The sequence below is a fragment of the Bifidobacterium saimiriisciurei genome (genome assembly GCF_010667655.1).
In the GTDB taxonomy this organism is placed as follows: domain Bacteria; phylum Actinomycetota; class Actinomycetes; order Actinomycetales; family Bifidobacteriaceae; genus Galliscardovia; species Galliscardovia saimiriisciurei.
Genome location: NZ_WHZU01000012.1, coordinates 1 through 57671, shown reverse-complemented (window position 1 = coordinate 57671; position 57671 = coordinate 1). Strand labels below are relative to the sequence as shown.

Sequence of the window (57671 nt, the reverse complement as noted above, 5' to 3'; positions counted from 1 at the left end):
AGATCCGCGCCGGCGCCGCAGGCCTGAAGATCCACGAGGACTGGGGCTCCACGCCCGCCGTCATCGACACCTGCCTCGGCGTCGCCGACGAGATGGACGTGCAGGTGGCCATCCACACCGACACCCTGAACGAGGGCGGCTGCGTGGAGGACACCATCGCCGCGTTCAAGGGCCGCGCCATCCACACGTACCACACCGAGGGCGCGGGCGGCGGCCATGCGCCCGACATCATCCGCGCGGCCGGCTTCCCCAACGTGCTGCCGAGCTCCACGAACCCGACCATGCCGTTCACGCGCAACACCGTCGACGAGCATCTCGACATGATGATGGTCTGCCATCACCTCGACCGCAACGTTCCCGAGGACATCTCGTTCGCCGACTCGCGAATCCGCCCCGAGACCATCGGCGCGGAGGACGTGCTGCACGACATGGGCATCATCTCCATGATGAGCTCCGACTCGCAGGCCATGGGTCGTGTGGGCGAGGTCATCACCCGCACCATCCAGACCGCCGACAAGATGAAGAAGCAGCGTGGCCCGCTCCCCGAAGACGAGCACGACAACAACCGCAACGACAACTTCCGTGTGAAGCGCTACGTCTCGAAGTTCACCATCAACCCGGCCATCACGCACGGCATTTCGGATTACGTCGGCTCCGTGGAGGTCGGCAAGATGGCGGACCTCGTGCTGTGGCAGCCGGCCATGTTCGGCGCCAAGCCCGAGATGGTCATCAAGGGCGGGTCCATCGCCTACTCGCGCATGGGCGACGCGAACGCCTCCATCCCGACGCCGGAACCCGTGTACTACCGCGACATGTTCGGCGCTCTGGGACGGGCGTTGGGCAGCTCCTGCGCGACGTTCGTCTCGCAGGCCGCCATCGACGACGACATCAAGGGCAAGCTCGGCCTGCAGCGTCAGGTGCTGCCGGTGCACGGCTGCCGCACGGTCGGCAAGAAGGACCTCAAGTTCAACGACACGTTGGCCGATATCCAGGTGAACCCCGAGACGTTCCAGGTGACGGTCGACGGCGAGCTCATCCACTCCGATCCGGCGAACGAGCTGCCGCTCACGCAGCGCTACTTCCTGTTCTGAGACCGGCTGGGGCTGGTCTGGGGCTGGTTGAGATTGATTTGAGCCAGCCCCAGACCGGGAAATCGAAAAAGAAGAATATCGCCTTACGCGGCGATGATGCCGGCGGCCGACTTGATGAAATCGAAGGCGTCGTCGCCGCGCCTGGTGAGGATGCGGATGCAGATGCCGTTCGTGACGCGGCTTGCGCCGAATTCGCCCTCGAAGTTCGTTTCCTCGGCGAATGTTCGGATGCGTTCGATCAGCGCATCCTCGGCGGCCACGCGTGCGGCGGCGATGCGCTGGCGGGTATCGGGAATCAGCCTCGGGTCCTTCGAGCCGGTCGCCGCACCCGACGACGCGGCGTACGGTGAATGCTCGGCGTCGGACAGCGCGTCGGGGTCGTAGCCGGGGTCGGTTTCGGGAATGTGGGCGTACAGCACGCCGCAATGCGTGTACTCGCGCCACATGCCCATCTCCTCGTAATCGAAGTGCTCGGGTTCGAGCAGCAGCCGGTCGGCGAACACGAGCTGCGAACGATGCTCCGGCTTGCGGGGACGGCCGCGCTTCGGTTGGGGCTTCGACGCTGAATCCGCGGCGTGCAATGCCTCCCGATACTCCTCCGACGCCAGCGACTCGTCAAGCGTCACGCGCAGCCGGTTCGTGAAACGTCGCATCTGCCAGCGCTCGCCCATGCCCACGCGTCCGCATGTGACTACGTCCGCATATACGAACGTCGACTCGGGACTGATATGTGCCTTGGTTACATTCGTAAACGTGCTGTTATGGAACGGAATCACCGGGAACGGCAGGAACACGGCCTTCGCGTCGCCTCGCGCGGTCAGGTCGATGGTGCGGTTCGCCTCGCCGTCGGCCGTGTCCAGCACCTTCTCGTAGCTCTGCGTCTTCATCGTGGAATCGGTGCCGGGGCCGAAATCACATACGATATGCGCGTCGTCGCCCTTGAGGAAACCGGGCGAGGCGAGCATCACGATGAAGTCGGCATGACGGCCGTTCACGAACGGCGTCATGAGCTTGAACGGCGCCTCGAAATACACGTCGTCGATTTTGGTCCGGCCGTTGCGGAACGCGGTGGCGAGACGGAAGGTGCTGCTGGGCATGGTGATCCTCGAAACCTAAGGCATGGGCTATGGCGTGGAATGAACGGTTACTTGCCTTCGAAGAGGACGTCCTTCTTTATCCAATTGATGACGTCGTCCACGCCGGCGCCGCCCATCAGATCGGTGAAGATGTACGGGCGATCGCCGCGCATCTTCTTGCTGTCGCGGGCCATCACGTCGAGGTCGGCGTGCACGAGCGGCGCGAGGTCGGCCTTGTTGATGACCAGCAGGTCGGAGCGGGTGACGCCGGGGCCGCCCTTGCGCGGGATCTTGTCGCCCTCGTCCGTGGCGATCACATAGATCGTGGCGTCGGCGAGGTCGGGGCTGAACGTGGCGGAAAGGTTGTCGCCGCCCGATTCCACGAAGATGATGTCGACGTCCGGGTGCGCCTCGGCCATGGCCTCGCACGCCTCGAGGTTCATCGAGCAGTCCTCGCGGATGGCGGTGTGCGGGCAGCCGCCCGTCTCCACGCCGACGATGCGGTCTTCGGGCAGGCGCGAGTTCGCGATGAGGAACTCGGCGTCCTCCTTGGTGTAGATGTCGTTCGTGACGACGCAGATGCTGTATTCGTCGGCCATCTTGCGGGTCAGGCGTTCGATGAGGGCGGTCTTGCCGGAACCGACCGGGCCGGCGACGCCGATGCGTACGTAGGACATGGGATTCTCCTTTGTGTTGTTTGATGCGGTGCGGCGTGGTGCCGTCAGCTCATATAGAGCCTCGAATACAGGGTCTCGTGCTGCATGGCGGCGATGTCGAGATAGGCGCCCGAGATGCCGAGGTCGTCGGGTCTGAGCGTGAACGCCACGTCGACCGCATGCACGAGGTTCGGGAACGAGTCGTGCAATGCCACCTGACCGGCGAACTGGCTGAGCGGAATCGCCTTCGCCGCGCACATGGTGAGCGCGCTGATGAGCGAATAGCCATACGTGACCGCCGCGCTGCGCAGACTCGCCGCATGGTCGGCCGCATACAGGCCCATCGCGATGGAGTGCAGGCCGCGGCAACGCCCGGCGGCGATCAGCGAGCGGTACGTCGACAGATGCGGGCTGCGCGAGTCGATGTCGGCATTGCCGACGCCCTGTCCCGCATCCATCTTGTCGACGAGCTTGATGAGCCGGGCGCACATGCGCTCGCTGCCCTCGCGAATCTCGCGTGCGGACTGCAGCGCCGACGCCAGCTCGTCCAATTCGGTGATCTTGCGTTCCAGTCCTTTCGCGGAGAGCCGCGCGTCCTGCGCGTACTTGCCGGCGATGACCATCTGGCCGATTTCCTTGTAGGGCGCGACCTCGAGATAGTTCTTGAGATACTGCTCGAAATCAGGGCCCTTGCGAAGGAAGTCGCGCTGCACGAACGTCTCCATGCCGTTCGACAAGGCGAACGCACCGATGGGGAACACGCTGTCGCACACCTGCAACATGGCGAGATGACGCGATTCGATCTCGTCGTCGCTCATGGTCGCGGTTGCCGCTTGCGCCATTGCTCCTCCTTTCGCGGAATCGGAAGTGCGGATGGATGATGGATGGGGTTGTGGCCGGTCAGTGCCTGTGCCAGGTGTGGCCGCCGTCGTGGCTGTGCGTGCCGTCGGGGCGATGCAGCACGCCGTTGACCTCGTATTCGCCGGCGACGTGCTCGTGCTCGCCATGCTCGTGATGATGTTCGCCGTGCGAGTGGTCACCGTGCTCGTGCCCGCCGTCATGCTCGCTCTTCCACGCCTCGTCGGCCGCGGCCTCCTGCTCCTCCTCGGCCACGTCGCCCGTGGTCTTGTTCGTGCCGGGGATGATGGTGCCCGAGCCGGCGTGCGCCTTGACGATGAGGAATCCGTCGAATCCGCCTTCGATGATGTGCGGCTCGAAGCCGATCTTCTTCGTGTATTCCATCGTCGGATGGTCGTACGGCACGAGCACGCGGTCGTCCTCCACCTTCAGACTCAGGTGGCGGTTGCCGAGCTCGAAGCAGAGGCGCCCCATCTCCTTCATCGATGAGACGGGGATCTCGATGAGCTGCGCGGTGTTGATCTTCGCGTAGTAGCGCTTGTCGTCGGTCTCGGCGAGCACGTCGCCGTCCTTGATGGTCCGGCCGACCATCACGCCGAACTCGGTGCCGTCCTCGGCAACCTTGGCCATGCGCTTCTTGTCGGTCTCGAACCAGTCGAACGTGATGGGCACGCTCAGCTTGCCGTCCTTCGGCGGGTTCTCGATGATGTTGCCGCTGATGTGGTCAGCTATCATGTGAATTCCTTTCGCGAGCATCGCCATGAAAATCTGCCGCCAAGAATAATGCCGAAAAAAACCGCTTATGTAACGGGAAAATCACCGACGGCGACCGTTGCCCCGCCGGCGTGTCCCATATGCCGGTATGCCTGATTTTCATTGGAATCGCAACGAAACAACGCATTGGATATGTGGCGTTTACACGCGTGAAATCGGCTTGTCTACCATATTTCTCGGGTCTTTGGGCCCGAAATCCTGAAGGAAAGGGCCGAAAATGACCACGTTCGACAACACCGCCACCCTGGCGATGCATATTCCCGATAATTATCTGTCGCCGTCGACGGGGCTGGTGTTCTTCCTCATCATGATTCCGGTGTGGGCATTGTGCCTGAAATATGTGATGACGCACGCAAACCACGAGAAGATGGCGTATCTCGGCGCCGGTGCGGCGTTCTCGTTCCTCATCATGATGTTCAACGTGCCGTGCCCCGGAGGCACGACGGCGCATGCGGTCGGAGGGTCGCTCATCGCCATCCTGCTCGGACCGCAGTACGCGACGGTCGCCGTTTCGGTGGCGCTGCTGCTGCAGGCGCTGCTGTTCGGCGACGGCGGGCTGATCACCTATGGCGCGAACTGCTTCAACATGGCGTTCGTGCTGCCGTTCGTGGCCTATGGCGTATACGCGTTATTGCATAAGATACTTGATGACGGATGGAAGACCCGCGTGGCGGTGTTCGCCGGCGCATACATCGGTCTTACGGCGGCGGCGCTGATGGTGGCGCTTGAGCTCGGCGTGCAGCCGGTGCTGTTCCATGATGCCGCCGGTCAGGCGCTGTACTTCCCGTATCCGATGGCGATTGCGGTGCCGGCCATGCTGATTCCGCACCTGCTCATGGCGAGCATCGTCGAGGGAATCGTGACCGTGGCGGTCGTGGAATTCGTGCGTCGTGCGGCGCCGGAGATTGTGGCCGATGCCGTTACGGAACGTGGGGGAGTCGCGACTCATGGTGCAGGCGGTCTGAAGACGCCGGTGTGGATTGGCCTGGGAGCGCTGACCGTCATCTCACCCATCGGACTGCTGGCCACCGGCACCGCGTACGGCGAATGGGGGGCCGAGGAGTTCAAGGCCGCGACCGGACTGGCATATGTGCCCGACCGGATCGCCAACGGATTCTCGTGGAACGCCTTGCTGCCGGACTACTCCATGCAGGGGCTTCCCGACTGGGCCGGCTATATACTCTGCGCCGTCATCGGCATCGCCGTGATGACCATTGTGTTCCGTCTGCTGGGTGCTGCGGTCGGCGGCGCGAACGGCAAGAAGACGGCGTGACCGGAGTGGATGGCGAACCGACGTCGTTCCCCGATTGGCTGGGCGTCTCCGAATCCTATGAGCCGGCCGATGACCGGTCGACGTTCGTGGAAAGGAACCTGGGCGTATTCGGCAGGACGCTGGCCGCCGTCGCCGATGGCGGCCAGCCCGAGCTGGTCGCCGGTCCGATCGACAGGGCGCTCGGAAACGTCTCCACGTCGTTGCGTCTGCTGGGATTGGTCATTGCCATCGTCTGCACCAATCTGACCAGCAATATGATATTCGATTACATATTGTTGGCCGTGGTGCTGGCCGTGCTGGCCGTGCGGCCGGTGCGTCTGATGCGAACCGTGGTGTTCGCCGGCCTGGGCATCGCCGCACTGAGCTCGCTGGTCGCCTTGCCGGCGATATTTCTCGGGCAATACAATTCGCCGATGCGGCTGTTCATCAGGGCGTTCATTACCGTGTCGCTGACCGTCGGGTTGGCGAGGACGGTGCCATGGAACCGGCTGATCGCGGGACTTCGCGGGCTGCATGTGCCGAACTCGGTGGTGTACGTCTGCGACGTGACCATCCAGTTCATCGACATTCTCGGCCGGTCGATGCTGTCGCTGCTCGACTCGTTGAGCCTGCGCAGCGTCGGCCGCGACCGGCGCAAGATGGCCTCGGCCGGGCATGTGCTCGGCGCCGTGTTCCTGCTGGCGAACCGGCGCGCCAGGGAGATGGGCGAATCCATGCTCTGCCGCGGGTTCGAAGGCGAATACCGCATACCGAAGCAACGCTGGCTGACCGCGCCGAACGCGGCCTACGCGGCCATGATTGCCGCGATGATTGCGGCGGCGGTATATTTCGGGTAGCGTCGGCCGTCATCGGCAACGGCGTTCCGTTGGCAACGTCAGCGGTAAGGCAGGCAATCGGCGTGGTCGAAGTCGGATTCGGGATTCAGGACCAAAGGAGCGATGGTGAGCACAGTGCGCGAGGCGGAACGGCCCTTGGCGGAGCTGCGCGGGGCATGCTTCGCGTATCCGGGGGTGGAGGGAGACCCGCCGCGTGTGGTGCTGCGCGACTTCGACATGACCATCGGCCGTGGTGAATCCGTGGCATTGCTCGGCCCCAACGGCAGCGGCAAGACCACCATCATGCGCATCCTCAACGGTCTGGAATTCCTCGACTCCGGCGAATACCGATTCGACGGCGAGGCCATCACCAAAGCCGCCCTCGCCGACAAGACGTTCGCCAGGCGTCTGCATCAGCGCATCGGCTTCGTGTTCCAGAACTCCGAAACCCAGTTGTTCTGCCCGTCGGTGGGGGAGGAGATCGCGTTCGGGCCCGCGCAGATGGGATTGCCGGACGATGAGATCCGGCGGCGGACCCGCGACGTCCTGCGGCTGTTCGAGCTCGAACGCTTCGCCGACCGCGCGTCGTACCGGCTGAGCGGCGGCGAGAAGAAGCGTGTCGCCATCGCCTGCTGCATGTCGCTCAACCCCGACCTGCTGGTGCTCGACGAGCCCACCGACGGTCTTGACGAACGCAACACCGCCCTCGTCGTGCGTGTGCTCAACCGGTTCGTCGCCGCCGGCAAGACCATCCTCGTCTCCACCCATCATCACGACATCGTCGAGGCGCTGCATTCCCGTCGCATCGCCGTCCGTCCCATCGAAGACTGACGGGAGGGCCGGAGGGAGACCGATGGAGGCCGGCAGAGGCCCGATAGGGGACTGACGCTGAATTCCGCGGCTTGATAAGCGTTGATAAGCAACGTCTATACGGCGGTTGGCGATTTTGGGGGTTTCGGCCCATGCGCGGGCGCCATAATGGCGATAGCCATGACGCACGCCGGGGGAGGCGTGCGCCGAAACCGCCGAACGCATCCCCGGTGAACGATGCCGCGAGGATGCCGCCATGAAAGGACGTCGCAGTGGGGACCAACGCCGCCAGCACCGAATCGAACGCAGCCAAACGACAGATTCATTTCAACGGATTCGTCAAGGACTGCGTGGGCCATCAGTCGTCCGGCATGTGGCGCTACCCCGGCGACCGTTCCGCCGACTACACCGACATCAACCACTGGGTCGAACTGGCGAAGCTGTTCGAACGCGGCAAGTTCGACTCGATGTTCATCGCCGACCTCGTCGGATACTTCGACGTCTACGGCGGCAACGTGGACTCCGCGCTGCGCACCGCCTCGCAGCTGCCCATCAACGACCCGACCACGCTGGTCTCGGCCATGTCGGTGGCCACCGAGAACCTCGGCTTCGGCGTGACGGCCGGCGTCTTCTACGAGCACCCGTACACGTTCGCCCGCCGCATGAGCTCGCTCGACCATCTGACGAACGGCCGCGTGGGCTGGAACGTGGTGACCGGCTACCTGCCGTCCGCTCTGCGCAACATGGGCCAGCAGGACATCCCGCACGACAAGCGCTACGACTACGCCGACGAATACCTCGAGGTGCTCTACAAGCTCTGGGAAGGCTCGTGGGAGGACGACGCCGTCGTGAAGGACAAGGCGAACGACGTGTACGCCGACCCCACGAAGGTGCATGAGATCAACCACCACGGCGAATACTTCGACGTGCCGGGCATCCACCTGTGCGAGCCGTCGCCGCAGCGCACGCCCGTGATCTTCCAGGCCGGTACCTCGCCGCGCGGCATCAAGTTCGCGGCCGAGAACGCCGAGGCCATCTTCGTCACCGGCCCGACGCCCGAACTCGTCGCCCCGCAGGTGAAGAAGGTGCGCGACGCGCTGGAGGCCGCCGGCCGCGGCCGTTACGACGCCCGAATCTTCATGATGCTCACCGCCATCACCGCGAACACCAAGCAGGAGGCGTGGGACAAGTACCACGACTATGAACGCTACGCCTCAACCGAGGGCGCGCTCACGCTCTACTCCGGCTGGATCGGCACCGACCTTTCGAAGTACGACCTCGACCAGCCGCTCGACGGCATCGACTCCAACGCCATCCAGTCCACGGCCGCGAACATGCAGAAGGTGACCGGCGACGACGGCAGGCGCTGGACGGTGCGCGACATCGCCGTGCGCCGCGCCATCGGCGGCAACAGCCCGGTCGTCGTCGGCTCCGGCGAGCAGGTGGCCGACGAGCTGCAGCGCATCGCCGAACTCACCGACGTGGACGGCTTCAACCTCGCCTACGTGACCAACCCCGGCACGTTCGAGGACATCATCGACTACGTGGTGCCGATCCTGCAGGAGCGCGGCGTCTACCAGACCGAATACACGCCCGGCACGCTGCGCAACAAGCTCTTCGGCAAGGGCGACTACCTCAACCCCAACCACCGCGGCTACCGGTACAAGGTGTCGAAGTAGGCAAGGTGTCGAAGTAGGAGGTCTTTGCCCCTGCTGGTAGATTGCTGTGTGGAAGCGATGTGCCAACGGGGGTGCGAGATGAGTGTTTCGGGTATTCCGGCGATTGACGATTTGCAGCCGTACGACGGCGACGATCTGGGGGCGATTCCCGACGGCGAACGAGCGGCGAGCAAAGGCGGCCGAGGCGGGGAAACGGAAGGCGCCGATCGCGATGGCACCACGTTCCGCGTATGGGCGCCGACCACCAGCCGCGTGGAATTGCGGTTGTTCCATGACGGCGGCGACTGCTGCGGCAGCGGCTGCGGCGTCGCCGGCACCACGGGCGTGCACGCCGAGTCGGCCCTGCCGCCGAGCACCAGCACCGGCGAGGAAGGCGACGCGGACGTCTCCCGCCAGCCATACGCCACCTATGCGATGGCGCCCGGCATGGGCGCCGACGGCCGGCCCGACGGCACATGGGTCGTGCATATCGACGGCGCCGGCCACGGCACGTTCTACGACTACGTGGCGTATTTCCCCGACGGTCACGTATCCCGCACGGCCGACCCATGGGCGCGCGCGGCCGGCGCGAACGGCCGCCGCAGCATGGTCGTCGACCTGCGACGGACCGACCCCGAGGGATGGGCCGACGACAAGGCCCCGACCATCCCGCTGAGCGAACTCGTCGTATGGGAGACGCACGTCGGCGACTTCAGCAACGACCCTCACAGCGGCATCCCCGCCGAACACCGAGGCACCTACCTGGCGTTCACCCACGACGAGACGAGGGTGGACGACACCAGCGAATTCCCCACATGCATGGCGTACCTGCGGCGCCTGGGCGTCACCGCCGTGCAGCTGATGCCGATATTCGACTTCGGCTCGGTGGACGAGGCCGCCGCGCGTGAGGCCTCCAGGCCGGATGCCGATCCCGCGCACAAGCCCTTCAACTGGGGCTACGACCCGGTCAACTACAACGTTCCCGAAGGCTCCTACAGCACCGACCCGTTCGACGGCGCCGTGCGCATCCGCGAATGCAAGCGGATGATCCAGTCGCTGCACAGAAACGGCTTCAAGGTCATCATGGACGTGGTCTACAACCACATGTATGGCGCCGACAACTGGCTGGAACGCATGGTGCCCGGCTACTTCTGCCGCCGGTACGCCGGCGGCGCGCTCTCCAACGGCTCCGGCTGCGGCAACGACATGGCCTCCGAACGGCCGATGATGCGCAAATACATCGTCGATTCCGTGGAATACTGGGCCCGCGAATACCATATCGACGGCTTCCGATTCGACCTGATGGGATTGATGGACGTCGACACCATGAACGCGATACGCGACCGGTTGGACGCGCTGCCGGGCGGCGCCGCGAAGATCATGTACGGCGAGCCGTGGGCCGCCGACATGACCGCCGTCTCGCCCGACGTCGTGCTCGCCGGCAAACGCGGCCTCTCTCGGCTCGACCCGCGCATCGGATTCTTCAGCGACGATTCGCGCGACTCCATCCGCGGCAACATCTTCCATCATCACAAGCCCGGCTACGTCTCCGGCGCGGCGCGCGAATTCGCGCCGGCCGTCCGCCACGCCGTCGACGCGTGGCGCGGCACCGAGGTCGAGGTGGCCAGTGTCGGCCAGTTCGTGCAATACGTCTCCTCCCACGACGACCTGACGCTATGGGACAAGCTGTGCATGGCCATGCGTTCGGTCGCGTTCGGTCATGTGGGGGAGTTCGGCGGCGGTTCGGGCGTCGATTCCGGCAGCGGCGTCTGGTCGGCCGAATCCGGCCCGACCGACGCCGAATACGACGCCGACCCCAGCCTGAGCGGCGACATCATGGAGGCGAACCGCATGGCCGCCGGCATCGTGATGATGTCGGCCGGCGTGCCGTTCATGCTCTCCGGCGAGGAATTCGCGCGCACCAAGCACGGCTGCGACAACTCATACAACCAGTCGGCCGCGCTGAACTGGCTGGACTGGCGTCGCGCCCGCCGACTCGCCGGCCTGGTCGACTATTACTCCGCGCTGATTCGATGGCGGCGGCGGAATCCGTCGGTGTTCGGCGGGTCGCGCATCGTGCCGCAACGCGACGACTCCGTGGTCGTGTTCCGCGTGGGCGGCGACTGCGTGACGGTCAACCCCACGAAGCAGATGGCATGGCAGAACGTCTCGGCGCTGCGGGCCATGAACGACTGGGGGCAGTTCGCGCCGCTCGACGACTCGGCATGGCAGTGCGTGTTCAGCTCTCGCGGGGCCGAGGCGTGCGGCGAGGCGAACTGGGAAAGCTATTCGCGTGGCCATGAGCGGCAGATCGCCATTCCGTCGCGTTCGTTCTGCATCTGGCGGTGCGAGTAGCGCGCGGTGTTCCCCGATTGTTCATGCGCCGTTTGCGGGGGTTCATCTCCCCGTCGTCCCCCGTCCGTGTTGCGGATGCTTTGGCCGGTTAGCGTGCCGGATAGGGAGCGATGCTCCCTCGACGCGGTGCGCGAGTCGGAATCCAGCAGCGTCCGGTGGTTTCGGCCGTCGTGCTCCGAACGTTCACTTCGCCGTATGAGACGGAAACGAGGTATGGAAGTGAACACTCGCAAAGCTTTGAAGGGGACGGTCGCCGCGCTTGTCGCGTCGGCCACGCTGTTCGGCTTCGCCGGTCTGGCCAACGCGGCCGACGGGCAGGGCGTCGAGCAGCTCAAGGAACACGGCGCCGCGCAGCGCATCGCCGGCATCTACGGCAACGCCACGGCCAAGAACGTCATCCTGTTCATCGGCGACGGCATGGGAGACTCCGAGATCACCGTGGCCCGCAACTACCTGCACGGCGTGAACGGCAGCTTCGACGGACTCGACAAGATCGGCCAGCCGAACCTGAACAAGGGCGTGGAGACCGGCACCGGCCAGTACACCACGTTCTCGCTGGGCAACAGCTCCAACGATTCGCTGATGGCCAAGGACAAGAACGGCCAGCTCACCGGCAGCAAGACCGCCGGCGTGATCACCCCGGTAACCGACTCCTCCGCCTCCGGCTCGGGCTGGTCCACCGGAACCAAGACCTACAACAACGCCGTCGACGTGGACGTCGAAGGCAACCCGCAGCTCAACCTCATCGAGCTCGCCAAGGCCGCCGGCAAGGCAACGGGCAACGTGACCACCGCCGAGATCCAGGACGCCACCCCGGCCGTGCTGGAATCCCATTCCTCCGAGCGCGCCTGCTACGGACCGCAGGGCAAGTGGGACGGCACCGACAAGAACGGCGACGGCAAGGTCGACCTCGAGGACGCCAAGGCGGCCGGCATCGGCAGCTGTCTCGCCAACCAGCTCAAGGCCAACGGCGGCATCGGCTCCATCTCCGAGCAGCTGCTCGACACCCGCGCCGACGTGACCATCGGCGGTGGCGCCAAGTACTTCAACCAGCTCGACCAGTCCGGCAAGACCCTGTGGCAGGACGCCGCGGACAAGGGCTTCCAGACCGTGAAGTCCGGTGACGTGGACGGCTTCAGGAACCTCGGCGAGGCCAACCAGGACAAGCCGGTCCTCGCCCTGCTCGGCGACGGCAACCTGCCCACGCAGTTCAACCCGTCCGTGGCCACCAAGCAGGATCCCGCCAAGGACGCCAACCCCACCGAGTGCAGCGTGAACGACAAGTGGCTCGGCAAGAAGGGCGCCTCCCTGGCCGACTTCACCAGCAAGGCCATCGACCTGCTGCGGAACAACAAGAACGGCAAGGACAACGGCTACTTCCTGCAGGTCGAGGGCGCGTCCATCGACAAGCAGGACCACAACGCCAACGCCTGCGGCCAGATCGGCGAGACCGACGACCTCGACAAGGCCATCTCCGCCGCGCTGAACAAGATCGACCTGAGCAACACCCTCGTGATCGTGACCGCCGACCACGCCCACACCTCCCAGATCGTGGAGTCCCAGCCGATCTACGCGCTGAGCACCGTGCTGAAGAACCGTGACGGCTCCAAGACCACCATCTCCTACGGCACCTCCGAGGAGGACCTGTACGGCAACGGCTCCGACACCAGCGGCGACGTCGAGGGCAAGGCCGACCCGAGCAAGGCCCAGGGCAACATGAGCCACACCGGCACCCAGCTGCGCATCGCGGCCTCCGGCCCCGGCGCCTCCCGCGTCGACGGCCTGACCGACCAGACCGACAACTTCTACACCATCGGCCACGCGCTCGGCCTCGCCACCGACAAGGCCGGCCAGAACGAGCTCTCCAAGGGCGCCGAGGTGAAGGCTCAGGACAACAAGAACCAGGTGTTCGACATCACCGGATTCAACGGCGACGCCGTGCTGCGCTACGAGCTCAAGGACAAGGACGGCAAGGTCGTCTCCGCATCCGACGCCTCCACGCCGCTTTCCGGCCTGCGCGTGCAGACCGCCGGCACCACCGTGCTCGACCTGAGCAAGTTCATCACCTCCGATGCCCAGTACAGCCTGACCGTCACCGGCCAGCAGTCCGGCAAGAGCGTGGAGATCAAGTCCTTCAACGGTCCGAACGGCACCGAGGGCAGCGGCAGCGCCCAGGTCACCCCGAACGCCGGCAACAACAGCAAGCCGGCCTCCGGCAAGGTGAACGAGGCCAGCCAGAACGGCCCGCTCGGCAAGACCGGCGCCACCGTGCTCGGCGTGCTGCTGTTCGCCCTGGCCCTGGTGGCCGGCGGCATGGCCGTCAAGTTCGCTCGTTCCCGCAACTGATCGACTGATGGACGGTCGGTCGATTGACTGACCGATCGACCGACCGTCATCATCCGGTCATCCGCTGAAATCCCCGAAATCCGCGATTGATGGTGCACAAAGGTCGTTTTCCGTCGGGAAAACGACCGGAAGGCATCGTGATTCGCGGATTTCGGCGTCTTGGGCCTGCATTGCCGGCGGTTTTCCGATAGCCCTCACCGGGCCGGCAAAAAATTTCCTGAATATCTGGAATAAAAGTTGGACTTCCAAAGTTGAGTGGTGTAGGCTCAAGTTTTGGAAAGCGAAAAAGCCTACCGGGCTTCGACGATCGACGCAGTCGGTCGCGGGGGTCGCCGAGGCCGGAAGCTTGAGCGATAAACGTAGAACGAACCTAGACCATAGGAGGACATTATGGGACGCGCAGTTGGTATTGATTTGGGAACCACGAATTCCTGCATCGCCACTCTTGAAGGTGGCCAGCCCACCGTTATCGTGAACGCCGAGGGCGCTCGCACCACGCCGTCGGTCGTGGCTTTCAGCAAGTCCGGCGAGATCCTGGTCGGCGAGGTCGCCAAGCGCCAGGCCGTGACGAACGTCGACCGCACCATCAGCTCGGTCAAGCGTCACATGGGCACCGACTGGACGGTCGAGATCGACGGCAAGAAGTGGACGCCGCAGGAGATCTCCGCCCAGGTGCTGATGAAGCTCAAGAGGGACGCCGAGGCCTACCTTGGCGAGCCCGTGACCGACGCCGTCATCACCTGCCCGGCATACTTCAACGATGCCCAGCGTCAGGCCACCAAGGACGCCGGCAAGATCGCAGGCCTGAACGTGCTGCGTATCATCAACGAGCCGACGGCCGCCGCTCTGGCCTACGGCCTTGAGAAGGGCAAGGAGGACGAGCGCATCCTGGTCTTCGACCTCGGTGGCGGCACCTTCGATGTGTCCCTGCTGGAGATCGGCAAGGACGACGACGGCTTCTCCACCATTCAGGTGCAGGCCACGAACGGCGACAACCGCCTCGGCGGCGACGACTGGGATCAGAAGATCATCGACTGGCTCGTCGGCGAAGTGAAGAACAAGTACGGCGTCGACCTGAGCAAGGACAAGATCGCCCTGCAGCGTCTGAAGGAAGCCGCCGAGCAGGCCAAGAAGGAGCTGAGCTCCTCGACCTCCACCAGCATCTCGATGCAGTACCTGGCCATGACGCCCGACGGCACCCCGGTGCACCTGGACGAGACCCTGACCCGCGCCCACTTCGAGGAAATGACCTCCGACCTGCTGGGCCGCTGCCGCACCCCGTTCAACAACGTGCTCTCCGACGCCGGCATCTCCGTGAGCCAGATCGACCACGTCGTGCTCGTCGGTGGCTCCACCCGTATGCCCGCCGTCAAGGAGCTCGTCAAGGAGCTCACCGGCGGCAAGGAAGCCAACCAGTCCGTGAACCCGGATGAGGTCGTGGCCGTCGGTGCAGCCGTGCAGTCCGGCGTCATCAAGGGCGACCGCAAGGACGTGCTGCTCATCGACGTGACCCCGCTTTCGCTGGGCATCGAGACCAAGGGCGGCATCATGACCAAGCTCATCGACCGCAACACCGCCATCCCGACCAAGCGCTCCGAGGTGTTCTCCACCGCCGAGGACAACCAGCCGTCCGTGCTGATCCAGGTCTACCAGGGCGAGCGTGAGTTCGCCCGCGACAACAAGCCGCTCGGCACCTTCGAGCTGACCGGCATCGCTCCGGCTCCGCGTGGCGTTCCGCAGATCGAGGTCACCTTCGACATCGACGCCAACGGCATCGTGCACGTCTCCGCCAAGGACAAGGGCACCGGCAAGGAGCAGTCCATGACCATCACCGGTGGCTCCGGCCTGCCGAAGGACGAGATCGACCGCATGGTCAAGGAGGCCGAAGCCCACGAGGCCGAGGACAAGAAGCGCAAGGAGGACGCCGAGACCCGCAACCAGGCCGAGTCCTTCGCCTACCAGACCGAGAAGCTCGTGAACGACAACAAGGACAAGGTCTCCGACGAGGTCGCCAAGGAGGTCACCGACAAGGTGAACGCCCTGAAGGAAGCCCTCAAGGGCGACGACATCGAGAAGATCAAGTCCGCCCAGACCGAGCTCATGACCTCCGCCCAGAAGATCGGCGAGGCGCTGTACTCGCAGCAGGGCGCCGCAGGCGCTGCGGGTGCCGCGGGCGCCGGTGCCGCCGGCTCCGCCTCCAACGGCGGTGACGACGACGTGGTGGACGCCGAGGTCGTGGACGACGATGACGACAAGGACAACAAGTAATCATGTCTGAGTTCAACAAGGACGATTACCTGAACGACATGGAGGATGCCGAGTCGCTGAAGAACGACCCGGCATCCGCCGGCTCTGCCGCCGCTTCCTCCTCGGAAGCCCCCGCCAGCAAGGATGACAAGGCCGACGCCGACGCCAAGGGCGCTGACGCCGCTGACGCCAAGGCCGGCTCCGGCGATGCCAAGGCCGACGACGCCGACGAGCTCACCCCGCTTGGCAAGGCCAAGAAGGAGGCCGCCGACTACCTCGAGGCCCTGCAGCGCGAACGCGCGGAGTTCATCAACTTCCGCAACCGCAGCGCCAAGGAGAAGGACGTCTTCCGCCAGCACGGCATCATCGACGTGCTGACCGCGCTGCTGCCCGCGCTCGACGACATCGACCGCATCCGCGAGCACAGCGAGATGGACGACTCCTTCAAGGCCGTGGCCGCGAAGATCGACAAGGCCTTCGAGAAGTTCGGCGTGGAGAAGTTCGGCGAGAAGGGCGAGGACTTCGACCCGACGAAGCACGACGCCATCCTGCACAAGCCGGATCCGGACGCCGAGAAGGAGACCGTGGACACCGTGGTCGAGGCCGGCTACCGCATCGGCGACCGCGTGATCCGCGCCGCCCGCGTCGTCGTCGCCTCCCCGCAGAACTGACCCTCCCTCCCAAGAGGCGTTATAAAAATCCTTTGCCGGCGGTCCTGATCAATGTGGATTGCCGGCAAAGGAACATTGCAGTGAATGCGGCTGTACCTAAGAGGGAGGGCGGCGTACGTTGCGCGATCGTAGGCTAGCGGCCGGCTTGTCCGGACGCGGGGCCGAACGGCCTTGAGTGTATCGCGCAATGTATGCCGCCCTCCCTCGACCACAGCATTGGAAACGAAATATCAATACATCAGATTCTTTTAGAAAGGAGACATGGAGATGGCTGAGAATGAATGGCTGAACAAGGATTTCTATAAGGTCCTCGGTGTCTCCAAGGACGCTTCCGAAGAGGAGATCACCAAGGCCTACCGCAAGCTGGCCCGCAAGTACCATCCCGATCTCAACAAGACCAAGGAGGCCGAGGAGAAGTTCAAGGACATCTCCGAGGCCTACGATGTGCTGAACAACAAGGAGCAGCGTCAGAAGTACGACGCCATCCGCCAGTTCGGCATGGGCGGCGCGCGCTTCGCCGGCGGCTCCGGCCAGGGCGGCTTCGACGCCAGCGGCTTCTCCGACATCTTCGGTTCGATGTTCGGCGGCGGTGCGGGCGGCCCGCAGGGCTCCTCGCGCATCCGCTTCTCCACGGGCGGCCAGGGCGGCCCCGATCTCAACGACATCTTCCAGGCGTTCGGCGGCGCGGCCGGCGCGGGCGGTCCGGGCGCCGGATTCGGCGGCGGCCGCAGCAGCTATCGCGAACCGCAGGAGCCGGTGCGTGGCAAGGACCGCAACTCCAAGATTAACCTGACGCTGCGTCAGGCGGTCAAGGGCGCCACGGTCTCGCTGAGCGTGGATGGCGGCAAGTTCAAGACGCATATCCCCGCCGGCGTGAAGGACGGCCAGAAGATTCGTCTGGCCGGCAAGGGCCACGCGGGCCAGTATGGCGGCGCGCATGGCGACCTGTACCTGGCCGTGCATGTGAAGTCCGACCCGAAGTTCAGCATGTCGGGCCGCGACATCGTCATGGACCTGCCCGTCACCGTCGCCGAGGCGGCGCTGGGCGGCAAGGTCTCCGCCAAGGACATCGACGGCAACGTCGTCACGTTCAAGGTGCCCGCCGGTTCGTCCAGCGGCGCCGAGGTCCGTCTCAAGGGCAAGGGCGTGGCCAGCCCGCGCGGCAACGGCGACCTGGTCGGCCGCGTGATGATTCAGGTGCCCGAGGGCCTGGGCTTCAAGCAGAAGAAGACGCTGAAGGAATTCGACGCCGCCAGCAGCGATTTCGCCGATCGCGTCGCGTCCGAACGTCTTGGCGAATAAGACGCGGTGATCGATTATGGCAAGGATCGCACCGAAGCTTCGCAAGGCGTACACGATGTGCGCCCAGGCCCTCGTGGCCGAGCGCGTCAGTCTTGACGCCGCCGAGGAGCTCGGTCTGAACGTCGATTTTCCGATCTTCAGCGTCGGACAGGCCGGCGAACTGGCCGACATCCATCCGCAGACGCTGCGGCAGTACGACCGTCTTGGGCTGATCGTGCCGCAGCGTACGCCGGGCGGGGCCCGACGTTATTCGCTGCGTGACATCGACAGGCTTTCCCAGGCTCAGCGCATGAGCCAGGAGGAGTCCATCAATCTCGCCGGCATCACGAGGATTCTCCAGCTGATGGAGGAGAACCGCCAGCTCAAACGGCAGAACCGCCAGCTGCGTCGCCGTATGGAGGGCAACGTCGTGTTCGAGGCGGGTGCCGACGGCGAGGTCATCGAGGTGCAGCGCGTGCGCCGCGTGCGCGAGCCGTCGCCGTACCGACGCACCATCCTGCAGATCACCGCACGATGATCCGCCGCCGATTATCGGCATACGCTCCTATCTGCTTGTCCGCGCGCGTTTTCGCGTGGTTCTCAACGCCGGTCGTTCCGCGACGACCGGCGTTTTTTCATTGTGCGGCAGGGCGCGACGTGATCAGACGTCCACCGGGTGCGGCTGGGCGCCGGTGTGGACGAGGTTGAGCGACCGCACCGTGCTGGGTGGCATGCCGTAGTGCTTGCGGAACAGCGTGGAGAAGTAGCTGGCGTTCGGATAGCCGATCATTTCGGCCACGCGTTGCACGGGGATGTCGGTGTTCGACAGCGCCTTGTACGCGTGCTCCATGCGGTAGGCGATGAGGTATTCGTTCGGCGTCATGCCCATCGCGGCCTTGAACGACCGGATGATGTAGCTCGAGTGCAGATGGAACGCCTCGGAAAGCGTGGCCGAGGTCACGTTCTCGCTGAAATGGTCATCGAGATGGCGACGTACCTTTTCGGCCAGCTGGAACGTGGTCGACTCCTCCTCGCCCATGATCTGCACGGTCTGCAATACGTCGAGAAACAGCTGCTGCGTCGGCCAGAAATTGTTCCGCATCGCGCTCGTGCTGGCGGAGAACAGGCGGTTGAACAGCGAATACAACGGCTGCGGTTCCTCGATTCGCCGCTGTCTGAGCAGATACATCGTCGGCTGCGGCGTGTGATAATGCAGGATCGGCACGTCGATCGACGAGCGCATGGGCGTCGGTTGCGGCCCGACGTCCCATGCGCTGGTGGCGGCGAAGTGCAGCCAGTAGTATTCCGTGGTCTCCGCGGTCGACTTCCATGAATAATGATGATGATTCGGCAGCAGAACGACGCTTTCGCCGGCGTCGACGGTCATGTTGTTGCCGTCCTCGGCGATGAACAGCCGGCCATGCGTGACGACGATGAAGATGAAATACGGCAGCGTGCTGCGGTCGGGGTGCCGGTCGCCCGGCTGGAACACCGCGTAGTCGCCTTCGATGAAGGTCGGCGACGGAATGCACGATATCGATATGAATTCGCTGTTCATAGGTGCTCCTTCGAACGGTCGGGTCGCTGCCGGAGATGACGCTGCCGCCGGTCGGTGCCGCATCGTCGGATGATTCCGTCGAATCCACCGTTGCGCACGCGGTTGCGCACCTGAGCGGCAAGGTTCCGGCGGTTTCCGCGTTGTCCGCCGGTGCATGCGCGGTCTATCATAAGGCGTGATGCGCGGCGTCGGGCAGTGTCATATCTCAAAAGACTTTGTCATGATAGCAAAAGGAAAAGGCTTTTCGCAAACGCGAAAATAATTAATATGATTTTCGACAAACGTTCGCAACGAAAGCGAGAAAACTATGAGCAGCAACGTTAGCTCCTCAGTGAAACTTTCTGTGAGGGAGAAAATCGCATACTCCTTCACTGATATGGCAGGCAACCTGCTGTACGTGACGATCTCGTCGTACATCATGTACTTCTACACCAACGTGTTCCACATCCCGGCCGCAGGCGCCCTGGGTGCGGGCACCATCCTGCTGGTGGCGCGCTTCGCCGACGCCATCTCCGCGGTCGTCTGGGGATCGATCGTGGACCACACCAACACCAAGTGGGGCCAGAGCCGTCCGTGGTTCCTGTGGCTGTGCATTCCGTTCGCCGTCACCGTGTTCATCGCCTTCACCGCCCCGAGCCTGCCGGAAGGCGCCCCGAAGTTCTGGTACGCGCTGATCACGTACATCCTCGCCGCCGGCGCCGTGTACACCGGCATCCAGACGCCCATCACCGCCATCCTGCCGAACCTCACCGACGACCCGGTTGAGCGCAACAACGCCAACTCCTTCCGTATGGCCGGTGGTCAGATCGGCTCCTTCATCACCTCGTCCTTCACCATCCCGCTTGTCGGCTTCTTCGGCGTGAAGTTCGGCGGCGACAAGACCGGCTTCATGATCGTCACCGCGATCTGGGGCATCGTCGCCATCATCCTGCTGCTCTTCTCCTTCAAGAACCTCACCGAGCACAACTACCGTCCGGAACTCAACAAGCCGATTCCGCTCAAGGACTCCCTCAAGGCCGCCAAGGGCAACTGGCCGTGGATCATCCTCGTCGTCGCCTTCGTCATCTACTGGGTCGCCCAGTCCACCCGTAACGGCGTCTCCACCTACTACGCCCAGTACGTGCTCAACAACCGCGACCTGACCTCCATCTTCAACGGCGTGCAGGTGCTCGGCCTCGTCGGCACCATCGCCATGCCGATCCTCGCCAACAAGCTGAAGAACAAGACCCTCACCATGCAGATCGGCCTCATCATCGGCGGACTCGGCCAGGCCCTCATGCCGCTCGCCGGCCACAACGTGCCGCTGCTGGTCATCTTCTGGACCGTCGGCGTGCTCGGCGCCGCCATCGCCATCGGCATGCCGTTCGGCATGCTCGCCGACACCGTCGACTACGGCGAATGGAAGACCGGCGTCCACGCCGCAGGCTTCCTGACCGCCGTCGGCTCCGCCTTCTGCATCCAGGTCGGCTCCGGCTTCGGCGCCTTCCTCCCGCTCGAGATCATGGGCGCCGCCGGCTACGACGCCAATCTCGAAGTGCAGTCCGCCAGTGCGCAGTCCGCCATCAGCTTCTGCTTCATCTGGCTGCCGGTGATCGTGTACATCATCGTCGGCGTGATCATGTGCTTCTACCGCAAGTTCGAGAAGATGGAGCCGCAGATCAAGGCCGAGCTCGCCGAGCGTCACGCCAAGGCCGAAGCCGCCGCCAAGTAAGGCAGATATTTAAGGAACATCCATGACGTATTCAGCACCCAAGGTCGAGGTCACCTCCGCATTCTGGAAGAACTACCGCGACCTCGTCGCCAAGAAGGTCCTGCCCTACCAGTGGCAGGTCATCACCAACCAGATCGAGGTCGACCTCCCGCTCGACCCCGGCGGCAACCCCACCACCGGCGACACCCTCAGCTACGCCGTCGAAAACCTCAGGATCGCCGCCGACCAGGCCGAAGGCAAGTTCCACGGCATGCCGTTCCAGGATTCCGACGTCTACAAGTGGCTCGAATCCGCCGCCTACGCGCTGCAGGACCACGACGACGCCGACCTCAAGGAGATCGCCGACGGCGTGGTGGATCTCATCGCCGCCGCCCAGCAGCCCGACGGCTACATCGACACCTTCTTCCAGATCAAGTGGCCCGACCGCAAGTTCGCCCGCATCCAGCAGTCCCACGAGCTCTACACCATGGGCCACTACATCGAGGCCGGCGTCGCCTACTACGAGGCCACCGGCAACGAAAAGGCCCTCGACATCGCCAGGAAGATCGCCGCCTGCATCGGCGAGCACTTCGGCGACGAGGCCGGCAAGGTGCACGGAGCCGACGGCCACCCCGAGATCGAGCTCGCGCTCGCCCGCCTCGCCGAGGTCACCGGCGAAAGCAAGTACGCCGAACTCGGCCGCTGGTTCCTCCATGTGCGCGGCAAGGACCCGGAGTTCTACGACAAGCAGAACAAGGCCGACGGCTGGGACCGCGACTTCTTCGAACAGATCAAGTACCTGCCCCGCACCTACTACCAGGCCGCCGAGCCCGTGACCAAGCAGCAGGACGCCGAGGGCCACGCCGTGCGCGTGATGTACCTGTGCACCGGCATGGCGCACATCGCCCGCCTCACCGGCGACGACAGCCTGCTCAAGGCCTGCCACACGTTCTGGGAGAGCGTCGTGCACAAGCGCATGTTCGTCACCGGCCAGATCGGCACCACCAAGGAAGGCGAGTCGTTCACCTACGACTACGACCTGCCGAACGACGCCGAATATGGCGAGACCTGCGCCTCCGTGGGCATGAGCTTCTTCGCCCGCCGCATGCTCGAGCTCGAGCCCAAGGGCGAATATGGCGACGTGCTCGAAAAGGAGCTGTTTAACGGCTCCATCGCCGGCATGGCGCTCGACGGCCGCCACTTCTACTACGTCAACCCGCTCGAGGTGGACCCGCGCAAGCTCAAGGGCAACCCCGACTTCCGCCACGTGCTCGCCGAACGCGCCGGCTGGTTCGCCTGCGCCTGCTGCCCGGCCAACCTCTCGCGACTCATCGCCTCCGTGGATCGCTACATCTACGCGGTGCAGGACGACGGCACCATCCTCGCCGACCAGTTCATCGCCAACAAGGCCACGTTCCAGGGCGGCGTGGTGATCGAGCAGCGCAGCAACTTCCCGTGGGAGGGCCACGTCGAATTCACCATCGACAACCCCGAAGGCGCCGAATTCCGCTTCGGCATCCGCATCCCCGCATGGTCCAAGGGCGCATTCACGCTCGCGGTCAACGGCGAGGAGACCAGCGTGGAGCCCGAAGACGGCTTCGTGTACTTGCCCATCGCCAGCGAGAAGACCGACATCGCCCTCGATCTCGACATGACCGTCAAGGAGCTGCGTGCCAACACCCGCGTGGCAGAGGATGCCGGCCGCGTGGCCGTCACCCGCGGCCCGCTCGTCTACACCGCCGAATCCGCCGACAACGACGGCGACCTGTGGCTCTACGCCATCAAGCCCGGCTCCGGCACCTACGAATTCAAGCCCGAACTCCTCGGTGGCGTCGGCACCATCACCGAACAGGGCGTGCGCGAGATCCAGGACGAATCCGACGACCTCTACCTGCCCGCCGGCTCCCAGAAGACCGAGGCCGCGACGGTGAAGTTCATCCCGTACTACGCATGGGCCAACCGCGGCGAGGGCCAGATGCGCGTATGGCAGAGGACCATCTGATTTTCGTCGGATAGGTCGGGCCGGATATATGATTACCGACACACTCAAGGCCGTTCGGCCGGGAGGCTTCGCCTCCCAAGCTTACGGTCGGCAATCATATATCCGGCCCTCTGCTTCTCTAACCCGAATGCGGTTGGAGCGTGATTTTTACATCGGCAGGGTGGATTCGCGCTGGACCAGACGGCACGAAATGCTTTCCACGCCGTGATGGGGCCGCCCGTTGATGGCGTCGATCAGCGCACGCGCCGCCACATGCCCCAGTTCCTCCGGGCAGTTGTCGATGCTCGTGAGCGGCGGGTCGGCGTCCGGCGCCAGCATATCGCGGTTGTCGTGGCCGATGACCGCCACCTGCGAGGGGATGCTGATGCCGCGTTCCTTGAGCACGTCCATGCAGCCGCGGGCGATGCCGTCGCACTGGCAGACCACGGCGTCGAAATCCACGTTCTGGTCCAGCAGCAGTCGTGTGGCCGCGCGACCCCACGATTCCGTCCACTGCGAGAAACGAACCGGGCCCGCCGGCTCCAATCCGGCCTCATGCAACGCCTTCAGCGAGCCGTTGAGACGGGCCTGCGCCGAACTCGGCGATCCCAGCAGCAGATTATGCGCGTTCGGCGTCGTATCGCTGCCGCCGATGATGGCGATCTTGCGCTTGCCGCACGACAGCAGATGATTCACCGCCATCTCGCCGGCCTCGACGTTGTCGCATACGACGGAGCAATCGTCCGCGTTGTCCGACGGCGCGTACACGTAGACCACCGGCACGTTGTCCGGCACGTCGAGATGCGGACGCGGGTCGGTTTCGTCGCCCACGATCAGCAGGCCATCGACGTTGCGGGACAGCAGGAACGACAGATGATTGCGTTCGAGCAGCGCATCGCCGCGCGCATTGCACAGCAGCACCGTGTTCGAGGTGACGCCGAACTCGTCCTCGGCGCCCAGCAGGATCGGCGTGCAGAAGCGGCCGGTCAGATCGGATGTGATGACGCCAATCGAATTCGTACGTCCGGAAATCAACGACTGCGCCTGCGCATTGGGAATGTATGACAGCTTTTCCGCAGCTTCCTGAACCCGTCGTCGTGTGGCATCGCTTACGCGCGGCTGATTGTTCAGAGCCTTCGAGGCCGTGGCCAGCGAAACCCCGGCCGCAGCCGCAACTTCGGCCAAAGTGGTCTTGCGCGTGCCAGAATGAGGTGGTTCTACTGCAGTCATTCCCATGCTTTCTCAAGTTTCGTTCATCGTCATTGTAAACGAAAGGGGTTGTTTTCTCTTCGGCGGTGTCCGTTCCTTACAGCTTTTCCTTGATTTTCCCTTGTTTTCCGCCGGCGTGGGCGGAAATCGACGAGGGAGGGGGTGTCCGTGCGGCGACGACGCGTGCGGTGTGCCGGGGCCGTGATGCCCCTCTGACGGAAAATGGTTTTCGCGACCCGGCCGTATGACATTCAGCATTCGGTGACGTTGACGGCAAGGCCGCCGCGCGACGTCTCCTTGTACTTGCTCTTCATATCGAGGCCGGTCTCCTTCATCGTACGAATCGCGGAATCCAGCGACACGATATGCGAGCCGTTGCCCAGCAACGCCATACGGGCCGCATTGATGGCCGTGTTGCTCGCCATCGCATTGCGTTCGATGCACGGAATCTGCACCAGGCCGCCGATGGGGTCGCACGTCAGGCCGAGGTTATGTTCGATGCCGATCTCGGCCGCGTTCTCCACCTGCTTCGGCGTGCCGCCCAATACGGCGCACAATCCGGCCGCCGCCATCGAACAGGCCGACCCCACCTCGCCCTGGCACCCCACCTCGGCGCCGGAAATCGACGCATTGCGCTTGAACAGATACCCGACCGCGGCCGCCGTAAGCAGGAAATCGACGACCCCCGTGGGATTCGCGCCGTCGACCAGCCACCAGTAATAATGCAGCACCGCCGGAATGATGCCCGCCGACCCATTCGTCGGCGCCGTGACGATACGGCCGCCGCCGGCGTTCTCCTCGCTCACGGCCAACGCGAACAGATCGACCCATTCGGCGTCCGACGCGCGCGACAGCAGCATATTGCGGTCGGTGTGGCCGTCGAAGATATCGGCGCTGCGCGGCTTCAGCCGCTGATACACCGTCGCCGCGCGCCGCGGCACATGCAGCCCGCCCGGCAGCGTGCGCTCCGTGCTCGTGCAGCCGTTGCGCACGCAGTCGCGCATCGTCTTCCACACGGAATACAGCCTCACGCGTGTCTCCTCCTCCGGGCGGAACGCGGCCTCGTTGCGCCACACCACGTCGGCGATCGACAGCCGTTCGCGCTCGCAGATGGCGATGAGCTCGGCGGCGGAGGAGAAGGGGAACGGCACGGTCACGCCGTTGTCATCGGCGTTGTCGTCGTTGTGCCCGGCTCCGGCATTGCCGCTGCCGCCGCGTCCCTTGCCCCGGACCTTGCTCTGCAGCTCGTCCTCATAGGCGATGAATCCGCCGCCGATCGAATAGATGACGTCCTCGACGATCAGATGGCCGTCGGCGTCGAGCGCGCGGAACAGCATGCGGTTCGGATGCAGGCGCGGCGCATGCCAGGTGTCGAATTCGATGTCGGAACGGTCGAACGGAATCTCCTTCGTGCCGGCGAGCAGCAAACGGCCGGAATCCGAGCAGCGGTCCAGATCGTGGAGCACGTCGTCGGGGTCGACGGTCTCGGGCTGCTTGCCCTCGAGACCGGCGAGGGCGGCGCGGTCGGTGCCGTGCCCAAGGCCGGTCTGCGCGAGCGAGCCGTACAGCGTCACATGCACGCGGGCGGTTTTCGCCAGCAGGTCGCGCTCGACGAGCGACGAGACGAAGGCGCAGGCGGCCCGCATCGGGCCGACGGTATGCGACGACGACGGTCCGATACCGACGGAGAACATATCCAATGTGCTGAGCATCAACGCCTCCCTTGCCCAACGGCATTCCTGCAATATTCCTGCAATCGTCATATGCGCCTGTTTTGTCTGATTCGGTGCCGACGAAACCACCGGAATCCGAACTAGACTGAGTTCTAGCCGCACACTGTATCGGGAAAACCGTTCGGTTGGGTTACGACGCATGCCGTGAGGCGACGGCGTCGGTGCCGAATCGGCGTACGGCATTGCGGCAGTGCGACGCATGGCGCAAGACAAGGCGTGAAACACGAGGTGCAAAGGAGAACGCAGTGGCTGGAAAACGACTGGTCAGAAGGCGTGGAATCGGAACCGCGATCACCGGCGTGGCGATCACCGGCGGCGTGGCGGCCGGCATCGGCGCGTGGGCACTGGCGCCGCGTTCGCTCATCGACTCCCGGCAGAACAAGGTGCCGGCCATCCCGCATGTGAAGTACGCGCACCGAGGTCTGCACGACGCCGGTTCGGGGCTCGACGTCGGCACCGTGAACGAGCGTTGCGCCTACGTCGACCTGGCGCGCCGCTGCGCCATCAAGGCCGGGTACGCCGACGAATCGTTCGAGGGGCCGGTGGCGCCGGAGAATTCGCTCGCGTCGTTCGCGGCGGCATGCGTGGCCGGTTACGGCATCGAACTCGATCTGCAGTTGACCCGCGACGGACAGGTCGTGGTCGTGCACGACGCCGACCTGAAGCGTGTGGCCGGCGATCCGCGGAGGATCAAGGACCTGACGTATGAGGAGCTGAAGAACATCCCGCTGTTCCCCGCGCCGGCGAAGTCGGGCGACGCGACGGCCGTGGCGCGCGGCGACGGCAGGTGGGACGAGCGGCCGGAAGGCTACTACCAGCATGTGCCGCTGTTCTCCGACGTGCTGGACGTCGTCGGCGGCCGTGTGCCGCTGATCGTGGAATACAAGTTCGACGACTACGGCTGGGATGACGCCGCCGAGGAGCTGATGGAGAAGGGCGACGAACTGCTGCAGGCGTATCCCGGCGCATACGTGGTCGAATCGTTCCACCCGGGCGCGGTGAACTGGTATCGCAAGCATCGGCCGTCGGTGAACCGCGGCCAGCTTGCCGAGAACGTCGCGTTCGGCAAGGGCGACTGGCGTGAATGGCTGTGTGGTCTGCTGGCGTTCAACTGGCTTGGGCGTCCCGACTTCGTGGCGTACGACTGGCACGGCGGCGACCTGCCGCAGGTGCGCTTCGCCCGCAAGCTTGGCGCGAAGACCGTGTCGTGGACCGTGCGTAGTTCGTTGGAATTCCAACGTTCCGATGAGTATTTCGACTATATGATCTTCGAGGCCTTCGTCCCGGGGGTGTAGCCGGTCCGTCGCCGGCGAACCTACTTGTGGTAGGGTTCGCCGGCGTTGATTTTGTAGGCGCGGTAGATCTGCTCCGCCAGGACCATGCGCATGAGCTGATGCGGGAACGTCATCTTCGAGAAGCTGAGCAGATAGTCCGCGCGTTTGAGAATCGCGTCGTCGAGGCCGATGGAGCCGCCGATGACGAACTGGATATGACTGGTGCCATGCAGGCCGAGGTCGTTGATGTGTGCTGCGAACCGTTCGGATGAGAGCTGTTTGCCGTTGATGGCGAGGGCGATGACGTAGGCGTCGTCGCGCAGGTGCCTGGCGATGCGTTCGCCTTCCTTGGATTTGATGAGCCGTTCGACGCCGTCGCTGGCGTGTTCGGGTGTTTTCTCGTCGGCCACCTCGATGATGTTGAATTTGCAGTAGCGGCCGAGACGCTTGGCATATTCCGCGATGCCGTCGCGCAGATAACGTTCCTTGATCTTGCCCACGCCGATGATGTCGATTCGCATAGGGCCCAAGTGTAGTGGATTAATGGAGCGTCCTCGTCGTTGCGGAAGGTTCGACGTACTCTTGTACGCCTTCACCGTCCGCGCCTAGAGGCCACACGCATTAATCCGCTGCGACGGCGCAGCCGCCACCCACCCGGCTGAAGGCGTGCCACCTACTGGGGGCGACGTCGATTAATGTGTGTGTCTTCAAGGTGCAGAGGGTGAAGGCGTACATAAGGTACGTCGAACCCTCTGCAACGCGGAAGACGCTCCATTAATCGACGACGCCATAAAGGCGGTCGCCGGCGTCGCCGAGACCCGGCACGATATACGCCTTGTCGTTGAGGTGATCGTCGACTGCGGCGACGACGACCTTGAAGTTGATGGCGGGGTCGACTTCCTGCTCGAGGCGCTTGAGGCCTTCGGGGGCGGCGAGCACGTCGATGCAGGTGATTTCGCGGGCGCCGCGCTCGGCGAGGTAGTGGATGGCGTCTATCATGGTGCCGCCGGTGGCGAGCATGGGGTCGACGAGGAAGACGTGGCGGCCGGTGAGGTCGTCGGGCAGACGGTTGGCGTAGGTGATGATCTGGAGGGTTTCCTCATCGCGCTTCATGCCGAGGAAGCCGACTTCGGCGGTGGGGATCATCTTGGCCATGCCGTCGAGCATGCCGAGTCCGGCGCGCAGGATCGGGACGATGATGGGGCGCGGGTTGGCGAGCTGCTTGCCGACCATGGGGGCGACCGGGGTTTCGATGGGCTTGTCCTCGACGAGAATGTCACGCGTGGCCTCGTAGGCTTCGAGCATGACGATCTCGGTGACGAGTTCGCGGAAGGTGCTGGACGGCGTGTTCTTGTCGCGCAGCACGGTGAGCTTATGATCCACCAGCGGGTGGGAGACAACATGCAGTTCCATAGTCATACTGTTCAGCTTAGTGGGTGGGATGGTGCGTACACGCTGCCTTGCGCGGTCGGGATGCGAGTTTTGCGGTTTTGTCCGCCGATATTCGTCGTGATGGAGCCGGTTTGGGGCTGAAATCGACGGTGGGGCCGTTTGCGGACCGTAAAACCGCCGTATCGGAACCGCCGTATCGGGAAGCCGATTGGGGGAGACCTGGCGGGCCGGGTGAGCCGTGTTGGGTAGAGTTGGGCGCATGTGTGGCGAATATCGGCGAATCAGGGATCGGCGGATGATGGACGAGGCGCTGGCGTTGGCGGCCGAGGCGGCCGAACACGGCGATGTGCCGGTGGGCGCCGTGGTGGTGGATGCGTCCGGCGCGGTCATCGGCCGTGGGCGGAACCGCCGCGAGGAGGGCGGCGATCCACTGGCGCATGCCGAGGTGGAGGCGATGCGTGAGGCCGCGTTGGCGCGGGGGAGTTGGAATCTGAGCGATTGCACGCTGGTGGTGACGTTGGAGCCGTGCCCGATGTGTGCCGGCGCGGTGCTGACGGCGCATGTGGGTCGTGTGGTGTTCGGCGCGTGGGATGCGAAGCTGGGGGCATGCGGCTCGGTGTGGGATGTGCCGCGCGACCCGCATGTGGGTTCGATGCCCGAGGTGGTGGGCGATGTGCGCGAACCCGAATGCCGTGCGCTGCTCGCCGATTTCTTCGCCGGGAAGCGGTGAATGCTCCGCTGAACGGCCCGATATCGGTAACACCGGCGAAACCGAGGGGCAACGGGAACTGTGGTTTTCCCTCGTAGGTTGTGAATCACAACGGCGGACATGAATCCGACGATGGGCTGTGATTCACGATTCGTGAATATTCGTGAACTGGCGATTCGATTCGTGGTTGTTGTGATTCGTGGTCGGGGATTCGCTGGCCGACGTTGCGCGACTCAAATATGAGGGGAGATGAGCGCGATGGACGAGATGATGGTCAGCCGGATCGATATCTTCCGGTTCGTGGCGGACAGGTTCTTCGCCGCCGTGCCTGCGAGACCGACGAGAGCCATGGCTTCCTCGCAGGCCTCTTCGCCGCGGACGATTCACGTCACCGTCACCATGCCGGTCGACGATGTGACCGGGGAATCCGCATCGGATGCCGATTCCGTGGTGAAGTGATCGCGATGACCATATTGATTCTTGCCGTTCTTTGGCGTTCGCTGCACGAGTTCGCCAGGGGGCGGCATCCTTCGTTGCATTAGTGCGCGGTCGACGCGGCGCGGCTTCGCGCCCGCTGCCCGAATTGCGGGACGACCCCCGCGAAAACCGCTCTCGTTGTTGATGCGGCGCCCTAAGATGAACCCCATGGATCAGAAAGACGTACTCAAGAATCTGCAGCGCGACCACGCCGAGGAGCTCAAGCTCGCAGCGAAGCGACTCAAGGGCACCGCGCGGCACACCCGCATCATCGAATCCCCCGCGCTGTCGGCCATGACCGGCCATAAGATTCTGCTCAAGCCGGAGAACCTGCAGGTCACCGGCTCGTTCAAGATCCGTGGCGCCTACAACAAGATCGCATCGCTTTCCGAAGAGGAACTGGCCCGCGGCATCGTGACCGCGTCCGCCGGCAACCACGCGCAGGGCGTCGCCTACGCCGCCCGTGAACGCGGCGCCAAGGCCACCATCTGCATGCCGCAGATCACCCCGCCGCTCAAGGTCGACGCCACCAAGGCGTACGGCGCCGACGTGGTGCTCTACGGCGACGTGTTCGACGAGGCCGCCGCCAAGGCCCGTGAACTGAGCGAGCAGGAGGGCATGATCTACGTGCCGCCGTTCGACGACTACGAGGTGCTGTGCGGCCAGGGAACCATCGGCCTGGAGATCCTCGACGACGTGCCGGACGTGACCGACGTGGTCGTGCCGCTCGGCGGCGGCGGTCTCGGCGCCGGCGTGGCGCTCGCCATCAAGACGTTCCGTCCCGAGGTGCGCGTGATCGGCGCCATCCCCGAGGGCAGCCCCGCGTTCCTCAATTCGTTCCGCGCCGGCCGCGTGGTCGAGGCCGACCAGGTGATGACCTCCGCCGAAGGCGTGGCCGTGAAGCATCCGGGCGACCTGACGTTCGCCCTGCTCAACGAGTTCCTCGACGACCTCGTCACCGTGACCGAGCGTGACATCAACGAGATGATCCTGCTCATGCTCGAGAAGCACAAGCTCGTGGTGGAGGGCGCCGGCGCCGTCTCGCTCGCCGCGCTCGAGCACCTGAACCTGCGCTCGCGCAAGTTCGCCGCGGCCCCCGGCCCGCATGTGGTCGTGCCGATCGTCTCCGGCGGCAACATCGACACCGTCACCATGGGCGCCGTCATCCAGAAGGGCATGATCGCCCGCGGCCGCATCATGAACTTCGAGGTCGACCTGCCCGATACGCCGGGTCAGCTGGTGAAGGTGGCCACGCTCCTCGCCGAGCATCGCGCGAACGTCATCGCGCTGGACCACGACCAGTTCAAGGCGTCGAACCACTACACGAACGCCGTGGCGCTCGGCGTGACCGTGGAGACCAACGGCCCCGATCATATCGACGAGATCCTCGCCGCCCTGCGCGACGCCGGCTTCCAGCCGCGTCGTGTGTACTGATCGTCGTGTACCGATACATCGGCTGATGTATCGGGGATTGAAACGATGATGTAAAGAAAAACGATGATATAAACGTCGTCGCGTGCCCGAACCGTTCTGCGGTTCGGCCACGATTCGTATCCGGCGTCCGTAATGCGGGCGTGTCGTGCATATGGTTTCATGACGTATTCCCTCCAAGGGTGGATGTGGGGTAGTGCGTATTGCGGCCGTGATTCGATGAAGATTCATCAATGACGATGGATTTCCCAGCAAATGCAACGATATTCGTTCGGTGTGCCGTGATGGCCATCTTCGCCGCCTTGATGAATCAGGGGGAATGACGTGTGGTCGATTTCGCAATGGGGGGTGGTGGGAGAATTTCATATGTCGGGGGACGTCAATGTTATGTAAGACAATACGGACTTCGTGGAATGAGATTTCCTCCCGACAATCGGGTGGGGTGGGTATACTTGGTCTTTGTGCGAGGGGATTTCGCGGTCCGTGGGTATCAATGCCGACGAAGTCATACTCGCAGTAGGTTTTTGAGGTTTTCGCAGAGAGAAGACGGAAGAGGTCGGTATGAAGTTTCCGAAGAGTACATCCTCTCGGGGGGAGGGTATGCGTTTCTGGCGTTCGCTGAAGCCCAAAAGCTCGTGGCGTTCGCTGGTCGCCTCGACGGTAGCCGTCTGCACGCTGGGTTCCATGGCGATCACCGGCGTGGCCGCGGCGAGTACGTACGCATCCGAATCGCAGCAGACGGTGTCCGGGCAGGCGACGGGCCGTCAGACGGCGGACGCCCAGCAGGGCGCGACGTCGTCGGCCACCGATGATGCCACGAATTCCACGAAGTCCGACGCCTCCGCGACTCCTACGGAAGCCGCGACGCCGTCCGACACGAAGACCGGCGACTCCGCCAAGACGGATGACAAGGCCGCCGCGAAGCCGGACGATACGAAGTCAGCCGACACGACGACGAACGATGCCGGGAATTCCGACGCAGCCGGCACCAAGGCGTCGTCCAAGGAGTCCAAGTCGTCCAAGGAATCCAAGGACACCGAGGTTGCGGCCGCCGACGATGCCGAGCATTCCGACTCCGAACTGGTCGACTGCAAGGCATACACGGGCGACGACTTCAATCCCAACACGGAATTCAACTCGAAGCCGAACTGCAAGCGCCCGACGACCGGCGTGGACAACAGCATCTTCGATGACTACATCGAGACCGACGACGTGCGCAACCCGGCCGGCACCACCACGAACCTGTTCGACTACTGGTGGTATTCGGAGAACGCCGCAGATGCGCAGTACTACCCGCGCATGTACTGGAAGACCGGCATCAACAAGGGCCACCAGCTCCAGTTCAACCGCGATGCGGCCGGCTGGTCGAAGGCCGATTGGGACAAGACCAATCCGGACTACAGCGGCGACATGGACATGTACAAGAAGTACAACTCCACCAGGAACAAGGCCCCTCTGGCGAACGGTCACTACCTTTCCGGCATGGTCTACAACACACTGGACGACGGCTTCCCGAAGCTCAAGGCCGGCGCGACCACCACGGGCCTTCTGCGCGACGAGTCGCTGGCGTACCTGTTCAACACGTCGGCGCAGAACGGCAAGCGCTCGTACACGAACGTGAAGGGCCTGTTCCAGCTGCAGGACGGCTACTACACGTACGACAGCCAGAAGAACTTCGCCTCCTACGACAAGTCCTCGAACTCGTTCCGCCTGTACAAGGGCAAGGCCGTGAACACGAGCTCCAACACCGCCCCCGGCCAGTTCTTCCCGTTCAATACGGCCGCCGACGTGTTCAAGACGTCCAAAGGCAGGCCGGTGACGGACTCCTCCGGCAACCTGGTGATGAACGACAGCGTCAAGTCGGCCGGTCCCGCGCTCAACCACTACATGGGCCTGAGCATGAACAGCCGATTCGTGCAGAAGAACGACGGACGCACCGTCGACGGCACCAACAAGGACGTCACCTACGAATTCTCCGGCGACGACGACGTCTGGGTGTACATCGACGACGTGCTCGTGGGCGACCTCGGCGGAGTCCACGACCGTTCCTCGCTGAACATCAACTTCCACGACGGCACGGTAACCCGCGCCACCCTGAACAAGAACAACCAGGTGGTGGGCTCCACCGAGACCACGACGCTCAAGAAGCTGTACGCCGCCGCGGGCAAGACGGGCAACGCCGCCAACTGGCGCGGCGACACCTTCGCCGACGACACGTACCACACGCTGAAGTTCTTCTACATGGAGCGTGGCCACCTCGATTCCGACATGGCCCTGAAGTTCAACCTCGTCACCGCTCCGGAGAGCAACATCGTCAAGGTGGACCAGGCCGGCAAGGCCGTGCCGGGCGCCGAATTCACCCTGTACACCACCGACGCCTCGTATCGCGACACGAGGGCCACCGTCGCCTCGGGCAAGACCGACGAGAACGGTGATCTGGACCTCGTCGACCAGACCACCGGCGCCCCGATCTTCATGGACGAGGTCGTCAAGGACTACGGCACCGACCACTTCATCCTCCGGGAGACGAAGGTTCCGGACGGCTACCGGCAGTCGGGCGACATGCATCTCAAATACGAGAAGAACAAATCCACCGGCGCCGGAACGAGCATCGACACCGGCGTGCTCGTCAGCGATCCGAGCACATCCAGTGCGGACGGCAACGCATGGGACACCGGCTCCCTGGCCATGGCCCAGGTGCAGGTGTCCGCTCCCGACGCGGAGAACATGTACTACACCGAGAATGGCACCAGTCATTCGCTTGACGAAGACGATCTCAAGAACGGCACGCTGTTCGCCGTGGTGTTCCAGAAGGACAACGACGGCAAGTGGCGCGGCATCTACGGCAACCAGATCGATGGCTGGAACGTCACCGATTCGGAGAACCAGGGCGGCGAGGCGGACATGCCCGCCGTGATGCAGGCGTTCAGGAAGAGCCCGCACACGTTCAGCATGTCGTCCAGCGGATCCTACGACGTGCTGCTCAGCGACCTGCCGGGCGACATCCGCGACTACTACTACTGGAGCGGCGACGGCGACGCCGCCAAGTATTCCGTGGGCTTCTACTGGTCCTCGGCCGGTGACTCCAAGAGCGTCACCGCCGAGAACACGCATCTGCTGGCCGACGAGGGCAAGGCGTCGTTCACCCGCACCTTCGCCGTGAAGCTCTACGTGACGAACATCCGCAACGCCGTCTCCGTGCAGAAGACCGACGAGAAGGGCAACCCGCTCAACGGCGCCGGGTTCGCGCTGTACAAGGCCACCGGCAACGCCGACTGCGACGCCACGTCCGCCGAGACGGTGCAGCGGACCTGCGGCCAGCCGGTCGACACGCTGACCACGGCCGACCACAGGTCGACAAGCACCAACGGAGCCGGCCTCGTGGTGCCGAGATTCAACGGCAACGGCACGTTCCCGAACCACGACGGCGTGATGCTGAGCAACGACTCCACCTACTACATCGTGGAAACGAAACAGCCGAAGGGCTACCAGCTCAACACCAGGCCCGTGAAGGTCGTCATCAACGACTACGGCGTGTTCGCCGACGCCGGCCAGAAGGACGACGGCGTGACCGTGGTCCGCGGCGTGGGCAACCTCGTGAAGACCATGGCGACCTACGGCGCCTCCGGCTCCGTGGACGGCACGCTCACCTGGCTGAAGCTGAAGGCCGGCCTGTACTCCAGCGCGGAGGACGAGAACTCCTCGATTGCGTTCGGCGGCACCACCGGCAAGAGCGTGAAGACAGCGAAGGTGGTGAACGGCAAGGTCGTGGACAATGCCGAGGCCGACGCCGACACCACGATTCGCGTGAAGTACGGCAGCTCGCCCAACACCGTGCTCCAGTACGAGCCGCGCACCGACGGCGGCAACCTCGTGTACGTGACCGACACCGATTACCTCATGCCGACCACCACGCAGGATGATGCCGAAGGCAAGCCCGGCGTCGGCCGCGTCGATCTGGGCGAGAAGCGTCTCAATGCCCTCGTCACCGGTTCCGTGATGGCCCGCATCGCCGACCAGCCGAACAAGACGGTCGCGAAGTTCGAGTTCCGCAAGGCCATCAAGGGCCGCGATTGGAAGAGCGCCGCCGATGGCGACAGCTTCACCATCAAGGCCTCGCAGGATGCGAACGTCCCCGCCCCGAAGAACGCCGCCGTGACCGTCGACAAGACGACCGGCGACGGGCTCGAAGGCTCCGACTCGTACCGGCACGTGACCTCCGACTTCGGCGACATCACATACACGACCACCGACCTCGAGGGCGCCGAATCCAGGACGTTCACCTACACGCTGTGCGAGCTGACCGGCGACGCCGCCAGCGACTGCGTGAACGGCCGGCACTACAACGCCACGAACAAGCTCTTCTATGACTCCAGCCAGTACAAGGCCAAGGTGACCGTGACGCTGCAGGACGACGGCTCGCTGAAGGCCGCCGTGGCATACACGGCCGCCGACGGCACCGCACTGGCCGGCGACGATGTGCCGCCGATGTTCGTGAACACGAACGCCGAGACCGCAGCGCTGCCGTTCACCGGTGGCACCACCGCCATGAACTGGCTGCTGCTTGGCGCGGCGCTCGCAGTGATGGGCCTGCTGTCCGGCGGCATCTACCGCGAGTGGAGGCGACGCCACCAGACCATCAGCCTCTAAGGGGGTTGAACGCCCTTCGGGGGGTTAAGGCTCCTAGAATAAAAGGGTGGGTGCGTGAGCGGTCACAGCCGCTCGTCATAACCAAACAGGATTTGCGGATCGGGGAAGGCTCCTGAACGGGCCGGAGCCCTCCGCGATTGCAGAACAGCAACAACCAAACAGGAAGACAGAAAGGGAGAACTCATGAAGATGAGGAAGCTCTTCGCAGGAATCGCCGCTGCAGCCACGCTGCTCGGCGGTCTTGCCCTCGGCGGCGCCACCGCGAACGCGGTCGACGCCGACGCCAACACCGGCGTGGTGACCAGCAACGCCACGTTCAAGTTCACGGTGGAGAACGCCGCCCAGTGGAGCAACCGCTCGCTGAGCTACTACAAGCTCGCCGACTACGTGCAGTACGACGCCAACACCGCCGATGCCACCGCCTCCGCCTATGGCGTGCAGACGGTGAACGGCCACAGTGCCGCCATCGAGGCCGCGCTGAAGACCGCCGGCATCACCGTTCCGACCGGCGTCGATCCAATGGCCTACGCCATGGGCCTCGAAACCGGCGGCCTCAACCAGTCCGCCGCCAAGCCGTGGAACGAGGGCACCACCCGCAAGTTCGCCGACGCGCTGAAGAACGCCCTGGCCGCCACCGACCTGACCGAGGCCACGCTGACCGATGACGCCGACAACACCAAGACCGTCAGCCTGCCGGCCGGCGTGTACCTGTTCCTCGACACCGCCGCCTCCTCGACGGACAACGATGCCAAGGTCCTGACCGCGCAGTCCGCCGCCATGGTCGTCTCCTCCGGCACGCTCGACAAGACCAACAAGGTCATCACCGACCCGACGACCGCCGCCGAGGTGAACCTCAAGAACCACATCACCACCGTGGCCAAGACCGCCGATGACAAGGACAACACCGTCTCCACCGGCCAGACCGTGCACTATACCGTCACCACCCAGCTGCCCATCACCACCGGTTTCGCCGACTACACCTTCAAGATCGTCGATACGCCCGGCGCCGGCCAGGACGTGAACAAGGACGTCAAGGTCACCGTCGACGGCACCGAGGTCACCGAAGGCACCGACTACGACCTGACCTACGACGACACGACCGATGCCGCCAAGTTCACCGCCGATGGCGCCAAGTCCTTCACCATCGACTTCGCCAAGCTGCTCGCCAACGCCGAATACAACACCAAGCCCTACTACGGCAAGACCGTCGTCGTGACCTACTCCGCCAAGGTGACTGCCGACACCGACCCCGTCACCAACGACGTCTCGGTGAACAACAACGGCACCGAGGTCAAGGACCACACCAACCTCACCCTCGGCAAGTTCGACTTCGTCAAGACCGACGCCCAGGGCAACGCCCTCGACGGCGCCAGGTTCAAGATCGAAGCCGCCGATGACGATGACACCGACGACGTCGTGCCCGTGACCCCGACCAACGCCGAGGCCGAAGCCGACGCGAACGGCAAGGTGGAGTTCAAGGGCCTCGCCGACGGCCGCTACCTCGTCACCGAAACCCAGGCTCCGAAAGGCTTCGCCAACTTCATGGCCAAGTTCTACGTGACCATCTCCGGCGGAGAGGCCACGGACTTCGAGGGCGCCGACGCCTGGGGCCTCGCCCCGAGCCTGAGCGGCAAGACCGACGATGACACCTACGCCGTGAAGAACGTGCGCAACATCACCGAGCTGCCGAAGACCGGTGCCGCCGGCATCGCCCTGTTCGCAGCCCTCGGCGTGCTGCTCGCCGGCGCCGCGGCCGCCGTGTTCGCCAAGTCCCGCAAGGCCAGCCGCATGCTGAACGCCTGATCGCATGATTCCGCAGCCGGCCTGATCGGCCGCGAATCATGAATCATCAGTGGCCGGGAGTCCGATGGATTCCTGGCCACTGGCGTCTGTGCGCTGCCTTCGTGCCGTGCCATTAGCGCCATCCCATCGATGGCGCCTCATCCCATCCGTGTAATCCCGCCTATATTTTCCATGCAAAGGAGCGTCGCCATGGCCAACAAGGAAATCGATTCGGAGATGAAATCCTATCTGGAATCGCTGCCCGCGGTCGAATCGGTGATGAGCGACAGAATCTACTACAGCGACACGTTCAAGCGCTACGTAGTGCAGCGGTACGCCGCCGGCGACTCGCCTACGCGCATCTTCCGGGAAGCGGGCCTCGGCCCCTCGATCATACGCAAGCGCATCGAACGCTGCATCGCCCGCTGGCACGACCGCGCTGCCGAACTCGGCGTCGACATCAGTGCGAACGCCGAACCCGTCGCCAAGCCGTCCGACTTCGCCGCCATCTCCCCGGTGGAGGCCGATCTTTCGGCCGAAAACACCGACGACGGCCGTCACCTCGCCGAAATCGAAATGCTGATGAGGCAGCAGGTGCTCCTGCTCGAAAAGATTCGCCGCAGCCTGCGTTCGGTGGAGCATCGTCTCAACACCCTCGAAGCCCATGGCTGCAACGATGCCCGTCGCGACATCGGTGCCGCCGTCGGCACCGATGTTTCCAATCCTGTCGTCTGACTACGTAATCGACTTTCGCTGTTCATCCAAAGGCGTTGCGTGATTCATCTTCCCTCCGCGTTCCGTTGCCGTTGCGACGATAGCGTGGATTCGTATGGCGGATATCCGTCTACGGAATCAATAGGGGAAGAACATGGACCGATTCATCAAACGTATTCAGGGAGGGCTGCTGGCGGCGTCGATGCTGCTCGCCGTGGCGGTCATCCCCGTGCAGACGGCGGCCGCCGATGAGGGCGGCTCGCAGCCGTCCGCCGGCGCGTCGTCGTACGCCGGCGTCGTCATCAACGAGGCGTATCTTTCGGGCGGCAGCAAGGGCGCCGCATACAAGAACAAGTTCGTCGAACTGTACAACACGACCGACAAGGACATCGATTTGACCGGTTCGTCGCTGCAGTACCGTTCGTCGGCGGGCACGGGCGCGGCGAACTCCAGCGCCGACCTCGCCGGCACCATCAAATCCAAGGGATACTACCTCGTCAAGGCTGGGTCGAACGGCGACAACGGCGCCGATCTGCCGGCGGCCGACGTCGACGCTACCGGCCTGAACGCCAGCGGCACCAAGGGCACGCTGCTGTTCGCCGCCACCACCGACAAGCTCAGCCCCGCGACCGGCGACACCACGGCGAACGCGCAGATCGTCGACGCGCTCGGATACGGCGCGACGAACACGTTCGAGAAGGCCGCGGCCACGGCGCCGACGTCCAACACCGACGTCAAGTCGCTTGACCGCACGAACGGCGTCGACACGAACGACAACAGCAAGGACTTCACGCTCAGCGCCACGATCACGCCGGGCAAGGCCAACGTCACCGATGGCGGCTCGCAGCCGAACCCCGACCCCGGCACCCAGCCCTCTGAAGACAAGACCATCGCCGAAATCCAGGGCGATGGTGACACCAGCCCGTATGTCGACAAGACCGTGACCACCAAGGGCGTGGTCACCGCCACCTACCCGGACGGCGGCTTCAACGGCTACACCATCCAGACGCCGGCGACCGGCGGCGACGTGAACCTCGCCACGCACAAGGCGTCCGACGGGCTGTTCGTCTACGACGGCACGAACACGAGGAACCTCAAGGCCGGCGACTACGTGGAGGTGAGCGGCAAGGTCAGCGAATACTACGGCCTGACCGAGCTCAACGCCACGAAGGCCACCAAGCTCAATGACAAGGTCGCCGACCCCACGCCGGCGAAGGTCGCGTTCCCGGCCAACGACACCCAGCGTGAGAGCCTCGAAAGCATGCTCGTGGCCCCGCAGGGCGACTACACCGTCTCCGACGTGTACAACACGAACAAGTACGGCGAGGTCGGACTGGCCGCCGCCAAGACGCCGTTCCTCAACCCGACCGTCAAGGGACTCAAGGGCGACGCCAAGACCGGCGCCGCATACCAGGCCGAAGTCGACCGTCTGGAATCCGAAAGCGTCACTCTCGACGACGGCTCCAGCCGCAACTTCCTCGACACGAAGTACCCGGACAACGCCAATACGCCGCTGCCGTACCTGAGCAACGACCGGCCCGTGCGCGTGGGCGAAAAGGTGACGTTCGACAAGCCGGTCGTGTTCGACTACCGCAACAACTCGTGGCGTTTCCAGCCGACTACGCGCCTGACCGGCGACAACGCGAAGGACGTGCAGCCGGTGACGTTCTCGAACACCCGCACCGACACCCCGGACCTCAAGACCGTCGGCGGTGACGTGAAGCTCGGCACGTTCAACGTGCTCAACTACTTCTCCACCACGGCCGACGAGACCGGCTGCTCCACGAAGAACGCCTACGTGGACCGCGCCGGCAACCCCGTGACCGCGAAGAACTGCGACGTGCGCGGCGCCTGGGACAAGACGAACATGGAACGTCAGCGCGCGAAGATCGTCAAGGCCATCAACAAGCTCGGCGCGGACGTCGTCTCGCTTGAGGAGATCGAGAACTCCGCCAAGGCCGCCAGCGTGGTGCCGGACTCGTTCAAGGGCAACCGCCGCGACTACGCGCTCTCCACGCTGGTCGACGCGCTGAACGCCGAGGCCGGCGCCGGCACGTGGGCCTACGTGCCCAGCCCGAAGACACTGCCCGCCCTCGACACCGAGGACGTGATCCGCACCGCGTTCATCTACAAGCCCGCCAAGGTCGCGACCGTGGGCGAGACGCACATCCTCACCGACTCCGACGCCTTCAACGGCAAGAACGGCTACGAACACGGCCGCCAGCCCGACGCGCAGGCGTTCAAGGCCGCGGGCGCCGCGGACTCGAACGCGTTCCTCGTCGTGGCCAACCACTTCAAGTCGAAGGGCTCGGCCAGCAACGAGCAGAACCAGGACCCGGGCGACGGTTCCGGCAACGCCGACTACACGCGTCAGGCCCAGGCCGACGCGCTGCTCAAGTTCACCGATTCGGTCAGGTCCGAGCTCGGTCTTGAGAAGGTGTTCCTCGTGGGCGACTTCAACGCCTACTACGCCGAGAAGCCCATCCAGAAGATCGTGGGCGCCGGATACACCGACCTGAGCGAACAGGTGAGCGAGAAGACCGGCAAGTACACGTACGCCTACACCGTCACCGACGACAAGGGCAACACGAACGGAGGCGTCGGCTCGCTCGACCACATCTTCGCCAACGCGGCCGCGCTCAAGGACGTCACCGGCGCCGACATCTGGAACATCAACTCCGTGGAATCCGTGGCCCTGGAGTACTCGCGCTACAACTACAACGCGAAGAACCTGTATGTCGCCGACCAGTTCCGCGCCTCCGACCACGATCCGGTCGTCGTCGGCCTCAAGACCGAGGCCTCGCAGCAGCCCGGAGGCAACGGCGGCGAACAGCCCAGCGGACAGCAGCCGAACAAGCCGAACAAGCCCGGTCAGGGCAGTGTTTCCGGCAATGGCAACGGCAACGCCGGTTCCAACGCCGGCACGAACGCGAACGCCGGCGCCAACGGACAGTCCGGTGCCAACGGCCCGGCCGCATCGAGCGGCGCGCTGTCGAAGACCGGCGCGGCGATCGGCGGCATCGTGCTCGCCGTGGTTGTCATCCTCGGCATCGGATTCGCATCCATGCGTATGGCTCATCGTCGCCGTCACTGATGTACGACGGCTGCGCTGAACGCAACAACGTATGCCGTCGCCGACAAGCGGCGGCATACGTGATGGAAGCCGACTGCGACTACGTAGTCGGCTTCTGTTGTTCATATGGTGTTGCCCCGTCCGTTGCCTTCCCGCCGTATCGCGTTGTCGTAGCGGTCCTAGCGTGAATCATGTCTATGTGTACGTTCGCGTGGGTTATTCGATTCATGGCGGGACTACAGACAGGGGAAGAACAATGAGGATTATGAAACGTTTGCAGGGAGGGCTGCTGGCGACCGCGATGCTGTTCGCCGCAGTGGTCGTCCCCGCGCAGGCCGCGTCGGCCGCCGAGGCCAAGCCGGCCGCGGACGGCGACACCGCCACCATCAATCTGCTGAACGTCAACGATTTCCACGGCCGCATCGACACCGGCCTGACCGTGCCGTTCGCGTCGACCGTGCAGCAGCTCAAGGCCGAATACCCGGATTCGTCGCTGTTCCTCGGCGCCGGCGACCTCATCGGCGCCTCGCTGTTCAACTCGTCGGTCCAGAAGGACCAGCCGACCATCGACGTGCTCAACGCCCTGGACCTTAAGGCCTCGTCGGTCGGCAACCACGAGTTCGACCAGGGTTACGACGACCTCGCCAACCGCGTGATCGGCGCCGACGGCGCACGCAACGCCAAGTGGGACTACCTCGGCGCCAACGTATACAAGAAGGGCACCACGACCCCGGCACTCAAGGAATACAGCATCCAGGACGTCGACGGTGTGAAGGTCGGCGTGATCGGCGCCGTGACGCAGGAGACCCCGACGCTCGTCTCTCCCGGCGGCGTGAAGGACCTTGACTTCGGCGACCCGGTCGAGGCCGTGAACCGCGTGGCCGAGCAGCTCACCGACGGCGACGAATCCAACGGCGAGGCCGACGTGCTCGTGGCCGAATACCACGAAGGAGCCCCCGAGTCCGAGAACGTCGAGACCGGCAAGCCCACGATCGACGAGCAGAAGACCGCAAGCCCCGTGTTCAAGCACATCGTCGACGACACCGACCCGTCCGTCGACGCCATCTTCAACGGCCACACGCACATGGCCTACTCCTACACCGACACCGCGCACAACAACCGTCCGGTCATCCAGACCGGCAACTACGCCGCGAACGTCGGCCAGGTCGTGCTCGACTACCACAAGCAGAGCGGTGCCGTGAGCTACGAGAAGTTCGGCAACGTGGCCGCCCCGAGCGTGCCGAGCGGCACGAGCAAGGCCGACTTCGACCAGCAGCTCGCCGACGCCGACAAGACCGGCGTGACCGCCAAGGTCAAGGGCATCGTGGATGCCGCCGTGGCCAAGGGCACCGAGGAAGGCAACAAGAAGGTCGGCTCCGTGGACGCCGACATCACCACCGCCTTCGCCGACGGCAAGCGTGACGACCGCGGCTCCGAGTCCACGCTCGGCAATCTCGTGGCCGACTCCCTGCTCGACTCGCTCTCCTCCGCCGACCGCGGCGGCGCCCAGATCGGCGTCGTCAACCCCGGCGGACTGCGCGCCGAACTGTGCAAGACCGGCGACAACGCCTCCTGCGCGCTCGCCGCCGACGGGTCCGTGACCTACGCCCAGGCCAACGCCGTACTGCCGTTCCTCAACAACCTGTGGACCACCACGCTTACCGGCGCCCAGTTCAAGGAGGCCCTCGAGCAGCAGTGGCAGACCACGACCGACGGCACCACGCCCTCGCGCCCGTACCTGCAGCTCGGCCTCTCCCACAACGTCTCCTACACCTACGATCCGAACGCCAAACAGGGTGAGCACATCACGTCCGTGACCATCAACGGCAAGCCGCTCGACCCGAAGGCCGAATACCGCATCGGCTCGTTCTCGTTCCTCCTGCAGGGCGGCGACAACTTCCGCGCCTTCGCCCAGGGCACGAACACCAAGGACACGGGCCTCGTCGACCGTGACGCCTGGATCGACTACATCTCCAAGAACTCGCCGCTCAAGCCCCGCTACGACCGCCGCGCCGTGGCCGTCACCGGACTGCCGACCGACGGCAAGGTGAAGGCCGGCGAATCCTTCACGCTGAACTTCTCCAAGCTCACGCTCACCTCGCTGGGCGTGCCCGCCGAGACCAAGCTCACCGCGAAGATCGGCGACGCCGAGGTCGGTTCCGCCGACGTCAAGGACGGCGACACCGCAGCCCTGACCGTGACCGTGCCCGCCGACGCCCAGGCCGGCGCCGCCACCCTCATCGTCACCGGTGCCACCGACGGAACCACCGTGACCCTGCCGCTCACCGTGGCCGCAGCCGACCAGCCGCAGCCGACCGAGCCGGCCATCGCGCTCGCAGACAAGGACGGCAACGCCCTGAAGTCCCTCACCCTGAAGCCGAACGACGAGAAGGCCGTGCGCGCCTACGTCAAGGGCGAGAACGTCGACGGCACGCCGGTCTACTGGAAGTCCTCCGACCCCAGCGTCGTGAGCTTCAAGCCGAAGGCCGGCGACCAGTCCGCGCAGAACGGCAAGAGCCGTGCCGCCTCCGTCGGCTACGACGAGCAGACCCTGCTCGCCCACAAGGACGGCAACGTGGTCATCGCCGTTACCGCCACCGTCGACGGCAAGGAGCTGAAGGCCGAACTGCCGGTCGCCGTCCGTGACGGCAAGGTGGTCAAGCCCGCGCTCTACTTCACCGACACCAACGGCAAGAAGATCACGTCGCTCAAGCTCAAGAAGGGCGCGTCCCAGAAGCTGTGGGCCGTGGCCGAAGGCAAGAGCGTCGAGGGCAAGCCGGTGTACTGGAAGTCCTCCGACCCGCAGACCGTGAGCTTCGCCCCGAAGTCCGCGCAGAACAAGCCGAAGAGCGCCGCCGCCAACGCCGTGGCGTTCAACGAGCAGACCCTGCTCGCCCACAAGGACGGCAAGGCCACGATCACCATCACCGCCACCATCGACGGCAAGGCCCTCAAGGCCGAACTGCCGGTGACGGTCGGCGAGACCGCGGCCGCTCCGGTTTCGACCCCGGCGTCGGCATCCGCCTCTCCGTCCGGCAACGGACTGGCCAGGACCGGTTCCGACCCGACGATGCTGATCGTCGTCGCGCTGATCGTCCTCGGCGTGGCCGGCGGAGCCATCCACATCTCCCGCCTGCGGAGGTACTGATATCCGATGCCCCGGCGTCCATCGCCGGGGCTGGACAGGAAAACCAACAAGCTGGGCCGGTGCCGCCATCCTGTGCGGCACCGGCCCAGCTATGTCATATGGTCTTTACGGCATTCCATACGGGACGGTGATCGGGCATCATCTCCTATGGTGCGCCGTTCCTATTCCACGGTCACTTCCGCCTACTCCGTCGTCACTCCACGCGCAGCGTCTGCGACAGCGTATGGGATTCGCCCGGCGCGAGTGTGACCGGCGTGCCGTGGTTGTTGGCCGCCTCCACGCAGACGAATCCGGGCCATTCGTCGTTCGCGATGTCGCCGATGCCGGCGGCGCCCTGCTCGCCCGGGTTCCACACCACGGTGTTGTGCGAACCGCTCTTCTCCACCACGATCGTGCGGCCGAGCGTCTCGTCATGCACACGCACGACGGCGTTCTCGCCGTCGCTGGCGGCCTGATAGATGCTGTCGGTCATCGTGCCGTCGAACGTGATGGGCTCGTCCGGCTGCACACGCGTCGGATGCCCCTCGATCGTCGTATCGAAATACGTCGCGCCTTCCAGGCCGGTGACGCTGATGCGGCGCACATCGCCCACATGCAGGTACGTGTGCAGCGCCTCGTCATAGGAGAACGGATGCTCGCCGTCGTTGGTCACGGTGAACGATGCCTGGAACTCCTTGCTGCAACGGACCTCGTACGTCGCATGGAACGAGGCCTTTTCGCCGCCGCCCATCGTGCGCAGCAGGTCGTCGGGAACGTCATCCGACGTCAACGTGTATCGTGCGACGGCGTTCGACGACGACGCCTCGTCGAAATGCCAGAACGAGATGCGGGCGAACCCGTGCTTGGGCTGCTTGTCGGCCACATGGCCGTTCTCGAAGCCGGAATTGAACCACGGGAACACAAGCGGGATGCCGCCGCGGATGGCGACCCCGTTCGACAGCGTGATGGCACGGGGGTGCCAGAGGACCTTCGGCTGGCCATTGGGAGTCCAGTCGAGTACGTGGGCGCCGTAGTCGGTGATGGTTGCGGATGCGTCGTCATTGACGAAATCGCGAGTGATAAAGCAATCGTTCATGAAGCCAGTATAGCTTCGGCGGGGTGGGAAGCGGTGCCGGCGGTGGCCGGCGGTGGTCGGCCAGGGCGGCTGGGCGGCAAGTCAGCAGGGCAACAGGGTGGGTTATGGCGTGTCAAGGCGTGTCAAGGCGCATCAAGGCGCGGTGGACGACGCTGCGTTTGAGTTCGATTCCGTTGAGGCCCATCGGAATTCGTGGGAAGCATGCCGGCTTTGATGGATCGTGTTGCGATTTCTTGAATATGCAATGTAGTCCATCGAAACCTGCGTGATTCTGATGGATTGGACTGCGATTCGTCGATATTGCGGTGCAGTCCATCGGCAATCGGATGATTGCAATCGGGAATCATTGAAATTGCAACGTTTCTGATTTTCCGGTTCATGATTCGTGATGGACTGCGTTGTATTTCGCGCGAAATGCGTCATAGTCCATCAAAATTCCCTTGATTTCGATGGACTACGTTGCATATAGGCCGAAAATCGTCGCAATCCATCGGTATGTCTGGGCGCTGATGGCCGATGAATTGGCTGTGTTTTCAATTAATTAAGAGCTCATGCCATATCAGCGTTATAACGTTTGCGAGAACTGATGGCTCGTTACTCCTTTGATTCGCATTGATCGTTTCTTCTCACTTTTCGATTGAACGGGCACGGTATTCGCTGGGCGTACATGCAAATTCGCGATCGAACGCGCCTCGCATGGTCTGAGAACTTGGAAATCCGGATTCACGCACTATTTGATTAATTGGCATGTCCGTATTGGTGAGCAGATCGCAGGCTACCAGTAAGCGCACTCGCGTTACGTAATCTTTGAACGTTACTCCGGAGTATCTGCGGAATATTCTTGAGAAATGCTCTCTTGAATATCCGAATTTTTGAGATACCTGTGCGGTGGATAATGATTCACGATAATGACGCTGCACGTAGTGGCGTATTCGTTTAATGACTCGCCCATCCTGAAGTATGGTTTCGTCTTCGATGTTTTCCTGGGTTGATGCATTCAATGGCTTGGCATAGTTGAAGATGCTGGTAAGCATGGAGTAAAACCATGAATTTGCTTCGAGGAATCGTGTCTGTTTGCCGCTGGCCAACGCCACGAATATTTGTTCGCAGTATTCCATCAGCCGCTTATGGTTGTCCTCTCCAATGTGTTCATAATCCAGCTGTTGCTGGATTTGAGAAATATACGGGTATGACGGAAGCAGCTCGGTGGGGGAGATTGTTACGGAAAGTGCCTGTGGTATAGCAGATGGCTGCTGGGGATCCTGGATAAGTTCGATGCTATGCAGGCAGCGTGGGGGAACCAGCACTACATCGCCGGAATGATGCATTGAGCGTCGGGTGCCTTTCACCACTGTGGCCCGACACCGCCGAACGTACACTACTTCAAATCCTTCATGCCAGTGAAGTCGTGCCTTGTCGAACCCCTGATGCGCGATGACCAAGGCAGGGAATTGCGGCGATGCTGTCAATAGCTCCTGATTAGTACCCTCAACGTATTGCATATCGCTCCCTGCCTAGGCCACTGGTTTATGTACGTGCCGTCAAGACCTTACTGCATCGGCGAACCATGAGGTTATCGTCATGGGGTGGGTGATGGCAGTGCCGACGACTGCTGCCCAGGCGCCCATGCCTATGACTTTTGCTGCATCGGCAGGGGTATGTATTCTCCCCTCGCATATCACCGGTATATGGGGGTGCCGCTCCAGCATTTGAGCAAGCAGTTCATAATCCGGTCCTTCTGTCTTGACGCGTGAGCCCGTATATCCCGCCAGTGTGGTGGAGATGATATCGACCCCAGCGTCCACGGCAGCATCAGCGTCTTCAATACAGCCGCAGTCTGCCATCAATATTGCGCCTTCGCTCTTGAGCTGCTGCACGGTTTGTTGCAGTGTCAGGCCGTCCGGGCGTGGGCGATTCGTGGCATCAAGCGCCACGATATCGGCTCCAGCCATGATGCAAGCCCTGGCATGACGCAGTGTCGGTGTTATGTATACGCCGTCATCGCCCTCTTTCCAGATACCAATGACTGGTACCTTCACTTGACCCTTAATGGCGCTGATGTCGGCCAGCCCTTGGCATCGAATCGCGGCGGCGCCGCCGATTTCCGCTGATCGGGCAATCTGGGCCATGGTTTCGGGATGCCGCATCGGCTCACCTGGATACGCTTGACAGCTGACTATCAGTTTCCCATGAAGCGAATCAATGAGACGTTTGGAATAGGTGTCGCTGATGTTCATATTTCCGCTCCTTGCTTGATATTCGAGATTTTGTCGCACAAAGCTTCTGCAGCTCCGATTAGGGGGGCTTGCCCACCGAGTGTCCCCGCCAAGACAGGTGTTTTGGAAAGAAGACCCAGAGCTTGCCGTTGGATGCCATATTCCACGTACTTCATCCAACGTTCCCCGGATTGAACCACGGAACCGGAAAGAATTACGGCGTCGGGGTCAAAAACATTGATGAGTCCGCCAAGGACATCGCCAAGACTTGTGCCGGCTGTAGCGATGCTGCGCGCAGCTTCTGCATTACCATGGGTGGCCAGTTCGGCGACAGTACGTCCGTTGATATCGGATGGGAACGTGCCTTGTCCACGCTGTTGCATGATGCGTCGATAATTATCGGCGATACCTGTGCCGGAAGCGATTGATTCCACATGACCTTCATGTCCGCACGAGCAGGGTATCCCGCTGGCATCGGGATGTGGAAGATGACCAATATGGCCACAGGCGCCATGAACGCCTCGTATCAATTTCCCGTCGACGATTATCGCTCCTCCGATGCCTGTACCGATGGCGGCGACCAGCATCGATTGGTATTGCCGCCCGCATCCCCAGCGTGCCTCGCCTAGAGCATGCGCTTGTACGTCTCCGATAACAGCTACGGGCAAATCAAACGCTGTGGATAATTCGGCTTGCAGCCGGATGCCGGCCCATCCGGGGATTAGCGATGTAGCCGACAGTACCGATCCGTTGCCATCAATGACTCCTGCACTTGCTACGCCGATTCCCAGTAGCGGAAAGGGAATTTCGCCGGCGTCTAGACATTGCCGGATGGCTTGTGCAACTCGTTGCAATACGAAGGCGCCGCCAAGATGCGCTTCCGTCGGCAGAACACACCGTCGAATAAGTGTCGGTGCATTCTGTATCTTTGCTTGTTCATCAAGATTGGTTTGCATAAGACCGGCGGCGATTTTGGTTCCACCGATGTCCACGGACATTACCGTATGCTGATGGCTTATGCCTGCAAAACTCATGAGCACCTCCATTGGCGCGATTATGCGATATCGGCGGCTGCGCTATGTCAGTTCGCCTCCACTCTTATTGTTATCAGGCTTCCCTCAGGCGCGACAACAGAGCCTTGCGTCATAAGTCACAAAATCATTCATTTGCGTCACGCCCATAGCCCTGTCGCCGATGACCGGAGAATGCCCGCTCAATACGATTGGGGCTTACTGATGAACGACGAGGTTCATCATCAGGCAAAGGAGAATACCATGAGTCAACAGGCTCAGCCTCAAATCGATGGAAAGCTTAAAGGCAAGCTAATTGCTGTCTGCACGATCGGAGCCGTGGGAGGCTTCCTGTTCGGATACGATACTTCAGTCATCAACGGTGCCGTGACCGCAATCGCCAGTCCGGATTCCGGTTTTGCACTCAGCAGTACCATGAGCGGATTCTCGGTTTCCAGCGCATTGCTGGGATGTGTGTTCGGTGCCTGGTTCGCCGGCGTGGTCGCCGATCGCATGGGACGAATTCGCGTATTGGAACTTGCCGCCATATTGTTTGTGGCAGCTTCTTTGGTGACAGGCTTGACGACGAACTTTACCATGTTCATCATCTTCCGCATTGTCGGAGGTCTTGGCGTTGGTTTCACTTCGGCAATCGGTCCCGCCTATATATCGGAGATTTCCCCTGCGGCAAGGCGCGGTTTCTTCACCAGCTTCCAGCAGATGGCCATTGCTCTGGGCATTATTGCGTCGCTGGTCGTCAATGATATCTATGTCGTGGCATCCGGCGGCGCTGAAATGCCATTCTGGATGGGAATAGATGCATGGCGTTGGATGCTGGTGACCACGGCTCTGCCTGGCGTCATCATGTTCTTCCTGTGCTTCGCTTTGCCGGAGACTCCCCGTTATCTGGTCATGAAGGGTGAAATTGCCAAGGCTAGGGAGATTTTGGTCGATGTCATCGGAGACGAGAACGCCGATGTGACCATTTCCAAGATTCAGAAGTCGTTCCAGAGCGAAGAGAACGAAAAGAAGGTTTCCTTCAAGGAACTGCGTGGCAAGACGTTCGGTCTCAAAGGCGTGGTCTGGATTTCCATCATCTTCGTCCTGCTGGCTCAGGCCAATGGCCAGAACATCATCATGCTGTACGACTCCAGCTTGTGGAATATGCTGGGATTCAGTGAGCAGGCCTCACTGACCATCGCTGTTGTGCGTGCGACCCTCGCCGCCGTTGCCACAGTGGTAGGCATGGTGCTTATCGATCGGGTCGGTCGTCGCAACCTTATGAAATACGGCACATTGCTGATGACGGTGTTCCTTGGCATTACGGCTATCGGCTTCGGCCAGGGACAGCTTAATGCCGATGGCACGTTGAGCCTGTCGATTACGTGGACGTGGATTTCCATTATCTGCACCTACGCGTTCTTCCTGGTCTGCTGCGCCACCACGAACGTCGCCGTCTGGGTCATCATCAGCGAGATTTTCCCGAATCGTATTCGTGCCAAGGGCGAAGCCGTCGCTACTGCGGCGAACTGGATGTTCAACTTCCTTATCACCACAATCTATCCACCCATGCGCGACGGCATCGGTCTTGGATGGACATATGGTTTCTACACGTTGATGGCGCTGCTGGGCTTCTTCTTCGTCGTCAAGTTCCTGCCGGAAACCAACGGTGTAGAGCTTGAGGATATGAAGGCCGAGCTGAAGTGAGGTCGAAACGATGAATTATCGCGATGATGAGACAACGACGTTCTCTGTCAATGGGATCCCCTTTACGTTGGAAGACATCCATGCCACGAACGGAACTCGTGTTCTGACTTCACTGCAGGAGCGGCTGGCTCGGACATGGACCTATCTCGACGAAGATCTCCCCGACACCGCCGACATCCCGGATGATGACGACGAATATCGTGTTTTCGTTGAGTATGTGCGGCAGCATCGAGCAAGCTACGCGTTCAGTGATGTACGTCGGCTGGATTTCCGCAGCGCGTTACCTGATACCGTGATGAAATTCACGGATATCGACTATATGGTCGATGGAGAACGCGCTCATAAGCTGGACATTTTCCTTCCGAAAGACGCTTATTTGCGCGGCGATGGTGACATTCCAGTCATTTTCAATATTCACGGTGGTGCATTCTTCTATTCGTTCAAGGAAATTCAGAATGTATACGCGGCTCAGCTCGCCAGCCGAGGCTTCGCCGTAGTGTGCCCCAATTACACGCTGGCTCCTGGCGGTGATTTCCTTGACATGTTGGCTGACGTGTCATCGGCCTTGCAGTGGTTGTTGGATAACGGCGGTGGCTGGCAGCTGTCGGCGGAACAGGTGTTCTTGGTCAGTGATTCCGCCGGTGCGTTACTGGGAACGTTCCTGCTGGCGTGCGAGACCAATGAAGAGCTTGCTGCTCTTCTGGGAATTGACGGGCATCATGTCCGGTTCCAGTCGGTTGGCTTCACATCCGGCATGCTGGTGTATGACCATCTGTTCGATTCGTCCTATCCGGATTCCGGTGAATTGTTCGAAAAGCTGCGACCGGTGTTCCGGACGCTGATATCGCGGTTGAAAGGAACCCCATATGAGCGTACGGAAGCGTTGATGCGGAAGATTGCATATCCGCCGGTATGGCTTTCCACCAGTACCGATGATTTTCTGGAAAACGACTCGTTGTATGCAACGATGCTGCTGCGTTCGATGAATTGCGATCATGAACTGCATGATTTGCGGGCCGTCAACGGCAAGCGTATCCCTCATGATTATCCCCTGATGACGTGGGACTCCGGCAGTGGAGAACTCAATGACGCAATGATGGCGTTCTTCCACGAGCATCTGTCACCGCGCACGTCGCTCACGGCGAGTGTGTAGATGACGCTGCCGCCGCAGTCGTGAAAGCCGATGGCTGCGACTGCGGCGGCGTTCTCAACACCACTCCAACAGAAAGAAGGAATCATGGCGGAAGTCATCATCGTGAAGAACGAGGACGAGGCCGGCGAGATCTATGCGCGATGCGTGGCCGATCTCATCAAGGCCAAGCCGGACTGCGTGCTCGGACTGGCCACGGGTTCCAGCCCGTTGGCCGGATACCGGCATCTGGCGCAGCTCATCAAGGACGAGGGCATCGACGTGTCGGGAGTGCGGGGCTTCGCGCTCGATGAATACGCCGGTCTTGACCCGAACCATCCCGAATCGTATCGCAGCGTCATCACCCGTACCGTGGTGGAGCCGCTCGGTCTCAATCCCGATCAGGTCCATGTGCCGAACGGCAACCTCGACACCATTCGGGAGGCGGGCCATGAATACGATGAGGCCATCGCCGCTGCCGGCGGCGTCGACCTGCAGATTCTCGGCATCGGCACCGACGGCCATATCGGCTTCAACGAGCCGGGTTCCTCGCTCGCCTCGGGCACCCGCATCAAGACGCTCACCGAGCAGACCCGCATCGACAACGCCCGGTTCTTCGACGGGGACATCGACCAGGTGCCCACACATTGCATCACGCAGGGCATCGGCACCATCATGAAGGCGCGTCATCTGGTGCTCATGGCGTTCGGCGACGGCAAGGCCGAAGCCGTGGGCGAGACCGTCGAGGGCGGCGTCTCCGCGCTCTGCCCCGCGTCGGCCCTGCAGCTGCACCCGCATGCCACGGTCATCGTGGACGAGGCCGCCGCCTCGCGCCTGCGCAACAAGGATTATTATCGTTGGGCCTACGCGCACAAGCCGGCCTGGCAGGGCATCTGAGTCGAATCCTCCGATTCGATGACGTCGATATACCGAATGCAAGGAGCGCGAGGTCGTATGGGAATGGACTGCGAAACACAGCCGGAGCAAACACAATCGGAACGGATGCAGGCGGAACAAACACAGTCGGAATGTGAGGAAGAGTCGTCGCGTCGCCGTCGGACAAACGCCATCGGCGAGGCATTGAGTCAGCCGCCGGAATCGTTCGTGATTCGCGACGCGCGTAAGATCGACGCGCGCGGCGTGCAGGACCATTGCTGGATCGCGGTGCGGGACGGCGTCATCGTCGCCATCGGCACTGATGACGCCGCTCCCGCTCCCGAATCCGACGACATCCCCGACGAATTCTCGAATCTGCCGGTCATCGACGCCGCCGGCCGCATCATGACCCCCGGCTACATCGACATCCATGCCCATGGCGCATGGGGAGCGGCCTTCGACGACGGCCCCGACGCCATCGCGCTCGCCCGAGCTGGACATATGACCCACGGCACCACGCGACAGGTGCTCAGCCTCATAACCAATCCCATCGATACGATGTGCGCCAACCTCGGGACCGTCCGCCGACTCATGCCGAGCCGGCCGGATATTCTCGGTGCGCATCTCGAAGGGCCGTTCCTCGCGCTCGCTCGCAAAGGCGCGCATGACCCCGATTGCCTGCGTGATCCCGTTCCCGAACTGGTCGACCGTCTGCTCTCCGCCGCCGACGGTTGCCTGCGGCAGATCACCATCGCCCCGGAACTCGACCACGGCATCGACGCCATACGGCGGTTCGCCGCCGCCGGCGTCGTTCCCGCGGTCGGTCATTGCAGCGCCGACTACGAGACCGCCGTCCGTGCGTTCAACGCCGGCGCGAGCATCATGACCCATATGTTCAACGCCATGAACGGCCTGCATCATCGTGAGCCCGGTCCGATTCCCGCCGCCGTTGAAGACCCGCGCGTCACCATCGAACTCATCAACGACGGATTCCACGTGCAGAATCCCATGGTCTCGCTGGCCTTCGGGTTCGCGCCGCATCGCACGGCGTTCGTCACCGACGCCATGGCCGCCACCGACTGCCCGGACGGACATTATCGGCTCGGTGCGCTCGACGTCAATGTGGTCGACGGCCACGCGCGACTCGTATCGAACAACGCCATCGCCGGATCCACGCTGGTTTTGGAGCGTGCGGTCAGCCGCGCCGTACTTGAACTGGGCATCTCTCCGGTCGACGCGGTCGAGGCCGCCACATTGACTCCCGCCAAGGCGTTCGGATTCGACCGTCCCAACGATGTCACCGGCGCACCCGTCGGCCTGCTCGCCCCCGGCTTCGCGGCCGATGTGCTGCTGCTCGATCCCGCCACATGGCAGGTGCAGTCCGTCTGGTGCGATGGACGACGTTGCGTTTGAGCGAAAATGCAACGCGGTCCATCAGAATCGTGGACTTTTCGATGGATTACGCTGCATTTTCTCGAATATGCAACGCAGTCCATCGTCAATCGCGTGATCGCGATTACGAATCATTGAAATTGCAACGTTCTTGATTTTCCGGTTCATGATTCGCGATGGACTGCGTCGTATTTTGCGCAAAGTATGCCGCAATCCATCAAAATCCGTGCGATTCCGATGGCCGGCAGCGCATTCGGTCCGCGACGACCGGAGGATTGCCTATACTGTGCGGAGGAATACGTGGCGGAGGCGGATGACATGCGGATGATTTTGCGGATTTTTCGGCGTGATCTTCTTCGTCTGCTGAGAAATCCGGTCGCCGTGGTCATCACGCTCGGCGTCGCGCTCATTCCCTCGCTGTACGCGTGGTTCAACATCATCGCGAACTGGGATCCATACTCGAACACCGGCAACATCCAGGTGGCCGTGGCGAACAATGATGCCGGCGCCAGCAGCGATTTCGCCGGCAAGCTCAACGCCGGCGAGCAGGTCGTCGAACAGCTGAAAGACAATCATCAGCTCGGATGGCGGTTCGTCGGCGAAAACGAGGCGCGGGACGGCGTCGCGTCAGGAAAATACTATGCGGCGATCGTCATCCCACAGGATTTCAGCAAGGACCTGCTGGGCACGGTCGACGTGAAGGGCGCCTCCTCGAACTCCACGTCGACATCGAACTCCGCGTCGACAAAATCCACGTCGGCAACGTCAACCACGGCAACGCAATCCGCCCGCCCGACCATCACCTACTACGTCAACGAGAAGAAGAACGCCACCGCGCCGAAGATCACCGACACGGGAGCGAACACCATCGACCGGCAGATCAACCAGACGTTCATCTCCACCGTCACATCGGCGGTCGTCTCCATGATTCGTCAGGCCGGAGGCGACCTGCAGTCCAAGGTCGACAAGGGCACGGCCGACATCGACAGGCAGCTCGGCCAGGGCATCGACGACGTCGCCGCCGCGCAGGACGCCATGGACTCCCTGACCGGCACGCTCGGCAGGACCGGCGACGCCCTCGACTCGGCCAACACGTCGCTGGCATCCCTGAAGCGGCAGATCTCCACCGCGAACACCGCGTTGAAGAACGCGAACGATGCGCTCGGAGAAACCCGCAAGCAGTCGCTGCAGTTCTCGAACACGCTCGACGCCGCCATGCTCAAGGGCACCGGCGACCTCGGCGGCATCCAGGTCTCCACGAACACGGCTGCCGGCGGTCTCGTCAACGGCTTCACCGCCACGCAGAACGACATCGACAAGGCCGTCGCCGGTCCGAATGCCGCCATCGCCGGCGGCAAGACCACGGTCGCTTCCATACGCAAGCAGATACGGGATTCCGCCATACTCACCGAAGCGCAGAAAACCAAGCTGCTTGACCAACTCGACGCCGTCGACGCCAAGCTCGACGGCCAACAGACGCTGCTTGACTCCATCTCGTCCGGCAGCGCCACGATCACCGGTTCCGGCATCGACGCCACGAAGGGACTGTCCTCCGCGGTCGGCACCGCCGCCACCAACGGCATCAACGGGCTGAACACCGCCCGCAACGGATTGAACACCACGGTCACGCCGTCGCTGCTTGCCGGCATGGATTCGTTCTCCGCCATGACCGGCACGTTCTCCGGCACGCTCACCGGCCTGAACTCCACCGTCGGCCAGACGCAGGCGCTGGTCAAACAGCTGCAATCCACGCTCGACGAAACCAAGAGCACGCTCGCCGACACCTCGAAGTCGCTCGACTCCGTGACCGAGGGGCTCAACACCACGCGCACCGACGTCAACGCGCTCACCAGCTCCGCCACATGGCAGTCCATCGCCAAGCACTTCGACCTTGACGGCAACGAGATCGGCGATTTCATGGGGTCGCCGGTCAAACTCGTCACGCAGACGCTCTACCCGGTGGCCAACTACGGTTCGGCCGTCACGCCGTTCTACACGAACCTCGCGCTGTGGGTCGGTGGCTTCGTGCTCATCGCCATCTACAAGCTTGAGGTCGACAGAGAGGGGCTTGGCAAGTTCCACGCATCCCAGGCATATTTCGGCCGTTGGCTGCTGCTTGTCACCGTCGGCGTGCTGCAGGCGCTCATCGTGACCGTCGGCGACCTCATCATCGGCATCCAATGCACGAATCCGGCCGCGTTCGTGTTCGCCGGCGTCGTCATCTCGTTCGTCTACATCAACATCATCTATGCGCTGGCCGTCTCGCTCAAACACATCGGCAAGGCCGTGGCGGTGATTCTCGTCATCGTGCAGATTCCGGGCTCGTCGGGCATGTATCCGATAGAGATGATGCCCGACTTCTTCCGGCGGCTCAATCCGTTCCTGCCGTTCACCTATGGCATCAACGCCATGCGCGAGACCATCGGCGGCGCCTACGGCGGCAACTACTGGCATGATCTCGGCTCGCTCGTATGGTTCCTCGCCGCCGCGTTGCTCCTCGGCGTCGTCGGCCGCCCGTACATGCTCAACCTCAACGCGCTGTTCGACCGCCGCCTGTGGGCCACCGACCTCATGGTCGCCGAGAGGAACACCATGACCAACGACCGATTCCGCCTCGTCGCCGTCATCAAGCTGCTTATGGGCGTCACGGAGTATCGCGACCAGATTCGCCGCCGTGCCCACCAGTTCTTCAAGATCTATCCGTACCTCATCCGAGCCGGCCTGATCATGATCTGCGTGCTGCCGCTCGTGTTCCTCGTGCTCATGTTCAGCGTGGAGTCGAAGATCATGATGCTCGTGGCATGGATCACGTCCATCATCCTCATCGACATCTACCTCATCGTGGTCGAATACATGTACGAGAGCTTCGCCCGCCAGATCGACATGAGCGTGATGGAGGGAGACGAGTTCCGCCGTACCGTCATCCGCCGCCTCAACCCGCATTCGCACGCATACGCGCGGCACGGCGCGGAGGGGGAGAGACGTGCCGGAAGCCGGGCCGTGGAAGGCCAGGTCGCCGCCGATGCCGACGGTGAGCCGACCGAACGAATGAAACCGACCGACCAGGCCGCACGAAAGGACGATGACGACTGATGCGCAACATCTGGCATATCTTCCTGCGTGACGTGCGCAACGCCACGGGCAACGTCATCGGCATCATCGTGACGATGGGACTGGTCATCGTGCCGTCGCTGTACGCATGGTTCAACATCGCGGCCAGCTGGGACCCGTACGGCAATACGAAGGACCTCAAGGTGGCCGTCGCCAGCGACGACGCCGGATACAAATCCGACCTCATCCCCGTGAAGATCAACGTGGGGGAGACGGTCATATCGACGCTGCGCGCCAACAGGCAGCTCGACTGGGTGTTCACCGACTCGTCGTCGGCCGTCGACGGCGTGCGTTCCGGCGACTACTACGCGGCGATCGTGATTCCGAAAAGCTTCAGCGCCGACATGATGACGCTGTTCTCGCCCGAGGTCAGGCATACGCAGCTCAAGTACTATCTCAACGAGAAGGCGAACGCCATCGCGC

General features: G+C 63.2%; 40 protein-coding genes (1 of these 40 running past the window's edge). 27 read left to right on the top strand and 13 right to left on the bottom strand.

Annotated elements, in window-relative coordinates; genetic code table 11:
- Positions 1-1091, top strand: the 3' portion of a protein-coding gene (gene ureC / locus GFD18_RS07925) for an urease subunit alpha (RefSeq protein ID WP_163200509.1). The gene continues 634 nt to the left of window position 1, outside the view; 1091 of the gene's 1725 nt are visible here — the last part of the coding sequence; its start codon lies off the left edge, out of view; it ends in the stop codon at positions 1089-1091.
- 83 nt (positions 1092-1174) lie between these two features.
- On the opposite strand, the gene GFD18_RS07920 is transcribed toward ureC, so the two are convergent.
- Genes GFD18_RS07920 through GFD18_RS07905 form a run of 4 tightly spaced genes read right to left on the bottom strand, consistent with a single transcriptional unit; the run spans position 1175 to position 4416 of the window.
- Positions 1175-2188 carry an urease accessory protein UreD gene (locus GFD18_RS07920; protein ID WP_163200510.1) on the bottom strand — a complete coding sequence of 338 codons (1014 nt, stop codon included), beginning with the start codon at positions 2186-2188 and terminating at the stop codon, positions 1175-1177.
- A gap of 47 nt (positions 2189-2235) precedes the next feature.
- Positions 2236-2844 (bottom strand): urease accessory protein UreG, encoded by a 609-nt coding sequence (gene ureG, locus GFD18_RS07915; RefSeq protein ID WP_163200511.1) that lies wholly within the window; start codon positions 2842-2844, stop codon positions 2236-2238.
- Positions 2845-2888: 44 nt separating this feature from the next.
- Entirely contained in the window at positions 2889-3665 is a 777-nt protein-coding gene (locus GFD18_RS07910) for an urease accessory protein UreF (protein WP_225432985.1), read from the bottom strand.
- A 58-nt stretch (positions 3666-3723) separates the two neighbouring features.
- Positions 3724-4416, bottom strand: coding sequence for an urease accessory protein UreE (locus tag GFD18_RS07905; RefSeq protein ID WP_163200512.1), 693 nt, complete (start codon positions 4414-4416; stop codon positions 3724-3726).
- 256 nt (positions 4417-4672) lie between these two features.
- On the opposite strand from GFD18_RS07905, the gene cbiM reads away from it, so the two are divergent.
- From cbiM to GFD18_RS07855, 10 genes are all read left to right on the top strand, one after another.
- Entirely contained in the window at positions 4673-5728 is a 1056-nt protein-coding gene (cbiM, locus tag GFD18_RS07900) for a cobalt transporter CbiM (protein ID WP_204314013.1), read from the top strand.
- Positions 5725-6564 carry an energy-coupling factor transporter transmembrane component T gene (locus tag GFD18_RS07895; RefSeq protein WP_163200513.1) on the top strand — a complete coding sequence of 280 codons (840 nt, stop codon included), beginning with the start codon at positions 5725-5727 and terminating at the stop codon, positions 6562-6564. Before cbiM ends, GFD18_RS07895 begins: the two co-directional genes overlap by 4 nt.
- A 102-nt stretch (positions 6565-6666) precedes the next feature.
- Complete coding sequence (locus GFD18_RS07890; protein WP_163200514.1) at positions 6667-7374, top strand: energy-coupling factor ABC transporter ATP-binding protein; 708 nt, start codon at positions 6667-6669, stop codon at positions 7372-7374.
- 251 nt (positions 7375-7625) lie between these two features.
- Positions 7626-9032 (top strand): LLM class flavin-dependent oxidoreductase, encoded by a 1407-nt coding sequence (locus GFD18_RS07885; protein WP_204314014.1) that lies wholly within the window; start codon positions 7626-7628, stop codon positions 9030-9032.
- Between the two features lie 78 nt (positions 9033-9110).
- The gene (locus GFD18_RS07880; protein WP_163200515.1) at positions 9111-11366 is read left to right on the top strand and encodes an alpha-amylase family glycosyl hydrolase; all 2256 of its coding nucleotides are present in this window, start codon (positions 9111-9113) and stop codon (positions 11364-11366) included.
- Between the two features lie 219 nt (positions 11367-11585).
- A complete protein-coding gene (phoA, locus tag GFD18_RS07875; RefSeq protein WP_163200595.1) occupies positions 11586-13712 on the top strand; it encodes an alkaline phosphatase in 2127 nt (708 codons plus the stop codon).
- A 390-nt stretch (positions 13713-14102) separates the two neighbouring features.
- Positions 14103-15980, top strand: a complete 1878-nt coding sequence (dnaK, locus tag GFD18_RS07870; protein WP_163200516.1) for a molecular chaperone DnaK — start codon at positions 14103-14105, stop codon at positions 15978-15980.
- Between the two features lie 2 nt (positions 15981-15982).
- Positions 15983-16630 carry a nucleotide exchange factor GrpE gene (grpE, locus tag GFD18_RS07865; RefSeq protein ID WP_163200517.1) on the top strand — a complete coding sequence of 216 codons (648 nt, stop codon included), beginning with the start codon at positions 15983-15985 and terminating at the stop codon, positions 16628-16630.
- Between the two features lie 267 nt (positions 16631-16897).
- Positions 16898-17932, top strand: a complete 1035-nt coding sequence (locus tag GFD18_RS07860) for a DnaJ C-terminal domain-containing protein (RefSeq protein WP_100511747.1) — start codon at positions 16898-16900, stop codon at positions 17930-17932.
- Positions 17933-17948: 16 nt separating this feature from the next.
- The gene (locus GFD18_RS07855; protein ID WP_100511694.1) at positions 17949-18449 is read left to right on the top strand and encodes a heat shock protein transcriptional repressor HspR; all 501 of its coding nucleotides are present in this window, start codon (positions 17949-17951) and stop codon (positions 18447-18449) included.
- A 123-nt stretch (positions 18450-18572) separates the two neighbouring features.
- On the opposite strand, the gene GFD18_RS07850 is transcribed toward GFD18_RS07855, so the two are convergent.
- Positions 18573-19469: a helix-turn-helix transcriptional regulator gene (locus GFD18_RS07850; RefSeq protein ID WP_163200518.1), complete on the bottom strand. Its 897-nt coding sequence runs from the start codon at positions 19467-19469 to the stop codon at positions 18573-18575.
- A gap of 343 nt (positions 19470-19812) precedes the next feature.
- Here GFD18_RS07850 and GFD18_RS07845 point away from each other — a divergent pair, with 343 nt between their 5' ends.
- Positions 19813-21180 carry an MFS transporter gene (locus GFD18_RS07845; RefSeq protein WP_318644521.1) on the top strand — a complete coding sequence of 456 codons (1368 nt, stop codon included), beginning with the start codon at positions 19813-19815 and terminating at the stop codon, positions 21178-21180.
- Between the two features lie 22 nt (positions 21181-21202).
- Positions 21203-23161 carry a glycoside hydrolase family 127 protein gene (locus GFD18_RS07840; protein WP_163200520.1) on the top strand — a complete coding sequence of 653 codons (1959 nt, stop codon included), beginning with the start codon at positions 21203-21205 and terminating at the stop codon, positions 23159-23161.
- A 147-nt stretch (positions 23162-23308) separates the two neighbouring features.
- Here the strand turns inward: GFD18_RS07840 and GFD18_RS07835 are convergent, their stop codons facing one another.
- Positions 23309-24370, bottom strand: coding sequence for a LacI family DNA-binding transcriptional regulator (locus GFD18_RS07835; protein ID WP_100511690.1), 1062 nt, complete (start codon positions 24368-24370; stop codon positions 23309-23311).
- 230 nt (positions 24371-24600) lie between these two features.
- The gene (locus GFD18_RS07830) at positions 24601-26061 is read right to left on the bottom strand and encodes an L-serine ammonia-lyase (protein ID WP_163200521.1); all 1461 of its coding nucleotides are present in this window, start codon (positions 26059-26061) and stop codon (positions 24601-24603) included.
- A gap of 299 nt (positions 26062-26360) precedes the next feature.
- Here GFD18_RS07830 and GFD18_RS07825 point away from each other — a divergent pair, with 299 nt between their 5' ends.
- Positions 26361-27377 (top strand): glycerophosphodiester phosphodiesterase family protein, encoded by a 1017-nt coding sequence (locus GFD18_RS07825; RefSeq protein ID WP_163200596.1) that lies wholly within the window; start codon positions 26361-26363, stop codon positions 27375-27377.
- Positions 27378-27397: 20 nt separating this feature from the next.
- Here GFD18_RS07825 and rlmH read toward each other — a convergent pair whose 3' ends face one another.
- On the bottom strand, positions 27398-27877 hold the full coding sequence (gene rlmH, locus GFD18_RS07820; protein ID WP_163200522.1) for a 23S rRNA (pseudouridine(1915)-N(3))-methyltransferase RlmH: 480 nt from the start codon (positions 27875-27877) through the stop codon (positions 27398-27400).
- 253 nt (positions 27878-28130) lie between these two features.
- The gene (gene upp, locus GFD18_RS07815; protein WP_100511686.1) at positions 28131-28769 is read right to left on the bottom strand and encodes a uracil phosphoribosyltransferase; all 639 of its coding nucleotides are present in this window, start codon (positions 28767-28769) and stop codon (positions 28131-28133) included.
- 277 nt (positions 28770-29046) lie between these two features.
- Between upp and GFD18_RS07810 the strand changes: the two genes are divergently transcribed.
- The 7 genes from GFD18_RS07810 to GFD18_RS07780 all read left to right on the top strand — a co-directional run bounded on the left by GFD18_RS07810 (position 29047) and on the right by GFD18_RS07780 (position 44732).
- Complete coding sequence (locus GFD18_RS07810; RefSeq protein WP_163200597.1) at positions 29047-29478, top strand: nucleoside deaminase; 432 nt, start codon at positions 29047-29049, stop codon at positions 29476-29478.
- 624 nt (positions 29479-30102) lie between these two features.
- On the top strand, positions 30103-31368 hold the full coding sequence (gene ilvA, locus GFD18_RS07805) for a threonine ammonia-lyase (protein WP_163200523.1): 1266 nt from the start codon (positions 30103-30105) through the stop codon (positions 31366-31368).
- 597 nt (positions 31369-31965) lie between these two features.
- Positions 31966-36015 carry a SpaA isopeptide-forming pilin-related protein gene (locus tag GFD18_RS07800; protein WP_163200524.1) on the top strand — a complete coding sequence of 1350 codons (4050 nt, stop codon included), beginning with the start codon at positions 31966-31968 and terminating at the stop codon, positions 36013-36015.
- A gap of 183 nt (positions 36016-36198) precedes the next feature.
- On the top strand, positions 36199-37818 hold the full coding sequence (locus tag GFD18_RS07795) for a SpaH/EbpB family LPXTG-anchored major pilin (RefSeq protein WP_163200525.1): 1620 nt from the start codon (positions 36199-36201) through the stop codon (positions 37816-37818).
- Between the two features lie 189 nt (positions 37819-38007).
- Entirely contained in the window at positions 38008-38532 is a 525-nt protein-coding gene (locus GFD18_RS07790) for a transposase (protein WP_163200526.1), read from the top strand.
- A gap of 133 nt (positions 38533-38665) precedes the next feature.
- Positions 38666-41605, top strand: coding sequence for an ExeM/NucH family extracellular endonuclease (locus GFD18_RS07785; RefSeq protein ID WP_163200527.1), 2940 nt, complete (start codon positions 38666-38668; stop codon positions 41603-41605).
- Between the two features lie 244 nt (positions 41606-41849).
- Positions 41850-44732, top strand: coding sequence for a 5'-nucleotidase C-terminal domain-containing protein (locus GFD18_RS07780; protein ID WP_225432982.1), 2883 nt, complete (start codon positions 41850-41852; stop codon positions 44730-44732).
- A 193-nt stretch (positions 44733-44925) separates the two neighbouring features.
- Here the strand turns inward: GFD18_RS07780 and GFD18_RS07775 are convergent, their stop codons facing one another.
- The 4 genes from GFD18_RS07775 to GFD18_RS07760 all read right to left on the bottom strand — a co-directional run bounded on the left by GFD18_RS07775 (position 44926) and on the right by GFD18_RS07760 (position 49057).
- Complete coding sequence (locus GFD18_RS07775; RefSeq protein WP_163200529.1) at positions 44926-45807, bottom strand: D-hexose-6-phosphate mutarotase; 882 nt, start codon at positions 45805-45807, stop codon at positions 44926-44928.
- Positions 45808-46433: 626 nt separating this feature from the next.
- A complete protein-coding gene (locus tag GFD18_RS07770; RefSeq protein WP_163200530.1) occupies positions 46434-47309 on the bottom strand; it encodes an AraC family transcriptional regulator in 876 nt (291 codons plus the stop codon).
- A 39-nt stretch (positions 47310-47348) separates the two neighbouring features.
- Positions 47349-48044 carry an N-acetylmannosamine-6-phosphate 2-epimerase gene (locus GFD18_RS07765; protein WP_163200531.1) on the bottom strand — a complete coding sequence of 232 codons (696 nt, stop codon included), beginning with the start codon at positions 48042-48044 and terminating at the stop codon, positions 47349-47351.
- Positions 48041-49057: an ROK family protein gene (locus GFD18_RS07760; RefSeq protein ID WP_163200532.1), complete on the bottom strand. Its 1017-nt coding sequence runs from the start codon at positions 49055-49057 to the stop codon at positions 48041-48043. The genes GFD18_RS07765 and GFD18_RS07760 overlap by 4 nt, the downstream gene beginning before the upstream one ends.
- 171 nt (positions 49058-49228) lie before the next feature.
- Here GFD18_RS07760 and GFD18_RS07755 point away from each other — a divergent pair, with 171 nt between their 5' ends.
- From GFD18_RS07755 to GFD18_RS07730, 6 genes are all read left to right on the top strand, one after another.
- A complete protein-coding gene (locus tag GFD18_RS07755; RefSeq protein ID WP_225432990.1) occupies positions 49229-50740 on the top strand; it encodes a sugar porter family MFS transporter in 1512 nt (503 codons plus the stop codon).
- Between the two features lie 10 nt (positions 50741-50750).
- Entirely contained in the window at positions 50751-51893 is a 1143-nt protein-coding gene (locus tag GFD18_RS07750) for an alpha/beta hydrolase (RefSeq protein WP_163200534.1), read from the top strand.
- Between the two features lie 84 nt (positions 51894-51977).
- Positions 51978-52766: a glucosamine-6-phosphate deaminase gene (gene nagB, locus GFD18_RS07745; RefSeq protein ID WP_163200535.1), complete on the top strand. Its 789-nt coding sequence runs from the start codon at positions 51978-51980 to the stop codon at positions 52764-52766.
- Between the two features lie 183 nt (positions 52767-52949).
- A complete protein-coding gene (locus GFD18_RS07740) occupies positions 52950-54158 on the top strand; it encodes an N-acetylglucosamine-6-phosphate deacetylase (protein WP_225432980.1) in 1209 nt (402 codons plus the stop codon).
- Between the two features lie 297 nt (positions 54159-54455).
- Positions 54456-57230: a YhgE/Pip domain-containing protein gene (locus tag GFD18_RS07735; RefSeq protein ID WP_163200537.1), complete on the top strand. Its 2775-nt coding sequence runs from the start codon at positions 54456-54458 to the stop codon at positions 57228-57230.
- Positions 57230-57671, top strand: a 442-nt coding sequence (locus GFD18_RS07730; RefSeq protein WP_163228270.1) for a YhgE/Pip domain-containing protein, incomplete at its 3' end; no start/stop codon positions are given. The genes GFD18_RS07735 and GFD18_RS07730, both read left to right, overlap by 1 nt.

What these genes read in the sequence shown, in the direction of transcription:
- GFD18_RS07920 (WP_163200510.1), bottom strand. Translation starts at nt 2,188, where the DNA reads ATGCCCAGCAGCACCTTCCGTCTCGCCACCGCGTTCCGCAACGGCCGG.
- upp (WP_100511686.1), bottom strand. Translation starts at nt 28,769, where the DNA reads ATGGAACTGCATGTTGTCTCCCACCCGCTGGTGGATCATAAGCTCACC.
- GFD18_RS07890 (WP_163200514.1), top strand. Translation starts at nt 6,667, where the DNA reads ATGGTGAGCACAGTGCGCGAGGCGGAACGGCCCTTGGCGGAGCTGCGC.
- GFD18_RS07860 (WP_100511747.1), top strand. Translation starts at nt 16,898, where the DNA reads ATGGCTGAGAATGAATGGCTGAACAAGGATTTCTATAAGGTCCTCGGT.
- GFD18_RS07800 (WP_163200524.1), top strand. Translation starts at nt 31,966, where the DNA reads ATGCGTTTCTGGCGTTCGCTGAAGCCCAAAAGCTCGTGGCGTTCGCTG.
- dnaK (WP_163200516.1), top strand. Translation starts at nt 14,103, where the DNA reads ATGGGACGCGCAGTTGGTATTGATTTGGGAACCACGAATTCCTGCATC.
- GFD18_RS07810 (WP_163200597.1), top strand. Translation starts at nt 29,047, where the DNA reads ATGGACGAGGCGCTGGCGTTGGCGGCCGAGGCGGCCGAACACGGCGAT.
- GFD18_RS07735 (WP_163200537.1), top strand. Translation starts at nt 54,456, where the DNA reads ATGCGGATGATTTTGCGGATTTTTCGGCGTGATCTTCTTCGTCTGCTG.
- GFD18_RS07795 (WP_163200525.1), top strand. Translation starts at nt 36,199, where the DNA reads ATGAAGATGAGGAAGCTCTTCGCAGGAATCGCCGCTGCAGCCACGCTG.
- GFD18_RS07790 (WP_163200526.1), top strand. Translation starts at nt 38,008, where the DNA reads ATGGCCAACAAGGAAATCGATTCGGAGATGAAATCCTATCTGGAATCG.
- grpE (WP_163200517.1), top strand. Translation starts at nt 15,983, where the DNA reads ATGTCTGAGTTCAACAAGGACGATTACCTGAACGACATGGAGGATGCC.
- GFD18_RS07775 (WP_163200529.1), bottom strand. Translation starts at nt 45,807, where the DNA reads ATGAACGATTGCTTTATCACTCGCGATTTCGTCAATGACGACGCATCC.
- GFD18_RS07830 (WP_163200521.1), bottom strand. Translation starts at nt 26,061, where the DNA reads ATGCTCAGCACATTGGATATGTTCTCCGTCGGTATCGGACCGTCGTCG.
- GFD18_RS07880 (WP_163200515.1), top strand. Translation starts at nt 9,111, where the DNA reads ATGAGTGTTTCGGGTATTCCGGCGATTGACGATTTGCAGCCGTACGAC.
- GFD18_RS07755 (WP_225432990.1), top strand. Translation starts at nt 49,229, where the DNA reads ATGCCCGCTCAATACGATTGGGGCTTACTGATGAACGACGAGGTTCAT.
- GFD18_RS07770 (WP_163200530.1), bottom strand. Translation starts at nt 47,309, where the DNA reads ATGCAATACGTTGAGGGTACTAATCAGGAGCTATTGACAGCATCGCCG.
- GFD18_RS07855 (WP_100511694.1), top strand. Translation starts at nt 17,949, where the DNA reads ATGGCAAGGATCGCACCGAAGCTTCGCAAGGCGTACACGATGTGCGCC.
- GFD18_RS07840 (WP_163200520.1), top strand. Translation starts at nt 21,203, where the DNA reads ATGACGTATTCAGCACCCAAGGTCGAGGTCACCTCCGCATTCTGGAAG.
- ilvA (WP_163200523.1), top strand. Translation starts at nt 30,103, where the DNA reads ATGGATCAGAAAGACGTACTCAAGAATCTGCAGCGCGACCACGCCGAG.
- GFD18_RS07910 (WP_225432985.1), bottom strand. Translation starts at nt 3,665, where the DNA reads ATGGCGCAAGCGGCAACCGCGACCATGAGCGACGACGAGATCGAATCG.
- GFD18_RS07765 (WP_163200531.1), bottom strand. Translation starts at nt 48,044, where the DNA reads ATGAACATCAGCGACACCTATTCCAAACGTCTCATTGATTCGCTTCAT.
- GFD18_RS07785 (WP_163200527.1), top strand. Translation starts at nt 38,666, where the DNA reads ATGGACCGATTCATCAAACGTATTCAGGGAGGGCTGCTGGCGGCGTCG.
- GFD18_RS07905 (WP_163200512.1), bottom strand. Translation starts at nt 4,416, where the DNA reads ATGATAGCTGACCACATCAGCGGCAACATCATCGAGAACCCGCCGAAG.
- GFD18_RS07850 (WP_163200518.1), bottom strand. Translation starts at nt 19,469, where the DNA reads ATGAACAGCGAATTCATATCGATATCGTGCATTCCGTCGCCGACCTTC.
- GFD18_RS07780 (WP_225432982.1), top strand. Translation starts at nt 41,850, where the DNA reads ATGAAACGTTTGCAGGGAGGGCTGCTGGCGACCGCGATGCTGTTCGCC.
- nagB (WP_163200535.1), top strand. Translation starts at nt 51,978, where the DNA reads ATGGCGGAAGTCATCATCGTGAAGAACGAGGACGAGGCCGGCGAGATC.
- ureG (WP_163200511.1), bottom strand. Translation starts at nt 2,844, where the DNA reads ATGTCCTACGTACGCATCGGCGTCGCCGGCCCGGTCGGTTCCGGCAAG.
- GFD18_RS07835 (WP_100511690.1), bottom strand. Translation starts at nt 24,370, where the DNA reads ATGACTGCAGTAGAACCACCTCATTCTGGCACGCGCAAGACCACTTTG.
- cbiM (WP_204314013.1), top strand. Translation starts at nt 4,673, where the DNA reads ATGACCACGTTCGACAACACCGCCACCCTGGCGATGCATATTCCCGAT.
- GFD18_RS07750 (WP_163200534.1), top strand. Translation starts at nt 50,751, where the DNA reads ATGAATTATCGCGATGATGAGACAACGACGTTCTCTGTCAATGGGATC.
- rlmH (WP_163200522.1), bottom strand. Translation starts at nt 27,877, where the DNA reads ATGCGAATCGACATCATCGGCGTGGGCAAGATCAAGGAACGTTATCTG.
- GFD18_RS07760 (WP_163200532.1), bottom strand. Translation starts at nt 49,057, where the DNA reads ATGAGTTTTGCAGGCATAAGCCATCAGCATACGGTAATGTCCGTGGAC.